This window comes from Neobacillus niacini (genome assembly GCF_046591715.1).
GTDB lineage: Bacteria > Bacillota > Bacilli > Bacillales > Cytobacillaceae > Neobacillus > Neobacillus niacini_L.
The window spans coordinates 288,357-346,027 of record NZ_JAWVNQ010000004.1; the positions used below are offsets into that span (position 1 = coordinate 288,357).

A 57,671-nucleotide genomic window follows, 5' to 3' on the forward strand; every position below is an offset into this window, starting at 1 on the left:
ACTCCCAGCCCCGTACCTAAAAGAAACGCGGAAATCGCCAAAGTATATGGACTGCTAAAAAATGGGATTAAGGCGAAGGCAATAGCCCCCATGCTCATGAAAATATACAATGTTTTCACTCTGCCTATTAGGATGATTAGCTTCGGCATAAAAATACGAACCAATGAATTCATTAAAGCTTGCACAGCAAGTATCATTCCTATTTGCGAAGGGCGTATCCCTTGAGATTGAGCATATAGAGGAAAATATACATAGAAGAGATCGACTGCTGATAGAATAATCATACTAACAAAAATGGAACTGCTTAAATTTCGATTTACAAAGGTTTCTTTCCAAACCTTTGAACTTTTTTCACTTTCTAACGCAGCGGAGCGGGGTACGGTCTTTAACATAACCCCGCAGCACACGGCCAATATCGGTACTAATCCAAGCATTAAATAGGAAAGCTCAAACCCAATATGCTCTGTTGCATACCCCCCTAATAGTGGACCAAGTAAAATCCCAATAGAAGTAAAAACACTAAAATTTCCAATTGCTTTATCCCGTGTTTCATTTGTCGATGATTTTGAAACTCCATTTTGAATCGATAAAATAGCTAGTAGTTGTGATCCTCCTAAAATTAATTGGGAAACATACAGGACTGGAATAACGGGAAAAATATATGGTAGTAACAAAGAGATTAAAATACCTAATGCTCCCACTATAAGAGGTATTTTTTCTCCAAAACGATCTATATACCTTCCTGCAAATATTGCCAGTATTAATGGTGCCAATGAATAGCAGGAAGAAATGATTCCTATCTCAATAATCGAAGCTTGTAAATTTTCCGCAAATAGAGAAGTCAATGGTCTTGCACCAAAGACGGGTAAAAGAATGAAAACTGCAGACATATAGAATAATAATCTTGTCTTTGCCAAACGGTTTCACCTGATTTCAAGTACTTTCATTATTAATTACAGCTTTACTTATTATAATTATAAAAGCCTTTACCCGATTTCTTACCTAATCTTCCTGCCTTTACATACTTTACTAGAATAGGTGATGGCCTAAATTTCTCGCCTAATGTACGGTGTAAATACTCCACATTGCGTAAACGTGAGTCAAGTCCTACTAGATCGGCTAACTCTAGTGGTCCCATCGGATGATTTAATCCTAATTTAATAGCTTTATCAATATCTTCTGCGGAAGCAACACCTTCCATTAACATATTCATCGCTTCATTCCCAATTAAGCAATTCATTCTGCTAGTAACGAAACCTGGAAATTCGTTTACTTCCACTGTTTCCTTCCCTAGTTTTTCTCCTACTTGTTTTGCAATTTGCATTGTCTCGTCAGATGTATCAAGTCCACGAATGATTTCAATTAATTTCATCTTATGAACTGGGTTAAAAAAATGCATAGCAATACATTTTTCAGGGCGGTTCGTGGATGCACCAATTTCTGTAGGGCTCATGGTGGATGTATTGGTTGCTAAGATCGTATGTTCAGGACAAAGCTCATCTAATTTCTTAAAGATATTAATTTTCAACTCTATATTTTCAAAAACAGCCTCGATTACAATATCTACATTGCTTACCGCTGCTTCCATATCCGTTGTATAGGCTATATTTTCTTTTATTTTGTAAAGTTTTGATGGGTCAATAAATCCTTTTTCTGCACTCTTTTCTAATGTCAATTCGATGTATTCCCTAGCATTCGTAAGTGACGCTTCACTTACATCGTTTAGGATTACTTTGAAATCATTTATGGCAGCGGTATAAGCAATTCCTCTGCCCATGGTACCCGCTCCAACAACACACATTGAGTTCATTTCCATCTATCCTTCCTTTTGTCTTACATTATTTTTAGGTTTATTGAAATAATGGCCAATACCACTCATAACAGAAGAAAACTATGACAATACTAGTTATTAATAAAACTAAACTAATAACTAAATGTTCCTTAAAGACTATATAACCCGTTTCATATGCTAATATCATGATTGGTGAATGAATAGGCAAAATGATAAAGCTGGCAACCAATATTGTAATCGTTAGGAAAGTAAATAGATTATTTAATCCAACCGTTTCAGCAAATGCAATAGCCAAAGGAAAGATAACCGTCAATGCTCCTACTGGACTGACAAACATGGCTCTTAACAAGAAAACGACTATCACTAGAATGAAAAAATTAAATCCTTCATAAGAGCTTTGACCTAGAATGGAAAAAATTGAATTCGCTATAATCGATGCTGTACCATTTTGTTGAATCGTGATGGCTAATGAAATGGCTGATCCTAAAAGTAGGAAGTTTTCCCAATCATAATTTCTCAAATCATGATTATCTAATAATTCTATCCCTGGCATTGCGAATAGGGCTAAACAAATTAAAGGTGGAATAATGCTTGGTATATTCCAAAGAGGACCGACCATCCAAAGGAATAACATTAAGAATAATCCTGCAATCACAACCATAAAAGGAAACTTAATCGCAGTATCTATACCTAAGCTACTCTCTTCTGCTGCTTTTAGCTGCTTATTCTCTATCTTGTAAGCTTTAAGATACCGCCACATAAAGAAAGCTGTAATGGTACAGATTATCCAGATAGGGGGTGCCATCATTAGAAACCACTGAATCCATGTTAGAGGATAACCTAGTTCAATCAAGAGGCCAGCTGCTAATATTCCTAAGCCCCCGCCAGTAAAAACAATAATGGTTCCAATTTGGTTTAACCCACCGATCATCCAAATCGAAAAACGTAAGAATGGACTATTCGTTCCTAGGTGAAACCGTTGATTAACTTCTTCAATTAATGGAATAAACATCCTTAATCTTACATTCCCTGATGGCATAATAATCGGAAGAGCTAAATTTGCCAGAAAGAAGCCCCAAAGCGTTTTTTGAACACTCCCTCTAGATGCCTTCATTAATACTTTTGATAGAAACTTATCCAAATGCACCTTCGTCATCGCCGAACTCACCAAGGAAGCTGCTAATAAAAAATATATTGTTGAAGATGCAAATCCTTGAACTGCATCCGAAAACTGGGGGGCTATCCCTAAGGTCATTTGTAGAGCTATAATCAAGAGCGCAGATATTCCCGTAGGAATCACGCGTGTTGTCCAAAGTATGATAGAGATTACTAACAAGATAATCGTTCGCTGCTGCAGCACCTCTAATCCTAAAACCGGAGCAGCCAATAACCCAAGTGTTGATAGAGAAAATAAGATGACAAGGACAAAGATTTTCTTGTTAATTTCGTTCTTATTCATACTCAATGCTTTATCATCGGCCATACTTTTATCACCTAGTTTGATACCCTATCATTCAATAAGGCATCTATTAATAAATTTATTTCCCTTTAAAATTTGGTTTTCTTTTTTCTAAGAATGCTGATGTCCCTTCATATTTATCATCGCTTGTCATTAGGGCTGCTTGTGAAAGCTTCTCTACTTTTAACCCATAAGATTGAGAAAGTTCATAACCTGCATTAATCGATTGTTTGGCAAATCTTAATGCCAGCGGACCTTTTTGAAGCATCCTGTCAGCCATTTCCTCAGCGGTAATGATTAAATTTTCCAGTGGAACAACTTTATTAACCAACCCTAAATCTTCTGCTTCAATTGCCGAAAGTATTTCACCTGTAAAAATGAGTTCCTTCGCTTTTCGCTTACCTACTAGTTGGGCCAGCCTTTGTGTTCCGCCAGCCCCCGGTATCACACCTAGTGTTAATTCAGGTAATCCAAACTTTGCATTTTCAGCTGCAATGCATAGGTCACAAGCTAAGGTAATTTCACAGCCGCCGCCTAATGCATAGCCATTTACTGCGGCAATAACAGGTTTATCAAAGGAATCTATATAACTGGTCAAGCCTTGCATTCCCGGTAATAATGTTTCAAGCATCGTTCTATCTCTTAAACTTCTAATATCTGCACCGGAGGCAAAGGATTTTTCCCCAGCTCCGGTAATAATGACTACACTTACTTCAGGATTTTGCCCTGCCTCTTCAAATGCCAGACGAATCTCATTGATGGTTAGAGGATCAAGTGCATTTCTTACATCTGGCCTGTTTATTGTAATCTTCATTTTCCTATCTTTGACATCAACCAATAGATTATGATACGTCACGTTGAATCCCCCTAAGAATTCCCATAGTTCATTTTCTTGAAAACTCACTCGCCAATATATTCAAAAATGGTAGTAATACCAAGTCCGCCAGCAATACAAAGAGTAACTAGTCCGTACCTGCATCCTCTTCGCTTCATTTCATTCATTAACTTAATGGTTAAAATTGTTCCTGTCGCACCGATTGGATGACCTAATGCAATAGCTCCGCCATTTACATTAACCCTATTAATATCCATTTCTAGTTCCTTGATTCCCACTAAGGTTTGACCGGCAAATGCTTCATTAATTTCAATTAAGTCAATATCGTTAATGCTTAAATTTGCCTGTTTTAATGCCTTTTTTGTCGATGTCACTGGACCATACCCCATTAAATCCGGGCGAACACCAGCTGCTGCCTGGGTAACCACTCTTAATTGAGGTTTTAGACCTAATTCAATTGCTTTATCACGCCCAACCACAAGGACAGCTGCAGCACCATCATTACGACCGCTTGTATTTCCAGCTGTTACGGAGCCTCCTTCTTTAAAAACGGGACGTAATTTTGATAAAGCTTGTAAACTTGTTTTACGCGGATGTTCATCGATTTCAAAAGAAATCGTTTCCTTTTTTTGTCTAATTTGATAAGGAACAATTTCATCTCTAAACTTTCCTTCTTCAATAGCTTGTTGTGCTAAAGTTTGTGAACGAAGGGCATATTCATCCTGTTCCTCCCTGGAAATATTATGAATTTTTACAAGTTCTTCAACCGTCCCTCCCATGGTAATATCGGTTCCATACACTTCTTCTGGCTGGGATTTTGGCTGACTTTCCGTATTTGGATCAAGCAATACTCCGTTCCCCGCAGTAAGCCCAAAACGCACATTGCGCATATAATATGGAGCAGTGCTCATGCTTTCTGCCCCGCCGGCAATAATAACATCTGCTAAGTTACTTTGAATCGCCTGTGCGGCGTTATTTATCGATTGAAGGCCAGATCCGCATTGTCGATGGACAGTATAACCAGGTACTTCAATAGGTAATCCTGCTCGGAGTGCTGCCTTTCGAGCGATGTTCGGATAATCAGTGCTTTGTTTCGCTTGACCTAAAATAACCTCATCAACTAAATTCGCATCTACCTGTAATCGATTTAACAATTCGGATATAACATGTGAACCTAGAAAATCAGGTTCCACATTTTTTAGGGTTCCTCCAATTCTCCCTATAGCAGTACGAACACCATCAACAATCACTACTTCTCTCATCATTCATTTCCCCTTGCCAACTGAATTTTTGTGTTGAAATTAAATCCCCTTAAATGAGGGTAACCTTTTTTCTTTAAAGGCCAAAACTCCTTCTTTATGATCACCTGTTTCTTTCAATACACTTTGAGCAAAGCCTTCAAGCTCAAGGACACTGTCTAAATCTGTTACACTTCTGCTATTTAAAATCCCTTTGGTAAATGTAAATGCCTTGATTGGGCCGCTTGTAAGATCTTCAGCAATTTGTTTTGCTTTGACCAGGCCATCTCCATCAGGTGTAACAACATTAACAAATCCGTATGTTTCGCCTTCTTGAGCGGATATCCGTGCACCCTTCCAGATTAGTTCCTTTAATTTCCAAGGTGATATCGTTTTACTCAAGAAATAATGTAATCCCATATCTGGTACTAAACTGACATTTTTGAAAGAGAGTGTAAATTTTGCACTTTCTTCCGCTACCACAATATCTGCCGCCAGCGCCAGACTAAACCCTGCACCTGCTGCATGCCCGTGTACGGCTGAAATGACGGGTTTTTTCAAGTTATAAATTCGTTTAACAATCGTCCCGGAATAATCTAATCTCTCCTTATTCTGAAGGGGAGCAGCCTTTTCGGCCATGCCTTTCACATCTCCTCCTGCACAAAAGGCTCTTCCTTTTCCTGTTAAAATAACAACTTTGATGCGGGGGTCTTGCTCAACCTCAGTCATTTTCTCCAATAGAGACGTCTTAACTTGCTGACTTAGTGCATTTAATGAATCCGGTGCATTTAAATAGATGGTTGCAATTCCGTTCTCAACTTGAAGAATTACATGTTCTTCCAATAATTTCACCTCATATACAAAATGTAAGTTTAAGAAAGTTTAAATGTTGCGATTCCTTTAACCACGACTTTTTCTTGTTCATTTACTATTACTGCTTCACCGATTGCTAACGACTTTCCAATATGAAGTGTACTGCCTTTACCGATTAATTTGGAACCTAGTGCAGGGCGTATATAGTTTAATTTCATCTCAATGGTTACAGCAGTTTGACCAACAGAAAGGAGGGAGCGTACAGCGGCTCCAGCAGTAGAATCTACTAAACTTGCTAGTGCTCCCCCATGTACACTCCCTTTACTTTGGGTAATTTCATATTTAATAGGGAGCTCAATGACCGACTCTCCCTCACCTTGGCTGATTAATTTCATTCCAATCAAATCCCAATATGGTCTTGGAGAGATTATTTCTTTTTCATTCATCTTGTACTCCCCCATATACTGAATGTTTTATTAGTTTTTTAATACCATTTCGTTCTCAACTTCTATCATGTTCGTCAATTCGCCGTACTGTACTAAATAATGGAGGACACGTACAAGCTTTTCAGGGGTGTCGTAAATAGGAAATTGTGATTCTTTATACATTTCCATCGCCTTTGGTGCAATGGTGCTAGACCCTAGACGGCCAACAACAATCGGTTTCTTTGAATCTTTGAAAACTTCTAATATCTCCCTGCCTAAAATGGATGCACCTGGATCGGCATTGGTGGTAAACATAATCGCTAAAGCATCCACATTTTCATCCTCTAAAGTGATCTTTAGGACTTCCTTAAACATTTCTGGTTTTGCCATAATTTCCGCAGTTACGTCAATTGGGTTTTGCGCGGAGCCAAATGGCGGAATATGTTCCTTTATTTTTTCACTGTCTTTTAGTAACGGAACATTTAGACCATATCGATTACATAAATCTGCAACAATACTGCATGCACCACCAGAAGCAGTGAGAATTCCGATATTTCTACCCTTTGGTAATGGCTGGACACTAAAAGAACTTGCTACATCGATTGTGTCTTGAATATTGTCCAGCCTTAATACTCCCAGCTTATTAAATGCAGCATCGTATGCTAAATCATTCCCTGCGATTGATCCTGTATGAGATTGGACCGCGCGTTTCCCCTCATCAGTACGCCCTGTTTTATAGACTAAAACAGGCTTTTTATTTTCTAAGGCCTTCTTAGTTGCCTTCTGGAAACTTTGGGCATCACTTAGGCTTTCCATAAAACAGGAAATTACCTTTGTATCTTCATCCGTTGCTAGATAATCAATGAAATCTGGAATACTTAAATCTACGGCATTTCCTACACTAATCCAGCGGCTAAACCCTATTCCTTTTTCCCATGCCCTGCTTAACAATGAGCTTCCTAATGCACCACTCTGAGAAACAAAGCCAATATTCCCTGAATATTTGTCTTTAGCTTCCAGCACCATACCAAATGCAGTGTAGATATTTTTCGGTGAACTAACCATTCCAATCGTATTTGGTCCAATAATTCTGATTCCATGCTCATCAGAAATTTTAGCTATTTCATCTTGTAATTTTTGACCATCCTCTCCTATTTCTGCAAAACCTGAGGAGTAAATAATCGCATTTTTGATTCCTTTTTCCGCACAATCTTTGATTATTCCAGGTACAAATTTAGCAGCAACAATCACACAAGCTAAATCCACTTCATTGGGAATTTCCTTCACACTTGGATAACATTTAAATCCTCTAATCGTTTCATTTTTAGGGTTAACAGGATAAATTTCACCGTTAAAACCATTTTCAATAATATATCGAATTAGGCGCCCGCCATTTTTCTTATCGTCATTGGTCGCACCCACGACAGCAATAGATGTAGGATTAAACATTTTATCTATATATTGAGTAGATTTACTTGTTTTCACTGAAGTTTCTAAATTGACGGTTGAAGTGGAAATGGCAATCCTTACATCGCAAATTCTAGCCTCATTATCAGTAAAAATGACAGGATTGAAATCAACCTCTTCTATTTCAGGGTGTTTCTCCACCAATTTATTTAAGGCTTGAACGATTGTGTTTAATTTTTCAAAATTAATTTTCTTTCCTCCACGATAACCGTTCAAAATAGGAAATACCTTTAATTTTTCTACCATCTCTATTAATTCTTTTTCCGTTACTGGCATTTGACCTATTTGTACATCCTTTAAAACCTCTACAAAAATTCCGCCCGCTCCTATTAATAGCTGATGTCCAAACACAGAGTCTTTTTTGATCCCAATAATCATCTCGGTTCCTTTTGAGACCATCTCCTGCAGCAAGATTCCCCTGAATTGTGCACCTTCAACTGCATTAATTTTATCTGCAATGTCTAAAAACTCATGTTCAAGTTCATTCAAACTGTTTATACCCAGCTTCACGATTCCCGCATCAGACTTATGTGTAATTTGAGGGGACATCCCTTTTAAAACCAATGGTATTTGTAACCCATTAAATGCAGCTTTTGCTTCCTCTAAACTCATAACTAATTGGCTTCTTGGAATTGGCAAATTATAGGGCTCTAGAAAAGTTATCCCCTCAGCTTCGGTTAAAAATAGTAAATCGTTTTCTTCCATTTAAGTAACACTCCTTTATCTAACGATCATTGACTTAGAATTTCACCTTTGGCCGGTGTTAAAAGACCCGATAATGTTAAAATGTTTTCTTCTTTTTCCATGTTAGTTACCATTTTAATAACCGCAGCAATATTCTCTTGTGGAATTGGATTTGCAGGTAATTTTGAGCACCTGACAAATTTTTCAATAATCTCCTCGTAACTCATACTATTATTGATACTGCCCTTAGGGTAGTCGACTCTCTTTTGATATATTTTTTGATTTTTCATCTTAATTGTGACGATTGCTGGAGATATTCCCCTATTTCCTAAGCTTTCGTCATATCTAGTTGTCACTCTATTCGAAATATTCAGAACCCGTTTTTCAGAGATAGCTTCTCCAGTAAAATCTTCGATAAAAATTTTCCCCTTTACTAAGGCAACTGCAACCGTATAAGGAATACTAAACTGGGCATCCACAATAACCTGTGGCGTTCTCCTTCTTTCAACTGGTTCACACACAATATTTGCTTGTTGGGTAACATCTACAATTATTTCTTCAATTTCTTCAACGTTAATTTGATGTTCCTCCCTTAACAGCAAAGCGGCATCAATCGCTGGATGAGTAAAGCGGCAGCAAGGGTAAGGCTTAAAGCTTAAATTTTCGTTCTCAAAAAACTCTCCATATGAATCTAAAAATACATCATAATCGAAATGCCCATTTAAATAGACTTTTGGAAAACTAAACTGTCCGTTAAAAACATTTCGTGCACCTGTGATTCCCTGTTGTGCAAGAATGGCGGCAGCAATACCTGCTTGTGCCCCGAATGCAGGCTGGATTCGCTTCGTTAAAGCAGCATCTGAAACAGCCTGAACAGTACCTGCCACCTGACTCAAAGTAATACCGATCGCATTTACCAATTCTTCATCCTTTAATTTTAGAATCAAACCAGCCGTTAAAGCAGAAGCGAAGTAGGCATACATTGGAGTAAATGCTAAGCCCAGCGAATTAGGACCGATTGTTGTTGCTTTTCCAAGTCTGCAGAGTAAATCTAACCCGAGGGTTACAGCTTTTAAAAATAGTTTTCCATCACAGCCACCGGCTCTCTCTGCTGCTGCAAGTGCAGCAGGTATGACTGAAATTCCTGCATGCAAAACAGCGGCATCATGAGTGTCATCCAGGTCTCTGGCATGTGCCAATGTTGAATTAACTAAAACAGCTAACGGAGCAGGCACCTTTATTCCATGGTATAGAATGGTACTTTCTTGTTTTCCTCCCCAATCAGAAACGACCTGAAATAGTTCATTGGTGCCCTCTGCATTTACTCCAGCGAAAATACAGCCGATTGTATCTAAAATATCTTTTTTTGTGGCATTTAATGCTTCTTCTGATATGGCATTAAAGGGTAAAGTGTTGGCTGTTTTCACTATTTTTTCAAGTTGGTCCATTTGCTTTTCCTCCTTTCTATCCGTGAAGAAGGCTGGAAAAGCGAGCAGAAATCGCTTTTCCAACTTTATTAATCATTTACTTTATTGCGCCAATTTCTTTAAAGTATTTTTCTGCTCCAGGATGCAAGTCAAGACGCATTAATTCAGGATTTAAAGTCGATTCAATGGTTACTTCTTTAGCACTTGAGTGGGATTCATAGAATGTTTCTAGGTTTTCAAATAATGATTTTGTGATGTTATATACAACTTCTTCATCAACGTCTGCTCTAACGGCAAAGACGGCAGACATTCCAACTGTAGGAATCGGTTTGTCATTTACCTGTTTATCACCATAAAGATTTGGATCACCTTCTGTTGCAAACATTCCATGTCCGATTTTAATTGCATTTTCTCTCTTTTCGCCGCCTAGTTCTAACCACAGAAGATCATGACTTAATGATAGCTCCTCAATAGCAGAAATTTTCCCTTTAGAACCAGCAGTTATCGCATCTACAGAGCCATCAGCTAATGCTGTAGCAGCAGCACTTTGGGTTAAATACTTCCAATCTGAGTTTTTCTCAGTAATTCCAAACTCAGGAAGGACAGAGGGCCATACATAAACTGCTCCGGTACTGCCCGGTGCGCCGACAGCAATACTTTTGCCTTTTAAGTCTTCGACTGTTTTAATACCAGAATCAGCTTTAACGATAAGGTTAAAGGCGGCATAATCCCATGCAAAGATCCCTTTCATTTCATTAATTTTGTCTGCTCCATTACCTTCACCAGCTTTTGCTGCATCAATATTCGGACTATATAATACCCCTAATTGAGCTTCACCAGCGGCCAATCTCGATAAATTTTCTGTTCCCCCTCCAGAAGTTTGCACGGTTAATTGAACATTAGGATGTTCCTTTTGTACAATGTTTGCAATCCCAGCTGCAAACGCATAAGACTCTGCTGTGTTGGATCCAGTTGTAACATTCCCTAGGAAAATATCATTTAGACCGCCTTTTTCTTTCCCGCTTGACGATGTACCAGCCTCTTCTTTATTTCCGCAAGCTGCCAAAAGTAGTAATGTAAGGACTGCCATAATAATGCTCAAGAATTTAAATTTTCTTTTCATGATCTTTCCCCCTTTTTTTGGTAAAACGATTGGTTTTACTATACTTCTGAACGTATGACATTTAAATACTATCAGTTGTCACCTGCGTATTTTCTGGTACCTTAGCTTTATTTTTATTGATGAAAACATACGCTAGCAGTAAGGCTAAGGCAGACATTCCAATGATATCAGTGATTGTTTCTGGGATGATACAGAGAATCCCGGCAATAAAAGCTAGAACTCTTATCCAAATTGGCAGTACTTTGAACAGATAGCCTTCAAATGCTGATGCAATTAATATGATTCCACCCATTGTAGTAAGCGTCACCTTAATGGTGTCAAAGAGTATATTATCTCCTATTAATATTAATTCTGGTGCATAAGCGAACATGAAAGGCAGGATAAACGCCAATAAACCAATTCTAACAGCATAAAATGATGTGCCCATTATACTCCCACCTGATATCCCAGCTGCTGCGTAAGATGACATCGCAACTGGAGGTGTGATAGGTGCTAAACCGGCAAAGTAGAATATGAACATATGTGCTGCAAAAAGATCTAAGCCGAGACTGCTTATAGCACTTCCAGCAATTACCCCTACTAATAAGTAACATGCCACTGGCGGCAGACCCATTCCTAGAATAACAGTTGCGATTGCAACAAATAGAAGTGCCAGGAATAAAGATTCCCCTGCTGCATTTGTTACTAAGATTGAAAACTTAACACCAATTCCAGTAATAGAAATACTGCCTATGATAATCCCTACAACAGCCAAGGCAGCAAATACACCTGCATTCTGCTTTGCACCTTCAATTAAAGAATCTACGTAATCTATGAATCTTCTTCTTGTAGTTTTTCTAACTAGACTAAACCCAACAGCAGAAACAATCGTGAAGAAGGCGGCATATCCAGGTGAAAACCCTTTCATTAATAAATACACTAATATAATGATTGGTATAAACATATGACCGCCATCTTTAAATATCTTTCTAATACTCGGAATCTCTTCTTTTGGCATAGGTTTTAGCCCATCTTTTACGGCTCTTAAATATACCGTTAAAAAGACAGAGAAATAGAAAAGCAAAGCAGGAATGATAGCAGCTACAATGATCTTTAAATAGCTGATCCCTAACAACTCAGCCATAACGAAAGCTGCAGATCCCATGACCGGAGGGAGATATTGACCTCCTGTAGATGCTACAGCTTCAATCGCTCCAGCATAGTCTTTCTTGAACCCACTTTTCTTCATCAATGGAATCGTTAAGGTACCTGTCCCTACCACATTTGCCACGGGGCTTCCTGACATAGTTCCAAACAATGAACTAGCCAAGATTGCGGTGATTCCTGGTCCACCTGTCATTCTGCCTGTTACTGCTAACGAAAGGTCAATAAAGTATTTTCCTGCACCAGTCACTTCCAATATGGTCCCGAAAATGATGAATATGGCTACTACTGTTGCCATCGTATTTAGAGCAACCCCAAATATTCCTTCATAACCTAAGAAAATATAGGCAACTGATCTCTCAAAAGAAAAGCCTGTGTGACCAAAGAATCCCGGAATATATGGTCCGGCGAAAATATAAACAAAGAATATCAGTCCTAGAATGACTAGTACATAACCGGTTGTTCTTCTACATGTCTCAAGGACCAGCAATATTCCAATCGTACTAACAATATAATCTGTTGTTGTATTGGCACTGCCTAAACGCAGCAGGATTTCATTTTCAAAAATAAGGACATAGCCAATTGTTAATATACTGGCAATTAGTAAAATACCATCTACTAATAAATGCCAGGGTTTCGTGTTTTTTTTGCTAAGGGGGAAAGTACAAAAAATGATAACACATACCAGCAATAATGGTACTCCCCGCTGAACCATAGGGGAAAACTGGCCAAATCCCATACTATATACCATGAATAGTGAGAATACTAACCCGGCAATCCAGGCAATATTCTTTCTACATTTATTTACAAATTCCATTTACTTTCCTCCCTTTCAATAGTTCTTAGCTATTATTAATTTTTACATTTTCAGTTACTTTAGGTCTTCGCTGGCTAAATTTCATTCCTAATACTTCCTCTGCAATTTTGTTTTTCATCATCTCAGGTGTACCGCCAGCAATCATCCAGCCTCTAACTCTTCTAAAAATGTACTCTAGCGGATACTCTGTTGAATAACCATAACCCCCAAAAATTTGCAGTGCCTCATGAGCTACTTCAAATGCAGCAGTGTTAACATAAGATTTTGCAATAGATGTCTCTAAAAGGCTTGGTGCGCCTAAGTCAGCATTGGTTGCTGCCCGATATAATAATAGTCTAGCTGCGTCTAATTTAATTTTCATTTCTGCTATCTTCCATTGAATACCTTGGAATTCTGCTAATGGCCGTCCGAATTGCTCACGTTCTTTGGCATGCTGTACTGCCTTATCAAATGCGGATTGAGCTAAAGCTAATGCTCTTGTAGCATTTCCTGAACGTTCTACATTGAACATTTTAAATAATTTCCTAAAACCGTCTTCAGCGACCAGAATATTATCTACCGGAACTTCGCAGTTATCAAAATATAGGGCTGAATGCTCTTCGCCAGACATATGTGTTTCCCTTTTCCCTACTGTCAAACCAGGTGAATTTCTTTCTACTAACACAGCGCCTGTGCTCTTTACTCCTTTACCAAATCTTACCCAGACAACATAGAATGAGTTACTCGGCCCATGGGTATTGAAAATTTTAGAACCATTGATAATAACCTTATCCCCTTCAATTCTTGCAATCGTTTGCAAGTCTGTCGTCGCTGACCCTGCGTTTGGTTCTGACATTCCAACTGAGATTAACTTTTCTCCTGCCAAAATAGACGGTAAAACCCTTTCTTTCAATTCTTTCGATCCATAGGTTGCTACTTGTTTAATCGCACCAAAATTCCCTACTTGAAATAAGTCTGCTGTGTGAGGACAAACCTTTGCGAGTTCCTCCATTACAATCATAGCATCGATTAAAGACCGCCCTTGGCCGCCGTCTTCTTCCGAAAGTGTCATCCCTAATAAGCCATATTTTGCGAGGGTTCTTGCATTTTCCCATGGAGTCTCTTCTTTTTTCTCCCATGTATATGCTTTCTCTGCGAAGTGATCTAACGCTAGATTTCTGGACCATTTTTGTAATTCTAACTGTTCATCTGTTAATTGGAAATTCATATTATCGGCTCCTGTTCCTTAAATTAGTAAAATTACATTTTCTATTAATATTTAATGCAATTATTGTGCCAATTCAGAAAATTTTAAAATTAAATAAAAAAATGTATTTATTTAAGGTACAAAAGCCAAATTAGTCCTATTAGAAATAGGGTTTTCTTTAGTACTGTTTATTTTTTTAATACTATGATGAACATAACGTTCAATAAATGAGCATCAAATCTCGTTAAAAAACTGAACAGTTTACCAAGACTTCCATTCATTTTTTGAACGGACCATTTAACTTCTATTATGAAGCTATCCGAATTAATCTACTTTCTCCATATTTTTGCTTATTTTCTTCCATAGAGTTGTCCTGCTTACTCCAAGTTTTTCGGCTACAAGCGTACGATTATTGTTGTACCGCTGAAGCATTTTTTCATAAATTTGTTTTTCAATTTCTTCCATAGAAGAAATTTCAATTCGGAGCGAATCTTCTTTATTTTTTTCTTCACTATGCCCGGTTATCTCTGTTTCATTTACTATTTCATCGATAAATTCATCTTCATTTTGGGATCCAAGAACACATAATTGAAATCGTTCTACAATGTTTTCAAGCTGTCTAATATTCCCTGGCCATCCATAATTCAAAAAAAAGTCCCTAACCTTTTGAGATAAATTCTCCCATTGTAAACTAGAGGTTCCTTTTTTAAAGAAATGATCCACTAATTCAGGGATATCCTCTTTTCTAGCTTTCAGTGGAGGCACTTCAAGTCTTAATACATTGATTCTGAAAAATAAATCGGCGCGAAATTTCCCTTCTGTTACAAGTTTCCATAAATTTTGATTGGTAGCAGTCACAATACGTATATCTACAGGTATAACCCGATCTCCTCCAACTCTCATAACCTCTCTTTCTTGTAAAACCCTGAGCAAACGTGCTTGGATGGGAGCAGAAATTTCTCCAATCTCATCGAGAAAAATTGTACCTCCATGAGAAAGTTCAAATACGCCTGCTCGGCCGCCTTTTTTTGCACCGGTAAAAGCACCATCGGAATATCCAAATAATTCACTCTCAAGCAAAGACTCTGGCAATGCGGCGCAATTGACAGCTACAAATGGACCTTTAGCCCTTACGCTAGCATTGTGAATTCCTTGTGCAATTAACTCCTTCCCTGTCCCGCTTTCTCCGGTTATTAATATTGTAGATTCTGTTTCTGCATACACTTTTGCTCTTTTAAGTATTGCTTCCATTTTTATGCTGGAGTATTTAATATCAGAAAAACTCGACCTTGCAATCAGTCCTTTTGCATGTGATTCTCGACGTATTCTGTTTTCTAATTGTTGAATCTCACTGATGGCTCTACAAGTAAACAATCTGCCTTCTTCTTCACTTTCAATTTTAACTTGCTGAAAAGTGATGACCATATCACTTGTTGTAATTGATCCCTTCTCATTCGAATCATAATCATTCGATAGAAGTTTTCGTAATTTTGTATTCGTAATTTCTTCGTAAGATCTTCCTATTACGTCCTTCTCTGCTATATCAAACATTTCCTCAGCTGCGGGATTAATCATTTCAATTATTCCTTGACGATTTACAAACAATATCCCTTCTCCAGTCGTGGATATTAATGCATTTAATCTTGTTGCTCTCTCTCGCGCAATAATACGGTATTTTGCGATTTCCTGAGCACGTAATATCGTACGTTTAATAATTCTTTCACTCGTTAAAATTGGTACTACTTTCATCCCAAAATTTTCAATTACCTTATGAGCACGTCTTCCTCCACCAACAATTACATCTATTCCTATTTCTTTTGCCTTCTTGATCTGTTCCTTTATATCATCCATATTCTTATATGGAAGCTGGGTAACTTGAAAACCTATTACATGGGAGACTGTTTCCATTTTGTATGGAAATGCTTCCTCGGGGTAGGTAAGGAATCCTACATGGTTTCCTAGTTTTCTAGCATTTAGAAAAGCTTGCATTAAGTCAAAATCACTATTATCACAATGAATGATTGGCATATCTACCACTTTAGCAATTTGCTCAGCAGTACCCGCACGACTAATAATTACTTCATAACCACTTTTCCTTACGAGTTCAGATATCTTTTCTGCTGCTCCAGACATTGTTTCCTCAATTATGGTTAGCTCACATCCAAGTTCTTCTGATACTTTTTTGATAATATCTGTCATCTGCTTATACGGAGAAGTCATAATTAGTCTTGCATTCATTTCATTCCCTCCTATGTAATTCTGAGTGATAATTATGAAAATTCAATTTTTACTATATTTTAACATAATCCGACCAGCGGAATTGTCCGTTAAATTAAAAATCGAGGAAATTTGGGAAAAAAATAGCAAAGCACTCTTCTCTTTACTGTACTTTTTAAGAGAGAATGCTTTGCTAATTAATAGAATTTATTATTCATAGATAAATAAATTTGACCAATCTTAGGTTTCAATTGGCACTGTCACTGTTCTGCTTGCTTGACCAAAGGATGGAATAAATGTCGAATGTGGACCATGGCTTCCTGCTACTATTACCTTTATGTCCTCTGGAGAATCAACAATCGGGGCCATATAATAATCTGGAACATTTAGGAACCATTTTGGTCTTCGCTTATATAATAGTTGTTTTTTGGTCTCTTCAGGGAGTGCACTTAAAGGAACCCTTGCATAATCATACAGAAATTTCTGTACATCCTTTTTAGAGAAACCGTCATCTTTTATCAATTGGGCATGCTCGGGACTTAACACAATTAAGACTTCTCCGCCAACACTTAGATTATTCGTTCCTAATCCTGTCATGGTCCCTGCAATCATAATTAATAAGCTTTGTGCACTTGTACTAGATTCGTCAAGAATATTTTGCGTGCCAGCTGCGCCGAAAACACTAACCGTACTTTCCTGCAGCTCAAATTTATTTTCAACGTGATATGGTTCCCAAGGGTTTTCTTCTTCATTTTCAGCAATACAAAAACTAATTTTCCCAGGCTGCCCTTGTGTTGCTCGGTCAAGTTCACCCGGTAGTGCATTACCAATATTGATCATACATAAGCGAATTGCTCGGCCAATGGTTAGATTTACTTTATTCCCATTCCCAAAGACATTGGCTTTACTATTCATTCCTAGTTGTTTCGCAATTGGACCATTAATTACAAGCAAAGGCGTTACAGGATTTGTAGTGGCCTGCAGCGCATACAAATTAAATTTTGGGTGGAGCAATGCCCGAATTGCAGCCAAAACAACTGGAAAATATTTTGGCTCACACCCTGCCATTACCGCGTTAACAGCGACCTTCTCGATAGTAGTTTCTGACCATTGAGGCGGAAATTCACCTAAGGTTTTGTTTGCTGGGTCATTCGAAAATCGAAGCATAGTATCTACTAGTTCTTTAGTTGGAGGGATAATTGGTAATCCATCTGTCCAATGTTGTTGATAGAAATAATCATTCACTTCTTTAAAAAACGAAAGCTCTATGTCTTTTGAATAATCTATCTTGACATATTCATCTTCGACTTTTGCTTCAACCGCGATGGAATCTTGTTCTCGGCATAATAATTCCAAAACTTCGTCCGTAATATTTCTTCCATATTGTTCAGCAATATCATGTTTAACACTGCCAAGCGGGTGAGGAACTTTTACTATTGCAAGCTCTGGCATTCCCTTGGCTTCAGCTTCCGCCTTTGCAAGTGGATAAAAGGCTTCAGAACAAATCGTAACGGTTGGGATGCCTAGATTTTCTATATACATCGAATCACGGATACTCCATGATGTGCAGGAACCTCAATCACCGACTCCAGTTATCATACCGTGAAAGTTTTCTTTAATTTCTCCAATTACATCATCTGGCAATAGTGTAGGAGTATCGATTTTTTTAAACATTTTAATAGAGGCAGCATGTCCTTGTGCTAATTCACTTATACCATTTAACACATGGTCAGACTGTGGCTTTAGATTATCTAAAAATGCAATATTTGCATTGTTTAAATCTGATAGCTTAGGTGCTAGCGTGCTTTTAACTTTTTTATCAATTGGTTTTGGTACATGAACAAGAATACTTTCCAAAACGATCACTCCCATAATTTTTAATAAACTTATAAACTTACGATAGACTGTTTCTCAAAATCTTCCTTGAGTTGTTTACGGAAATTAGGATGCGCTATATTAATTAATTCCTCAGCCCTTTCACTTAATGTCTTACCAAATAATGAAGCAATCCCATACTCAGTAACTACATAATCAATTTCAGATTTGATAGACGTTACATTTGAAACACTAATCTTAATACGAGATTGAGTTCCCTTTTTGGCAGTAGATGGAAGGGCAATGATTGCTTTTCCGCCTTTTGATAATCTTGCTCCCTTAATAAAATCCATCTGACCTCCTACACCTCCCATAGGATAGTCACCCACTTGTTCGGCATTGATTTGCCCAAAAATATCAACTTCTAACGCAGAATTGATAGCATGGAAATTACTAATCTGCGAGATCATAGCGGGATTATGGGTGTATTCTGCCGGATATAATTCAATCTCCGGATTCCTATGGGCATATCGGTATAAATTATCTGTTCCTGTTAAAGTAGTACAAACTGTTTTAAACCGGTTAATTTCTTTATGTTCATTCGTAATAACCTTTAGCTCCATTAACTCGATAACTGGATCAATAATGGACCCGGAATGTATTCCCAATTCTTTCTTATTCTTTAGAGCGAGTATGATACTATTTGCTAATTTTCCTACACCCACTTGAATCGTTGCTTTATCCGGCACGAGCTCCGCTACATTTTCAGCTATGGCCAGCTCCACTTTATCCGGCACTCCATTAGAAATAGTCAGCAGAGGGCGATCCGATTGGACAAAATGATCAATCTGCGAGACATGTACGAATGTTACCCCGTTTGTATTTGGAAGCTGCTGATTCACCTGAGCAATAATTCTTTTAGCTTTCTTCAGCAATGTTGGTATTATATCTACCGAAATCCCTAAGCTGCAATATCCTTCTTCGTTTGGAGGAGAAACCTGAATCAGTGCAGCATCAATTGGATTTTCTGTAATAAAACGGGAAATTTCTGAAAGATTTACAGGTATGTAGTCACATACCTGATTGTTAAAAGCACTTTTAAAACTCGGAGTGCTTAAAAATGTTCTAATTTTAAAGTGGGAGTGACACGCTGGGTCAGCATACTTACAACGACTTCCAATAATGGCTGTATATAGATAAACATCCTGTAAACGATCCTTTTGCCGAACCAGTTCTTCCACTAGTGTTTGTGGTTCATTACAGAATGGAGCCAAAAATACCTTTTGTTGGGATTGAATTGAATGTATTGCTTGCTCTAGAGAGGTTATTCGATTTTCATATATCGTTTCCCATTCTTTTTTTGTCACAATATTTCCTCCGAAAAATAATTAGACTTTCGTTGAAAGACTCTTCGCAAACGGAGCTATTTTGAGAAGTTTCTCATAGTTAATTCCCGTTTCGCAATCCATTTGTGAAAGCATGTTTACAAGTCTTTCTGTTGCAACATTTCCAGTAGCTCCTGGAGAGTATGGGCAGCCTCCTAAGCCGCCGATCGAGCTGTCAAATTTTGTTACACCTGCTTGAAGTGCAGCAACCACATTAGCTAAAGCCAAGTGATTACTATCATGAAAATGACCGACAAATGGAATATCTGGATACAAATCTTTTAATCTAGAAAAGCGTTCATATACTAATTTTGGATTTGCTCCGCCATTTGTATCGCCAATATCTATTTCATCCGCTCCAAGCTGTACAAATCTATCACATACAAATTTCACTTCATCAAAAGAAACGGCCCCTTCATATGGGCACGTGAAAGCCATTGAAACATAGGCTCGAATAAACATCCCATTTTCTTTTGCCAGCTTAAACATTGGTTCGCACTCTATTAACGACTCTGATGTTTCTTTATTTATGTTTTTTTTATTAAAAGCTGAGCTTGCACCAATAAAAACAGCAATTTGCGGAACCTTCGATAGTATTGCTCTCTCCAATGCCCTAAGATTTGGGGTTAACGCTATATATTCCAGCCCTAACTCATTACAAAATTGAGCAATTTCTTCTGAATCAGCCATTTGAGGTACCCATTTCGGATGGACAAATGCTGCGGTTTCAATCCGTTTTATACCTGAATTAACAAGTGATGTGATTAACTCTTTTTTATTTTCAGTAGAAATCGTGCCAGGCTCGTTTTGAAGGCCGTCACGGGGACCTACTTCGATAATTTCAACTTCCTTAGGAAAAATCAATATGCTCTCCCCTTAAGATTAATAGGATCTTGGTAATCCTAGAACATGTTCTGAAATATAAGATAGGATTAAATTTGTAGAGATAGGTGCAACTTGATACAATCTTGTTTCTCTAAATTTCCGTTCAACATCATATTCTTCAGCAAAACCAAATCCGCCATGAGTTTGTAAGGCTACATTGGCTGCTTCCCAAGAAGAATCAGCAGCAAGGAGCTTTGCCATATTTGCTTCAGCAGCACACTTTTCTCCTGAATCAAATAATTTTGCAGCCTTAAATCTCATTAAATCCGCAGCTTCAATATTTACATGTGCTCGTGCGATTGGAAATTGAATTCCTTGGTTTTTTCCAATTGGCCGTTCAAAAACAACTCTATCATTTGCATATTCTGCTGCCCTATTAATAAACCAGCGGCCATCTCCAATACACTCAGCGGCAATTAGTATCCTCTCTGCATTCATGCCATCTAAGATATATTTGAATCCTTTTCCTTCTTCTCCGATTAAGTTTTCTACTGGCACCTCTAGGTCTTCAATAAATAATTCTGTTGTAGCATGATTCATCATCGTACGAAGCGGACGAATAGTAAGGCCATTACCAATTGCTTCATTTAAATCTACCAAGAGGACTGAAAGCCCTTCTGTTTTCTTTGTAACTTGTTCAATAGGGGTAGTGCGAACCAATAAAATCATTAAATCGGAATACTCGGCTCTTGAAATAAAGACCTTTTGACCATTTACCACGTATTTGTCACCAACACGTTTAGCAAAGGTTTTAAGTTTAGTAGTATCTGTACCAGTATTTGGCTCTGTTACACCAAATGCTTGTAATCTAAGTGTCCCATCCGCTATTTTTGGCAGATATTTTTCTTTTTGTTCTTTACTCCCATGACGAAGGAGTGTTCCCATCGTATACATTTGGGCATGACAAGCACCAGCATTACCGCCGGAACGGTTGATTTCCTCGAGTATAATGGATGCCTCCGTCAATCCTAAGCCTGATCCGCCGTACTCTTCAGGTATTAGAGCAGCTAAAAATCCGTTTTTTGTAATCTCATTTACAAATTCTTCAGGATAAGCTTCCATTGCGTCTAACTCTCTCCAGTAAGAATCCGGATACTTACTGCAAACCGCTCGAACACTTTGTCTTAGCTCTTCATGAAATTCAAGTTCTTCAGCATTTAATGTCATATTCATCATAAATCCTCCTCATTTATCTTCCTAAAAATTGCGGCTGACGTTTTTCTACAAATGCGCGGACGCCTTCTAAACGATCTTCTGTATTAATACAATGACCATAAAACTCAATTTCTTTCGCTCTGGCAGGTTCATTTGGCATTCCAAACAATTCATCAATGGATGCTTTACAATTTTGAACTGCCAAAGGTGCGTTATTACTAATTTTTTCAGCAAGTTCAATTGCTTTTTCACGAAGTTCATTTGAATCAGCTAGTATGTTTAATAATCCGGCTTTATCGGCTTCTTCACCTGAGATCAATCTTCCTGTACATATCCATTCCTTGGCTCGGTGTACACCGATTCGCTTTGGAAGTAAACGAGTTCCACCTCCGCCAGGCATAATTCCTCTTGTAACTTCAGGCAGTCCAAATATCGCGGTCTTCGCAGCAACAATCATGTCACAATTTAATACAATCTCAAAACCGCCTCCTAATGCATAGCCATCAACTACTGCTATTACAGGCTGTTTCAAATCTTGTATATGATTAAACATTCTTTGGAAGAGTAAATGTTGTTCCTTCCATTGAGATTCTGTCATTTTATTTCGTTCTTTTAAATCAGCTCCTGCACAAAATGCTTTGCTTGTAGAAGAACGAATTAATACTACTCTTGTATCTCTGTTTTTAATAGTTTGACAGATTTCAATTATTTGCTGAGCCATTTCTGTTGTAAATGCATTTCGGGCTTCTGGACGGTTTAAGACGATTTCGTCAATCCTGCCATCTTTTCCAAGCCGATTTAATTCAACAAATGTCATTCATCTCTACTCCCATACAAGAAATTTTTAGCTTATGCTTGTTCTAATTGTTTTTCACCAATAACCCCGTTTTCTCTAAGCTGTTCAATTTGCTTGTTAGAATAATTTAATCTTGATAATATTTCGTCTGTATGCTCACCTAACAGCGGAGCATGTGATTGTATAACACCAGGTGTCTTTGAAAATTTTATTGGAAACCCTATTTGGTTAATCTCACCAGCAATAGGGTGTTTCATTTTTGTAAACATGTCACGAGCTATAATTTGAGGGTCATCGAATACTTCATCAATATCATAAACAGGCCCTACACATGTATCTTCATATTTTAATAAATCCAGCCATTCTTTTTGCGTTCTTGTTTTGCAAAGGGCAGCTAAATCCTTCTTAAGCTGCACCTGAACATCATCAGGCGCTTCATGTAGTTCAATCCATTCTGGCTTTCCTATTAATTCACAAATTTTCTTCCAAAATTTCAATTCATTTGCACCAACTGAAATAAACTTATTGTCTTTTGTTTCGTATACCTCATAGCAGGCATATTTCCCATCCAACCGATTCTTTCCTCTTTCTGGAACCTCATTTGATGCAAAGAAATCAGAAACTGCTGCATATAACCATGTAACAGCGCCATCTAACATCGAAACGTCAATATATTGTCCTTTTCCTGTTCTCTCGCGATGGAATAATGCCATACATATAGCAGAAAGAGAGAGAAGGGCTCCCCCGCCAATATCAGCAATTTGTACTCCTGGGACAATCGGCTTGCCGTTTCTTTCTCCAATTAATCCTAAAATGCCGCTATAGCCAATATAATTGACATCATGACCTGGTAAATTGCGATAAGGACCTGTCTGCCCATATCCTGTTAATGAACAATATATAATTCCCTCATTTTTCTTTGAAATTTCTTCATAACCTAAACCCAACCGTTCCATGACTCCAGGGCGAAAGCTTTCAATAATGACATCAGCCTCTGCTGCTAATTTATTAAAGATTACTTTACCCTCTTCTGTTTTCAAGTTAAGTTCTATGCTTTTTTTGTTCCTATTAATGGTTAAATGACGGGCACCAATTCCATTGATACCTGGTTTTCGCCATCTTATATAATCACCTTCGCCCGGCTGTTCGACTTTTATTACTTCGGCCCCATAGTCAGCCATCATTAACGTACAATATGGTCCCGGCAGTAATCTTGTTAAGTCTAATACTTTAACACCTGAAAGTGCCCCCATAGTGATACCTCCTTTTTTAGAGATTAGTAGAATGACCTGCTATTTTGTCTGCAGTGAGGAATTTATATAAAATACATCTAGATTCTCCAGGTTTTCGAAAGTCCAAATTGCATTCAACACTTGGTCAACTTCGTCCTTTGTCAAAATTCCAAGGCAGTTATTAACAAATTTTGCTTCTAATTCTTTATCCGTAAGAGGATAGTTTGATTCTCCCTTTGGATCTTCTACGTATTGTCTATACTCTGTACCATCCTTCATGGTTATAGTAATAATTGCTGGTCTATGCTTTGGATAGCTTTCCTCGCATCTTTCATCCGCCGTTACATCTACTTTATTTATTAAATTTTGTACTTGTTCAGACTGCACTTTAGAGTCTTCAAAAGTGTTAATAGAAACCTCTCCATAGACTAGCGCTAAAGCAACAGCACATGGAATGCTCATTTGTGCATCTAATAAATGATTAACTTCTTTGTGCTTATGATTTGCTCCAACTTTATATGTGCCAACTTCAATTCTGTCAATATTATTCACATCAATTTGATTAAGGGTTAATAATTCTAATGTCCCATCAATTGGACCATGTAAGTGCCTGCAGCAAGGATAAGGCTTGAAGTAAATTTTTGAGATTTCATATTCAGTATGCAAACCCAAATATAATCGTTCTAGATTGATATTGTTGTCAGCAAAAGCACGGACAAATCCATTTTTCCCTTCAAATACCTTCTTAGGACCTGTTATTCCTTTCAGAGCCAATTCTGCTGATAAAATTGCATCTCTTGCTGCTTTCCCTGGATGTATTCTCTTAATATCTGCCCCTTCGCCTAAAAATTCAAATAGTCCTCCTGAAAAACTGCCCGCATGACCGAGTGCATCTAAGATTTGTTCTTTATTAGCCTTTAAGAGCACACAAACAGCTGCTGTTGCTCCAAAAATCCCAATTACCGGCGTGTTATGGTAACCCCTCTTCCATACATTCGGGTGCAGTGCAGCCGATAAACGTCCTGCAATTTCATATCCAATAATTGCTGCCTTTATAAATTCCTCCTGACTTGAACTATATTGTTCAGCAACTGCAAAGATTGCTGGAAAAACAACTGTACCTATATGAATGGATCCATGTGTATGGCCATCATCAAAATCTAAACTGTGCGCGCTTGTTCCATTTACTAAAGCCGCATTTAGTGGTGATAATTTCATAGATTTACCTGTGACCGATGAAATTTCACTGCTATCAATTTGCTTTAAATACTCTAGTAAGCTATTAGGGACAGGCATATTAGAACCTGTAATGGCAGCACACACGTAATCCATTAATGCCCTTTTAAATTTGTGTACTACCTCAGAATCGAATTCCTTTTGTTGGCTATCAATAATATAGGCTGCGAGTGCATCCGTAATATTTTTATCAAGAGTCATTTCATGCATCCTCCAAATGTCTATTATTTTTTTAGAATATCTGCAAATGTATTAAGAGATTCCATGCTTTCTAGTGAAAAAACAGCTGATATTATTTCATCCTGTTGTGTTTGCTTTAGAATATTTTTTGTCAAATTTATGAATTTCCCCTTTACTTCTTCATCTGTTAGAGGATATTCAGGGTCTCCCTTGGAATTCATTATTACTTTTTCATAAGTGTTACTCGCTGTAATAATGATGAGTTTACAAGCATTTTGCTTAGGAAAAAGGTTTGTATAAGCTTCATCTTCGTAACCGCTTACTTTACTTGCTATATTCAAAACTTCTTGATCACCAATGGCGGTCTCTTCAAACATCTCTGGTGTGACCTTTTTATATTTTGCAATTAATCCTAAGCAATAAGGTATACTAAATTGAGCATCAACGGTGGTTGATGGATTATATTTTCTTTCGGCTGGTTTCATCGTTGCTTCAATAGCAGTTTTATGTGTAAATACCTTTATTTCCTCTATCTCGTCAAGTTCAAAATGGTGTTCATTGAGAATTTCTAAGAATGCATCTATAGGCGAATGGGTAAATCGACAGGAAGAATAAGGCTTGAAACTGATTCCTTCAATAGAAAATGGTTTGTTTTCAATACTCTTCAAGAAATCATTTGTAAACTCCTCACAAAAGGCTTGAGAAAAACCGTATCGACCTTCAAAGATATCATCAGGACCGATGAAACCAGCCTTGGCCAATTTCGCAGCTATGATACCCGTTTTTGCTGCCCATCCTGCATTCAGACGCTTTGTCCAAGCACCATTCGATTTATATGCCATTAATCCAAATGAGTTATTCCCAGCAATACCAAATGCCATTTGTATTTGCTTTTCTGATAACCCTAATAAATAGGAAGATGCTGCTGCAGCACCATATACTCCGCAAATAGATGTAGGATGGAAGCCGCGATTATATAGTGTTCCTTTTGCAGACATACCGACTATCGTCATAACCTCATAACCAATAAGGATACTTTTTAAAACTTCAATACCCGAAGCATTTATTTCCTGCCCAATTGCCAATGCTACAGGGATTACAACCACACCTGGATGTACGGACCCTTCTCGATAAAAATCATCCAGTTCAACAGAATGGGCAGCAGTTCCATTCCATAAAGCAGCATCCGAAGCTTCAAGATTCCCTAAACCAAAAGCATAACTATTTCCGTTACTATTGAGAATTTCCTTTAATGGCGGCATATTTGAATAGGTTGAACCTTTGCAAATAACCCCTAAAGTATCTAAAAGACACCTCTTTATAGCGTGGATTACAGATTGATTAAGTTCCTCGTGTTCGTTTTTTCTCCATTCAGAAACCCAATGTTGCATTATTATCACCCCATTCAAAAGTCAATCATTTTATACTTAGATGTTATGCAATTTTCATGCCACATTTAAACATTAGAAAAATAAGCGCTCAGCCATAGGTAGATTAGGATAATGTCCACTGAAGAATCATTAGGGTTACTTCTTGTGTTAATAATTTTAACACTTTTCTGAACATTATTAACAATCAGCATTTTAAAGTCAAAAACTAAAAAGAGAGTCTCCAAGACTCTCCTTTTTAACAACTATCGACTACCATAAAAAATCTAAGACATTGGATAAGATAAGGTTGGTATCAATGTTACAGGTTTCTCCATCAATTCCATATTGCCAAATCGAAACGGGTACATTTTCAGGTGCACCTGGCTGGTATTCCGGGGCATCGGCCTGTGGAGTTACTCCAGGGTCCGGGTTACTGCTCCAGATAATCGTTTGGGATGGAACATTCTGATTGGATGTAATAGCTGCTTGGTATGCGGCCGTAAGTGCACTATCATTGGTGAATACCCCGTAAATACCTGGCTTATATGGCGAGCCAACAAAGGTATCAACCCAGCCGCGGATAAACGCATCATCAACCGGGTAAGTCGGTTCGATATCTGCAAAGATCGCTTTTCCTTCTGGGATTCCTATCTGTTGTGCATATGCAATAGCCGCTTGTGCCTCTTCGGCTCCAGTTTCATAGGTTGTTGCGTTTGTAAAGTGGTTGTAAATGGGGATGATTTTAATTCCTTGTTGATGAAGAAGCTCTACTTCTTCAGGTGTCAATCCTGTGGACACTCCTTCTTTTGTTTCTAGATACCTTCCAAAGACAGCCGGCTTCCCGTAGTTATCCACAACACATTGTAAAAATGCTTGGTCCAGCGGACTAGCGGTATCAACTCCCCATAAAATTTGGGGCTGCTCCTGTTGTGGCTGCGATTCTGGTTCTGGTTTAGGCTCTGGCTCAGGTTGTTTTTCTGGCTCATCGCCTTCTATATTAGTCTCTGTTACAGTTTGTGGTTCTTTCACAGGTTCTGTTGTGGCTGGCTTGCTGTTATGGTGAAAAAATAAAATGAGTATTGAGAGAACGAGAAAAGCACTTAGCACTATTACCCAAAATATTTTACCTGTTTTCATTTTCTCCTCCATACTTCTGACTTCATAATCAATTTATTCTGGCAGTCGTATAGAGGCGTGAGGATTTGTACCCCCTCCTTTTGAATGAAAAAAACCTAATTTTGTTATTCCAACTCAATGGGAATAACAAATAAGCCAAAATAACAGCAAAAATGCCAGAACTAATGATTTCTGGCATTGAAAGAAGTTTACTAAGTTAACATAATATAATTATGATATAAACAAGACCTTATTTGTGTATTTAGTTATATAAGTGACAAGCCGTAAAATGTCCATTCTTAACTTCTTTCCAATTTGGAACCTGTTTCGTGCAGATATCCATCGCATGAATGCATCGTGTTCGAAATACACAGCCGCTTGGCGGATTTAGCGGACTTGGGACTTCTCCCTCTAATACAATTCGTTCCCTTTTTACCTCAGGGTCTGGTATTGGAACAGCTGACATTAGTGCTTGAGTATACGGATGTAATGGCTCTCTTGATAGGGTCTCACTGTCAGCGAGTTCCATCATGTTCCCTAAATACATAACAAGAATTCGGTCCGATATATATTTAACCATTGATAGATCATGGGCAATGAATAAATATGTAAGGCCTAGTTCCTGTTGCAGCTGCTTCAGTAAGTTGACAACTTGCGCTTGAATTGAGACATCTAAGGCAGAAATTGGTTCATCACATACGATGAATTTAGGATTTAGCGCTAAAGACCGGGCAATTCCAATCCGCTGGCGCTGGCCCCCGCTGAATTCATGCGGATATCGCTGTAAATGCTCCGGCTTCAGTCCGACTTGAAGAATCAATTCTTTAATTCGATCCTTTTTCGCCTTTCCGGTTACAATCTTATGAATAGAAAGCGGTTCACCAATTAGTTCTTCAACAGTCATTCTAGGGTTTAAAGATGCATAGGGGTCCTGAAAAATAATCTGCATCTCTTTCCGAAACTTCTTCATTGGTTTTTCTGGAAGACTTAGGATATTTTCCCCTTCAAATAAAACTTCGCCTGAGGTAGCACGATGCAGTCTTATGACTGTTTTTCCTAATGTAGATTTACCGCAGCCGCTTTCCCCAACCAAGCCCACCGTTTCCCCAGGTTGAATGGATAGACTGATATTATTAACAGCCTTCAGCTCCTGTCCACCTATTGTAAAGGACTTGCTTAGATTTTTTATTTCAATGAGAGGTGTTTTCGTTTTGACTTCTTTTTCTACTACGCTCATCAAAAACCCTCCTATGATGTCTTAACAGCTGATTTGGCTAATGGGTGGTAAAGCCAACAGGCTGCTTCTTGAGATTGTTCTAAATTTTCCGTTTCCGGTGAAAAGTCTTTACATATTTTCATTGCGTACTTACATCTTGGATAGAAGGCACACCCTTTTGGCGGATCTAATAGATCCGGAGGTGTCCCAACAATTGAATACAAATTTTCATCCCGATGCATATCTATTCTAGGAATTGATCTCATTAGGCCCATTGTATAAGGGTGCCGGGGATTTCGAAAAATTTCTGCTACAGTACCTGTTTCAACTACCTTCCCTGCATACATGACAATGACTTTATCACACAGCTCCGCTACCACTCCCAAATCATGAGTAATTAATACAATGGCTGTATTCAGTTCGTCTTTAAGTTGATTCAATAACTTAAGAATTTGTGCTTGGATGGTGACATCTAACGCAGTAGTTGGTTCATCGGCTATTAATAATTCAGGTTCGCAGGCAATGGCGATGGCGATCATCACTCTCTGCCTCATACCACCCGAAAATTCATGTGGATAATGATGAATACGCTCACCAGCATGTGGGATTCCAACCATCTCTAACAGTTTGATTCCGTAATTTACTGCCTCTTTTCTTGACATGTTTCGATGTTTCCTTAGGCCCTCTGCAATTTGGTCTGATATTTTACTAGTAGGATTAAGGGATGTCATCGGATCTTGAAAGATCATTCCAATTTCATTTCCTCTAATCCTCTTCATTTCTCGCTCATTGTTTTGAATAATATCTTGGCCCTTAAATAGTATGGAGCCTTTTTTATAGCTCGAATTTGAAGAAGGCAGCAGTTTCATAATGCTCTTTGCCGTTACACTTTTTCCACAGCCGGATTCCCCTACAATCGCCACAACTTCTCCTTGCTTAATCGTGAAATTCACTCCTCTAACGGCCTGAACCTCACCTGCGTGGGTGTAAAAGGAGACCTCTAAATTTTTTACTTCTAGCAAATTGTCCAAGTAATCACCTAATTTCCTTTATTTTCTTAATTTTGGATCTAGTGCATCCCTTAACCCATCTCCAAATACATTAAAGGCAAACATAGTGATAGAGATTAATAGGGCTGGAATAGCAAGCTGATAAAAGTTCCCTATTAAAATACTTCCAAGGGAATCACTGGCCATCGTTCCCCAGCTTGCTTCAGGAGCAGGAATTCCTAACCCAAGAAAACTTAAAGTTGCTTCAGCAAAAATTGCGGTTGGAACCGTGAGGGTTATATTGACTAAGATGGGACCCATCATGTTTGGAACCATATGTTTTGCCAATGTCCAAAAGATTCCCGCACCCATTGCATTTGCTGCCTGCACATACTCTAATTCCTTTAATTGAAGCACCTGTCCCCTGACCAATCTCGCCATTGGAATCCATCCAGTGATTGTCATCGCAACAATAATGGGCCAAATTCCCCTTTCCAAAATAATCATCATGAGGATCACCATCAAAAGATAAGGAATTGAAAATAGCACTTCTGCAATCCGCATCATGATATTATCTGTTCTTCCCCCTTTTATGGCAGAAATCCCTCCATAGATGATCCCAACCACAAAGTCAATAATCGCTGCCATCAACCCAATAAAGAGAGAGATTCTTGCTCCATACCACGCTCTAGTAAAGAGGTCACGCCCTGCAGTGTCTGTTCCAAACCAATGTTCAGAGTTGGGGAGTTGATTTTTTTTGCTAAAGTCTTGCTCAAAATAGGAGTATCCGTTGATATAAGGTCCGACAATTGCCATAAGAACCAATAAAAAAATGAGGAACAGTCCGAAGAGAGCTAATTTGTTTTCTTTTAGCCTTCTCCACGTTTCTCGCCAATACGATACACTCGGTGCACTAATCGTTTCGGCTTCTTTGAAATTATCTTCCGCAGGGACAAACATTTCCTTCGTAAAAACAATATTTCCTTTGGCCATTACTGTTCCTCCCCTGCCACTTTGATTCTTGGATCAATCCAGAAATATGCAATATCCACGATGAAAATTAGAAAAATAAGCACCATACTATAAAAGATAGTAGAGCCTAATATAACTGGATAATCACGGTTAAAAATTCCATCTACAAACAACTCACCCACTCCTGGGATACCAAAAATGCTCTCGACAACAAAACTTCCCGTGACCAGATTAGCAGCTAGTATCCCAAGTACCGAAACTACTGGCAGAATCGCATTTCTAACAGCATATTTTAAAATGATAAATCCCTTATTTAATCCCTTCGATTTAGCCGTCAGCATGAAATCCTGATTCAGTACCTCCAACATACTTGACCGCATCAGTCTAGCAATGTATGCCATAGGCAGCATCGCGAGTGAGATAGTCGGCAAAATCGTATGCGCCCACGAACTCCATGTTGCCGCTGGCAGGAGACCCCACTCTACAGCAAAGTAGTTAATTAAAAATGTCGCTAGGATAAAACTCGGTACCGAAATTCCAACAATCGCAAGGACCATTGACAGATAGTCAGGCCACTTATTTCGGTTGAGGGCCGCTATAATACCAAAAATAAGCCCGAGAACAACTGCAAGCAGTAATGCCTGAACCCCTAAGTGGAGCGAAACGGGAAAGCCTTTTTCAATATAGTCATTGACTGTAAGAGTAGAAGACTTTAATGAAGGTCCAAAGTCAAAAACGAGTAAGGATTTCATATACAGAAAATATTGGACATATAATGGTTCATCTAAATGATAGTGCTTCGTTAGATTTTCATAGACTGCAGGCGGCATTTTTCCTTCCCTGGCAAATGGATCACCTGGGATGGAATGCATAATGATAAAGGTGATGGTGATAATCGCCCATAATGTCACTAACGCCCAAAGTAATCGTTTTCCGGCAAATCTGAGCATCTTACTCCCCCTTATAGAAAACGGGGTATGCCTCACAGTGTTTAGCATACTCCGTTTTTTTACTATTCTCTTACTCGATATCTGCTAGTTCCATTTGAGGGTATCGATTAATTGGAGCATAGACACCAGTTACCGTTTCCCTTACCACATATGGTTTCGTATAGAAGTAAATAGGAATCACTGGGAATTCTTCAATGGCAATTTTTTCAGCTTCATGCATGGCTTTCATACGTGTTGCTGTATCCATTGTGGATTTTGCTTCTGTTATTAAACGGTCATATTCCTTATTACTCCACTGTGAATTATTTTCAGGACCATCTGTTATCCAAAGATCTAAGAATGTCATTGGATCTACATAATCACCTATCCATCCACCCCTTGAGACGGTAAAATCACCTGCTTTTTCACGGTCCAATTTCACTTGGAACTCAACATTTTCCAAGGTGATTTCAATGCCAAGATTTTTACGCCACATTTCTTGAACAGCTTCTGCGATCTTTTTATGAGCTTCCAAGGTATTATAGGTGTAAATAAAAGGAGGAAGTTTATCCAATCCTTCTTCTGCCAACCCTTCAGCCAGCAACTTTTTGGCATCTTCTACATCTTCTTTAAATAAATCCCCTGAGTTTTCCTGGAAATCACCGTTAGCATCTAGTATGCCAGGAGGGACAATTCCATAGGCAGGTTTCTGGCCGCCTTGTGCAACGTGTTCTACAATTGTTTGGCGATCAATCGCTAAGCTTAAGGCTTTACGGATTTTCACATTATTAAACGGTTTTTCTTTTGTATTGATATTTAGATAATAGAGTGAGAGATCTGGACCGTTATGGAAGATAGGGTCCTTATCAGCCATCAATTTACCTGTTACATCCTGCGGTAATGGATAGACAAGATCTAGTTCACCAGACTGATACATTTGCCATGCAGTATTCTCATCTTCTATAAGAGTGAAGAAGAGACCATCCAATTTAATTTCATCTTTAGCGAAGTAATTTTCATTTTTTGTTAGTTTAATATTTTCCTTATGGTTCCACTCTGTTAATTTAAACGGACCATTGGATACAAAGGTGGCAGCTTCTTTATACCAATCAGGATTTTCTCCCTGAACCTTTTGACTAATTGGATAATAAGTAAAGTGTGAGGTAACCTCTAAGAAATAAGGCGTTGGCTGCGCTAATTTTACTTCTAATGTCGTATCATTAATGGCTTTAACCCCTACCTTATCTTCAAGAGCTTTTAGATCTGCACCTTCTTTAGCAGAGTTATACTCCTGTCCGCCTTCTAGATAGTAGAGCTGATAAGCATAAACAGATGCCGTTTCTGGTTTTAAAACATGTTTCCAGGCATATTCAAAATCAGCAGCCGTTAATGGATCCCCATTCGACCATTTTAGGCCTTCTTTTAAATGGAAAGTCCACGTCAGTTCGTCATCACTTTGTTCCCATGTGTCAGCCATCCCCGGGACAATCTTTCCTTCTGCTGTTTTCTTTATTAAGCCTACAAAAGTATGGTCAAGTATCCATGAGTCATGTGAACCTTCTGCTTTTCCTGGATGCAGAGATCCAGGTTCAGAGCCACTGTTTGTTCTGATAATTTTCTCTGCTGCCTCGTTTTTTCCGCCAGGCTTATCCTTCGTCCCTGTGGGTTCACTGGTGCCAGAATTATTAAAACATCCTGATAATAATAACGAGACAACTACTAAAAACATGGCCATTAATTTGAACTTCCTCACAAAATTTCCCCCTTCATTCATAGAAAATCATAAAAAACTTTGTATTACCGTTTTCCCTCCTTTAAATGGTGAAAATTATATAAATACTTCAGTTGTGCAGAAGTATTTGTATATGTAGTTGAATGACCGGTTAGTTAGTAGAATATTTCAACTGTACGAGGAAACGTTTTCATTTAACTAGTTTATAATCTCTTCGTTTGATGGAGATTTAGACGGAATCATTTTTAAAAGGTTTCAGTGTTTCTAGAATTTTTTTGAAAGAATTTTTCACCAACTATAAAGCCCATAAAAAAATCCTCTCAGAAATTACTCCTGAGAGGATTCTTATTATATGGCACCGCTTTTTACAAAGAAGGAGAAATATATATGTATTATACAGAGGAGGAACTTTCGATTTTCTTTCCTTTTTGCAGCCTTAAATGCTCAGCAATTAAAGCAATGAATTCACCGTTAGTTGGCCTCCCTTTTAATGGGCTTACTGTGTTTCCAAACACAAAATCTAACTGCTCAATACTTCCTCGATTCCAGCCAACCTCAATTGCATGTCTTATGGCTCTTTCTACACGGCTTGGAGTGGTATGGTGTTTGGATGCGATAGTGGGATATATTACTTTTGAAAGACTACTTTCGTATCCCTTATTTATCATTTGAATAGCTTCTCTTAAAAAGAAATATCCTTTTAGATTAGCTGGAATACCTATAGAGCGTAAAATATCAGTTACTATTATTTCTAATTTCCCATCATCATTTGTGTTAGGTATTACCTTTTCAATCGTTTTTTTCATTGAAACACCTACTGAACAAATAGACATGATCTTTTTTTGTAAATGACTTAGTTCAATAGGTTTCATCAAAAAATAGGATGCTCCTAACTCCTTTGCCCGTGTTATGGTATCCTCTGTTCCTAAAGAGGTAAGTACGATCACCTTTGTGGTTATGTTTTCTTCATATATATTTTTCAACAAGGAGAGACCATCAGAAAATGGCATAATCACATCTAATAGAATTAAGTCTGGTTTCTGATTCTTTATTAACTCCAACCCCTTCATTCCATCATGGGCTACTCCAATCACCTCCAAGTCATTGAAACTTGAGAGAAAATCTATAAGTATTTCTGTGAATTCTACATTATCATCAATGATACCGATTTTTATCATATTCCTCATCCCCTTTTTTGTTATTTTGAATTGATACTGTTGTAATGATGGATTGCTTGTATTATGTATCCTTGAAGCTATTTTTTTCCGCAGCCCATTTCCCAGCTCCACATTCGGAAATAAAAAAAGCCAAAATAGAATACCCCTAAGCAGGGTATATCTATTTTGGCTTATGTTTGAGCTCAATAAAAAATATTGTCTTTATCATCTTCCAAATGGGAATATTTAATTATTATGTTTACTTTTACCAAGTTAAATATTACCTTAACGCTTCATAAAAATCAAGAGAAAGAGATATTTGCTGTTCAATCAAGAAAAAACTCACACTCACTGTAAGTGAACTACAAACAATCCTAACATCTTACATATTTACGCTTGAATCCAAGCTTCCCTCTATCTAATTCCTTTTGAATATTTTCGGAAGCTCGCAGGATGCTGGGTTTTTTCTTACCCCGGTTCATCTCAACTGGTCCTATCGCTTTTGCCGTTTCAATTGCCTTTTCATGGAGCGGCAGGTATGAAATAGCGACAGTATAAACAAAATTATTCATAGCAGATTTCGTTCGATCAGGAGAATTGTGTATCGTTTTTTCCACCTGGTCCAGCATACTGGCAAGCTTGCTTTCGCTAAATTCACGATCTGGTTGATTCCCCAATAGCCAGCAATAACAGCTCCATCCTGCTGACATTCTCAGTTCTTCACCGCTAGCGATCCATTTATCGGCAACAGCTTGTGCAATGTCAGCTTCAGCCAAAGTGACTGCTACTACATAATCTGACAGCATATAAAAATAAGCACCATCGATCCAACGATCATAATCAGCCTCCGTCATTGCTATTGGGTCCGCAATAACGCCGGCAAAATACATCGCATCGTAGTTCCCAGTGGCGTAAAGCTGTTCAGCTAATGGCTGATTTATTTTAATCTTTTTTGCAATCGGCTTCATTTTGCCTGTAGCAACACCAAAAAGCGGTTCCTTTGCACCATTGCCTATGTACATTTTTTTCAATCTTTCATTGCTCAGAGCTTCCAGTTCCTGCATTACCGTTTCAAAATCCATCGTGTTTGAGTCCCTCCTTTCATCTTTTTGATGATAATATTAAAAACATTAAGTTAACATAATATTATTATATACAGCAGATTTTCAAAAACAGCTTTTACGCTATAATTTTGCCTGAACAGATTGTAATTTCCGTTCCATTGTATTTTCTTTGTCGCGTCGATCATCAATCCGAACATTTGTACATACTCTTTGCAAGCCTTTTTGAAACGGTACTTCATGTAGTTCTTGAACAATCTCAAGCAATAGTTTTAAGTCACCTTCAATAAGCGTACTCATTGGTGTTAACTGATACTTCACCCGTCCTTCATATTGTCCAAGTACTTTTTGTATTTCAGCAACATACTCACTAACACTAGGTGTTCCGGTTCCAACCGGAATTACGGTAATATCCACAATCGCCATGCTTCTACCTCCAGCTTTATTTCTTTCTATATAGAATATCATGAAAAAAATGATTACAAAAACAAAAAAGAACTATCTCTGCCTCTTTGGGTGTAAGCTACAGGGATAGTTCTTTTTTTACAAATGATTCCTGGTATTTATTAAATACCTCACACCATAGAAACTCTACTTTTTAGGAATTTCACAGCCATCCTCATCACAATTAAGACCGTCTTGGCTGTTTAAAATAGTTATTTCATCCTCTGCAATCACTTTTTTCAGAGCCTGCACAAATGTTGCAGCAGGCTGGGCACCTGTTAGGGCATATTTTTTATTAATTAGGAAGAATGGGACCCCTGATACCCCGTATTGTTTAGCGGTTTGCTCGTCGGCACGAACAACATCCGCCATTTCATCACCCGCAAGCATTTTTGCCACATCTTCCCGGTTCAGCCCTACTTCAACTGCCAGCTCCGTTAAGGTTACATGGTCTCCAATATGTTTCGATTCGGTAAAATATGCACGTAGTATTCGCTCAGTCATCTCTTTCATGAATCCCTGTGTTTTCGCAAACATGGTTAATCGATGCGCATCAAAGGTATTCGTAAGGATTAAGGTGTCCATTTGATAATCCAATCCCACTTCCTTGGCCATTTGAACCATGCGTTGCGTATTTGCCTTTGCTTGAGCGATACTCATTCCATATTTCTTGGCTAATCTTTCATAAATGTTTTCTTTAATATCGCGTCCCATTGTCGGATCCAATTCAAAACATCGATATGTCACCTCAACAGGATGGTCAATCTGTTTAAGGGCGTCTTCCAGACGCCTTTTGCCAATATAGCAAAATGGTCATGCAAAGTCCGTCCACATTTCTATATGCATACTTGTCCCTCCAATACGTTATTCTTGTATAGTATAAGAAAGAAGATTGTATTTTACACGCAAATTGCTTCGGGGTGGCTATTCCTACAAATATCTCTAGGAATAGAAAAGGCTGCCCAAATGGCAGCTTTTTCTAAAAATTCCCTGCATTATTAATAACTTGCTTTTCGCTCATGTTCCTTATTTTCCTAATATCAAGACGAATAAGGAGTGAAACCGTTAAAGCAACAATAAAGATTCCCGAAAAAATAACCAATGTCCCCTGATAGCTTCCCGTTGTTTCCCTGACCCAGGATACAAAGATCGGTCCCGCTAGACCAGCCGCTGCCCACGCAGTTAAAATATATCCATGAATCGCCCCGAGCTGTTTGGTTCCAAATAAATCGCCGATATAGGCAGGTATTGAGGAAAAACCTCCTCCGTAACAGGTCATGATGATATAAACCAAAATTGAAAATAGAATTCCGACTGTTATATTTGGAAGCATAAAGAAGGCAACAATTTGGAAAGCAAAGAATAGTGTGTAGACATTGGGTCTTCCAATGTAATCAGAGATGGCCGCCCATACAATTCTGCCCCCTCCGTTAAATAAGCCCATGATTCCAACCATTGCTGCAGCCCCAGTTGCAGTCATTCCTACTAGCTCTTGAGCCATTGGCGATGCAACAGATAGAATTGCAATTCCGCAGGTAACATTAATAAATAACATTAACCACAAAGCCCAAAATTGTCTTGTTCTGACTGCCTCATTGGCGGTCAGCTGACGCAGGTCCTCTTTTATTTTCATAGAATCAGATTTTTGTCCGGCTGCTTGAATCCCCTTTGGCACCCAGCCCTCTTTCGGAGGAGCTAGGTATTGAGCAGAACAAAAGATGACAATAAAGTAGGCTGCGCCTAGTAAATAGAAGGTATTAGATATTCCATATTGCAGTATTAAGTGATTCATAATCGGACTGCTGATTAAAGCAGCAAAACCAAATCCCATAATGGCTAGGCCAGTTGCAAGACCTCTTCTATCAGGGAACCACTTGACAAGCGTCGAAACCGGTGTGATATACCCGACACCCAATCCAATTCCAGCGATCATTCCATAAAACAAATAGAGTAATAGCAATGATTCTACTTGAATGGCAAAACCTGCCCCAGCAACTCCAGTTCCAAAAAACACAGCACTTAGTGTTCCTGCCGCTCTCGGGCCAAACCTTTCTACAAAATGACCTAAAAAGGCAGCAGATAATCCTAAAAAAAGGATGGCTAAGCTAAATGTAAAAGATATTTGCTTTAATCCCCAGCCCAGTTCTTGCTGAAGTGGTTTTGTGAAAACACTCCAAGCATAAACAGAACCAATCGAAATATGTATTCCTACCGCCGATAGTGCGATTAACCAACGATTTTTTGTTTGCATTCTCCCATCCCTCTTTCCATATTGTATGGTCTTGTTGATTCCAAGAAGTTAATTTTTATAGGTTATCATTAATTTAGAAGCAGCTAACTGTGCACGTTCTCTAGCTTCATTTACAGATTCCCCATTGCTTAACACTACTGCCATGCGTCGTCCTAGTTTTGTTTCTGGCTTCCCAAATACTCTAACCTGTGTAAGTGGGACTGAAAAGCTTTCAGCAATCCCGGATAGTTGGTATGACTTACTTTCTTTTGTGGCCTTAATCGTATGACTTGCACCTGGTTTTAATAGCTGTACGGTGGGAATTGGATATCCTAAAATGGCCCTTACATGTAAGGCAAATTCAGACAAATCTTGGGTAACCATGGTAACCATCCCCGTATCATGCGGCCGTGGTGACACCTCACTAAAATAAACTCCATTTGAAGTAAGGAATAATTCCACCCCATAAACTCCGTAACCGCCGAGTGCGTCAGTAATTTTTTTTGCAATTTCCTGCGCCTCAAAAATTTGTTCCTCCGGCATTTCATGCGGCTGCCAAGATTCAATGTAGTCACCATCTTTTTGTACATGCCCAATAGGAGCACAAAAAGTTGTTCCGGAGGCAGAGCGGACGGTTAACAGCGTGATTTCAGAATCAAATTGAATAAATTCCTCCACGATCATTCGAGATTTTTTTCCTCTGCCACCTGCCATCGCCTCATTCCATGAACTTTCTATATCCTCAATCGAGCGGCAAACCGTCTGTCCTTTTCCAGAAGAACTCATGATGGGCTTTATCACACAGGGAGTTCCAATTTTCATAACAGCATTCCTGAGTTCATAAAGTGTGTCCGCAAACTCGTACTTCGCTGTTGGCAGTCCTAGTTCTTCGCTTGCCAATCGACGGATTCCTTCCCTATCCATGGTCAGGTTCACAGCCTTAGCCGTAGGTACGATTTGGAAACCTTCATTTTCCAGTTCCACTAGAGTTTCTGTCGCAATTGCCTCAATTTCCGGAACCACCAAATCTGGTTTCTCTTTTTCTATTACTTTACGAAGTGCTTCTCCATCAAGCATGTCCACAACATAAGAACGATGAGCAACCTGCATAGCAGGCGCGTGTTCATAACGGTCAACCGCAACGGTCTCAAGCCCAAGCCGCTGAGCCTCTATAATCGTCTCTTTTCCAAGTTCACCTGATCCAAGTAACATTACCTTTTTTGTCTGGGCACCAAACACCTAATACAACTCCTATCGTTTGTCTTTTGATTATAATATCTCATATTTTTAACGATTACAAGCAAATATTTCTATTAAAAAACGAACATTTAAAATATATTTTAATATATTGTTCGTATTTAGAATGTAAGCGATATCGTGATCATATTTATTGATCGATTCGTAGTTAGTAAAATTCCCTCCAATAAGCATAAAAGGTGACAGGCACCATGCATTGTTATGGATGGTGCCTGTCACCTTAATTTAAGATTCATTTATTCGTATTATAATAACTTTTTTTAAAACTGTATTCAATAAGGAGCTGCATTCTTTCGCAGCTCCTGCAGTCAATTACAGAATTGTATCTTTCATTCTGGCGTACATCGACTTTACTGACTCATCAATTTCATCTCGTGACATCCTCATTGCTTTTTCAGCTCGGGCGTAACCAATTTCGGTTTCTCCTGCTTCAAGGCCTTTAAAGATCGCATCAGCAAACTCATCTACAGGGGTGCCAAAAGTATGCAGGCCAGCTCCCCCTAAATCAGTATTAACCGCCGGCGGTGCAACTTCAATCACCTCAATGGCAGTATCTTCAAGCTGATGGCGTAAGCTCATTGTAAAAGAATGGACCGCCGCTTTCGCAGCTGAATAAATCGGTGCAACCGCCATGGGAGTATAAGCTAATCCTGATGATATATTAATGATCGCACCATAGTCTTTCTTGGAAAAGTACGGCGCAAATAGCATGGCAAAATGAAAGGGCGCCTCAATGTTAGAGGCTATTTCTTGATTGTAATAGCTCCAATTTTCCTTCGCGTTCGTTTTTAGAACATGGTAGCGCTGTTGAATGCCTGCGTTGTTTACAAGCACATTCACTTCGGGGTGCTCGCTCGTTATCCAGTCAAACAAAGCAATCCGGTCAGATTCTTTGGTAACATCACACATGTGTGTAATCAGTTCAGGATATTTCCTTTTTGCTTCCTGGAGCTTTGCTTCCCGTCTGCCACACACAATGACTTTATTACCTGCTTCCATAAATCTCTCGGCAAACGCAAACCCAATACCTGCTGCTCCGCCTGTAATCAGTATAGTATTCCCAGAAAGTTTCATTAAATCCCTCTTTCTCCTAAACATTATGTAAGCCTCAAAATTATTCTAACCACTTTAATCATATTCACTACTATTAACCAACCTTCTTCTTCCCAAATTTTACAATTGAATAATATGTATAATAGTATATAATGTACTGTAATTGTATATAAAATGTTTTCTAGGGTTCCGCAACTATCTGTTGGACTGGACCGAGAGAAGACTCACAGCATTGCTGTGTCACGGAGGGATAAAAGCCTGGGAGATACTGTTTAAACAGTGATCTCTCAGGCTTTTTTGTTTTAAGAAAATGATAAATGGAGGGAATAGGAATGAATGCGAATTGGATTAAGGTGTTTACCGGAGCATTTTTTGAAGTATTTTGGGTGATAGGCCTTAAACATGCGAATGGCTTTTGGACTTGGACAGGAACAGTAATCTCCATCATGGTTAGTTTCTATTTAATCATAATAGCTGGCCGAAACCTTCCAGTTGGTACGGTATATGCCGTTTTTGTCGGCTTAGGAACAGCCGGAACCGTAGTTTCTGAAATCATATTTTTCGGAGAACCGTTCCAGATAAAGAAAATGATGTTGATTTTACTTTTACTAGTTGGTGTTCTTGGATTGAAGTTATTAACAAAAGATGATTCTGAAGAAGGAGTGGGGTCCTGATGGCATGGGTATCATTAATTTTAGCCGGTTTTTGTGAAGCATTTGGTGTTGTTACGATAAATAAATTGAATAACAATCCCAATTGGCAATCCTTATTACTATTAATTTTTGGATTTGGCGCTAGTTTTCTATTTCTTGCATACGCCATGGAAACTCTTCCTATGGGGACTGCTTATGCCATTTGGACCGGAATTGGCACAGCTGGTGGAGCACTATTAGGAATCATCATTTACGGAGAATCCAAAGATTGGAAAAGAATCGCTTGTATTGCATTAATTTTAAGTGCCGCCATCGGACTTAAACTTATTGGGTAAATGTTGGGTCGAGATAATTATCGCCACACAGCTTACAATAGCTGTGTGGCTTGTTAGCTCAACATCTACCAAAACTAGTTCAATCCAGTTCTTTAGTTCCCAGCCTGCCATTGCCCTCAATTAAATACTCCAGTACTTCTTCTATCGCTAAGCGTTGAACTTGCTTAACACTAATTTGTTCTTTTTCCAATATTTGTTCGACTTTTCCCAGATTATCCGTCACAATTTGTAACGGAATGGTATCGTAAATAATCACGTTTGGATGCTGTTTGATTGGATTGGTGATGGAGGAGACCCAAACTCTAGCCCATTGATCATAAATCTCATCTTTATTGTACCTATGGATGACACGTCCGTCATCTAACACGATAATCTCATCGCAAAGCTGATTGATTTCATCGACCGTATGAGTCGCAATCACAATGCTTTTTTCACCGTCCTCCATGAATCGAATCATATCCTCTTTCATTTTCCGCTGCGAAACAAGATCCACTCCGCCTGTCGGTTCGTCTAAAAGAAGCAGCTTAGGGTGATGGCAAAGCGCAAAAATAAACTCGACTTTTTTCTTCGTACCTTTTGAGCATTTACTGTATTTCTGAGTTATATCTATCTTATAGCGTTTAACCAGATTTAGAAACAATTCCTCATCCCAAGCCTGATACCAACGAGAAATCAGCTTTTTCATTTTGATAATATTTAAAAAATCATAGGCATCTAACATTTCCCCAGCATAACCAATTTTTTGCTTCCAGTCGTTTTCAGTACTATTCTGTCCAAACATCAAAATGCGACCGTCATCAACTTTCAATAAATTCATTATCAGCCGAAACAGCGTACTTTTTCCCGACCCGTTAGCACCCACCAATCCGATAACGATGCCTTTTTCTACATTGAAATGGAGCGGACCCAGGGTAAATTTTTTATATTTTTTCGTTAAACCTTCTGCCTCAATAAACAAGGATTGCATCTTCATCCCCCGTTCTTTAAATGTTTCTTCATTGTTTTCTGAAAAATTTCTCCTAGCTCCTCTTCGGTACAACCAAGCCGAATTCCTTGCTCTACTGCCTTTTCAAAAGCCTCTTGGACTACCTTTTGTCTCGTTTCTTCTCTTCGCGTACTTTCAATTTCACGAACAAACGTCCCTTTTCCCTGTACAGTTTTAATAAATCCTGTATTTTCTAAATTTTGGTATACTCTTCTCGTTGTTATAACACTGCAGCCAACATCACCAGCCAAAGCTCGTATGGATGGGAGCGGTGTACCAGGCGGAAGCTGCCCGCTGGCAATTAATGTTTTGATCTGTGTTTCAACCTGGTGATAAATGGGTTCTCTGCTTTCCTCAGATACATGGATTGGAAATTTCATGCGAAATCCCGCTCCCTTCTATAGATAATCTCGATTTTCTAGACGATTTTTAAGCAGCTGATTCCAGCCATAGCAGCCAATCACTCCAACTGCAAGAGAAATCAAGGCAGAGGTCCAGCCAATTGATTTTACAATATCCAAACTCGTTTCTACGATTCCGACTCCGTTTACCATTAAAATGACTTCAACCACCACAAAAACTCCCATATAGAGATAAGGTAAAATATGCAGCATCGTCCCTTTCATTCCGTACTCGATATACGGACTAATACCGCCTGCAATCATCGCAAATCCAAACCAAAAGAATCCAAAGATTAAAAATTCACTAACAGTCAGGAAGTCAAAAGAACTTCTCATGATTCCAAACAAAACCATCCCCATCATTCCGTAAAAAGCAAGCGACATAATTACCAAAGTGCTAAGCATGAGGATGATTCGGCTTAAGGATAATACCGATACTGGAACCGGCAAAGAACGGAGAACTGCCATTCGCTTCCCATATGGATTTTGTTTGGCATTTTGGAAGCTTAAATAAGGCTTTGCCATAAAAAAGGTCGCAAAAGACGGTGCCACTCCTACAAAAAACAAATCTACTATATAACGGTGAATGAAGACGGAAAATTCCTGAATTCCACTCCCATCAGATCCTAACAGTAGAAAACCTGTAGAGGTCCCAATAAAAAGACAGGCTATAAAAGTGGCAATGAACGCTCGCCATTGGTATTGGTATTCCTTTTTAGCAAGCCAAACAGCATCTTTCAACATAGAATCATACCTCCCTAATTATTACTTTGGAAAAAGTTAAGTATCCCGCGGTTTTCCAAACCTAAAAAATCGATTCCAAAATAGAGCAAAACTGTAAAGACGATACTCCAAATGATAATACTCACCGAAATCCATAGGAACGTACTCTTTTTCGCTCCACCAAATGACATGCTTGCTAATGCTGTTAAATGACTGCCAACCAGTAATGGTCCAAACATCGCCAACCCTGGCAAACCATACTTTTTCCATAAATGAAAAGCTCTCTTTGTCCGTTTTGTTTCTTTATGTTCGTCCGTGTTTTTACGTTTTCTTCGCCAATTTTGAAACTGTTCGACAAACTTTATTAATAGAAATACCGTTAAAATGTTACCGCCTATTCCAATCAGGAAAACAGGCACAACCTGCAAACCTGCAATCGTGGCAAGCGGAATCACTGCATACCCTTCAAAAAATGGCAATGCCGCCAAAACAAATACTAAAACATATCCCCCTATAACCTTCAAGCCATATCTCCCCTTTTACACGTGTGTTATGTGTGTATGTGTGTATGTGTGTATATCTATATACACAGTATAACACTAAAAATAAAACACACAACCTTTTTGTTTTTTGGTGAAAGTTTTATTTCAGTCGAATAAAAAAAGCCCCTTACAAATGTAAGGAACTCTCAATTCTCGCTAAGGCAAACAAGTACAATTTCTCCCTTTCTTTACTTGGACATCAAAGGACCTTTCTTATATGTTTCGTGTAGAAAAAGCGAACAATATAAAAGTAACAAATTTGAATTATCAAAAATACACCTAGTACAGCTAGTGATACCTTTGTTAGGTCATAAAAGAAAAGATGGGATAAAGCAGTAAGAGCTACTGCCCCATGAATCAGTGCCACCAGAATCGGTGTGAAGAACAGAATGGCAGTTTGTCTCGTCAGAACCTTTTTCAATTCTTTTTCAGTTAGGCCCATTTTTGCAATCGAATGAAATTTTTGTTTATCTTCATCTAAATCCGCGTAAAGTCGGAAATAAAGAAAACTTCCTGCAGAAACAAAAAAGACAATCCCGATAAATAAACCTACAAACAATACAAGACCATATTCCTTATTTAACTGATATATACTATAATCCCGAGCATGAAATTCAACAGGAGGAAGTACTTCTACTATCTTTTTGGAAGCTGCCATAATGTTTTCTTTCCCATCTGTTACCTGCCAGACATGATAGCTTTCTTCCCTTGATGGAGCCGGCAGTTCCTCGAAATCTTGATCAGATACTACATAATATGAATCAGTTGCTGGCAGAGCTCTAGAATAAATTACTTCCTTTGGATTTAAGGTAGCACCTGAATTTAATTCAATCGTTTGCTTTCGTAATTCTTCAGTTTGTCCAAATTGATTTCCGGTAAATTCAACTACTTTAAGCTGACCCTCCCGGACATCAATCGGATTTTCACCCAGCAAAATTGCAAATGAATTAAAATCCGATTCCCTAGCTATGAGGAAGCTATCCTGTCCAATTTCAAAATAGTGAAGCCACGCTAGCTCGTGATGGGCTTCTATATTCTCTTCTCTAAAACTTTCATTAATAATGTCCACGTTCTGCTCTTTTTGGTCAACAGCAGTATAGGTAAAATCATAAGGATAGTTATTTTTTAACCCTGCCGTCAGAAAGGTTTGAAAGCCAAACAACGTACCAATTGCACTGAATGCTACAGTGGAAACAATTGCTACCATAAAAAAGGTGCGAGCATTATCCTTCATTCGGAACGAAAGATCGGATAATAGGATCATGTTCGTTTTTCTCCAAAAAATGTTTTCATTTTGTTTAAATCTATTAATCAAATAAACACTTAACTGGGTGAACAAAAGATACGTACCGATGATTACGACAATAATCACTGGCAGCATCGCAGCGATTACCATGGTTCCCTTCACCATGAAAGCAGCTGCATATCCAATTCCTAACAAGAGTACTGCGAGAATTGTAAGAAAGATATTCGCCTTTGGTTCTCCTTTTGACTTCTTATTTCCTTTAATTAAATCGATCAGCTTACGACTGCGTAATACATAAGATACAAATATTGAAATGAACAAAAATAATAAAATAAAAGAAACAAAAGTTACGATAACGGCAAGAATCGGAATATAAAAGTTAAATGCAGCATCCATAACAAGCATATTTTCAGCAAGCACTAATATCGCTTTGGAAAAGATTAATCCAAACAATATCCCGCCTGCCGTTGCGAAAAAACCAATCACCATGTTTTCCATGAAAACCATTAAACGAATCTGCCTTAAGGACATACCTTGAATCATCAATAAACCAAACTCCCTCTTCCGGGTATTCAAGAATGAACTCATTGAATATAGAACGAAGAAAAAGGAAAAAACATAGATGATTCCTGCTGCTATATTCATCCCAGTTTGCACACTCGAATTCATCTCACTGCCTGCTAAAGCTGGATGGAAGGCAAAGATTGCAAATGTAAAAAATACCATTACTGTAAACATGCTGCTTAAGAAGTATGCGGCATACAACCTTTTATTTCGGACGACATTATTAAAAGCGAATCTGCGAAAGGTCATCGCCATCCCCTCCTAATAAAGAAAGTGTTTCGATGATTCTTTGAAAAAAAGCTTGGCGATTATCTCCACGATGAATTTCTGAATAGAACTCCCCGTCTCGAATAAATATCACCCGATTACAATAACTAGCCGCTTGGGGATCATGGGTCACCAATAACATCGTTGTTCGCTCATTCTTATTAATTGACTCCAACATTTCCATGACATCCTTTGACGACTGGGAATCCAGATTCCCAGTCGGTTCATCTGCGAGCAGCATCTTGGGCAGATGAATCATTGCCCTCGCCACCGCTGCCCTTTGTGCCTGACCGCCGGAGATTTCATAGGTACGCTTATTCATAATCGAGGTAATCCCTAATTTTTCCGCAATTTCCTGTGCCTTCTCTTTCATTTCTTTGACCTTTTTTCCATCGAGAGTCAACGGAAGAACAATATTTTCCTCCACGGTTAAGGTATGAAGCAGGTTAAAATCCTGGAACACAAACCCAAGTTCACGTCTTCGGAATTTTGCCAAGTCTTCCTTCTTTAGAGTATGCGGATTCTTTCCATTGATCAATATTTCACCAGTTGTTGGTTCATCTATGGTAGCAATCATATTCAATAGAGTCGTTTTCCCACTCCCAGAAGGCCCCATGATCCCTACAAATTCTCCATTTTCAATGAATAAATTAATATGGGTCAATGCCTTATAGTTAATTTTACCTTCATAAATTTTACTAACCTGTTTTACTTCTAACATCACAAGATCCCCTTCCTGCTACTGATCTGTGATAAGTATAACTTGCTTATCGATGTCTTAACGATTGATTCTTCTTACACTATTCTTACAATCTTGTAAGGTTTTGAGTTATACATAGGTTCCATTAAGCCACCGTTCTAAAACAAAACAAACTCAATATGTATCATACTAAACTATGCCATCTTCCATCATTTACCGAAGCTGCTATGAAAATCTTTCATAGATTTGTATATAATAAATTTCTTCCCTGGTCTGAATTTATCTTTACTTAGAATAAGAACTTGTTGTTGTTTTTCTTTTTCTTTATCTTTTTCTTTATCTTTATCTTTTTCTTTTTCTTTTTCTTTTTCTTGTCCACGTATCGTGAACGTATCGTATAACCTTTCATGAACGTACCATCGAAGTGCCCATCTTTGTCGTTTTTGTACAACACTAAAAAGCACACCCCTATCAGGTTGTGCCTAGTCCGCTTTGTGAAAAGCTTTTATGTAGACCATGTAATTAATAAATAGGGAGCTGACTTTACTACCTGCCCAATTTTGCCGCTGGAAACCGAATGGTAACATTTGTTCCTCTCCCTTTTTCACTATCAAAGTGAATGGTTCCTTTATACTTGGCGGCAATATTAAAGCAAATCATCATCCCGAGTCCAGTTCCTTTACTCTTTAAAGAGTAAAAGGGTGTACCCAGAGAATCCATTTCTTCCTTTGACATACCTTGACCACAATCACTTACTTTAATTTCAACCAAGTGCATTTTACGTTCAGCAGTAACAACAACAGAATCTCCCACATTTGAGGCTTCAATGGCATTTTTAATAATGTTAATTAATAACTGTTTAAATTCGATTGTATTCGCAGCGATAAAACAATCCTCATCAACTTTTAGTACAATCTCATTATGATGCAGGAGCCCGTATGTGTTGAGCAGGTCCGTTACGCTCTGAAGAACATTCTTTACATTTACTAGTTCCATTTCAGTATCTTTGTCAGGCTTGGCAATGGATAAAAATTGAGATATTACCTGTTCCGCTGTGTCTAATTCATTAATCATTAACGAGAAATGCCGTTTATTTGTTTCATTATATGAATTATCTTTCTCATACACTTGTAAGAAGCCTTTTACAACAGTTAATGGATTTCTAATTTCATGTGCCACAGCAGCAGCCAGCTGTCCAGTTGTTTTGAGCCGTTCTGAATGTTTAATTTGCTCATAGTATAGCTTCTGTTTCTCCAACCGTGAAGAAGATAAGTAAAAAATAAAATAAATAATGGCTTGGCTTCCTAAAAAATTAATACTATTACCGATTAGGTCTTCACTGATATAAGAATAATGATTTCCTCTATCAACGATGGCAATATAGCTAAAGAGACTGATAATAGACAAAGTATTGAGCAATAAGGAAAGATGAAAAAGTTTTGTGTCAAAATACAAAATCGAAATTGCAGGAATAAAACATAAAAATATAAAGTTTGACCAGGTATCCGGATATAAAAAGAAAATCGTATAAAAGTAACACGAGGCTGTAACGATTATAATAATTCTTAGAGTATGTGACTTATATAAAGGGTAAATTAATAAACTACTAGAAAAAAGGAAAACTAAAACACCATGCGTAATATAGCCTAGCCCCGGATGATGAAGTAATGGATTACCGGCAAGGAGCCCAAGTAGCATCAGCGCAATCACCACTGACACTGTGCCATAGTATAACTTTAGATTAATTTGAGTATTTTCGTCCTTCATACATACCCCTTCTGCTAAAAGCCCACGCCAAAATTGTTTCAAACATTCTATATTCTATCATAAATATTAAATGGAAAATACAGGTTAAATTTTATCAAATAGCTGCAGATATACTGAAGCTTAAACAAAATTCTTTATCTAACAAATGCAGGACCGTCAACCATCATCGGGATAAAGTAAAGAATAGTTAATACAACACCCATTCCAAGAGAAAATAATAAAACTTTCCAAGCTTTTTTTGTGAGTACTGAAATGTTTACAATTAAGTTTCCTAGATGCAAAAGACCTAATAGGGTAAAGCTAAAAATAATTGTTTGATTTAACATACTGTTTGTATAAACTTCCGTTCCTTTGCCCAGCTGTTTAATATGTACTATAGCTAAAAGGATATTAACGATAGACAATGTTAATAGACTTGAATTCCAAATAATAATTTTTTTCCATAAAGACATGATTATGACCTTCCTTTCAAAGCATCAAAAAAGTTTTCCTCTAATTTTTCTTATGTGATGTGTAATTCAAGACAGTCTTATAAACATTATTAAACCACATTCCTTCTCTGCTGTTTAGAGTCAGCGTAGCTATATGATTTAGCCGGCACCATAAGATAAAGAATTAACAAAAAAACCAGCTGTATTTCATAAATGTGTATATGAAATACAGCTGGTTTTCTATTTGTAGAAAATAATTGGTAAAAAAATAATTCCTAAAAAAGTCGATTTAGAAAATGGTTTAAAAATCTGTCTGCCTCTACTCTAGTACAGACTTGTATTTTCGGCTCACCTTCAGCCTGTGCTACGGTTCTCCCCATTTCTTCCCCTTCTAAAAAAACCTTAACATTCCAGGTTTCCTTCTTAATGAAACTTGGATCGACCACCACGCCTACCGCCAGAGGGTCATGCAAGGCACAGCCGCCAATACCCGGGTGGAATGTTTCATAAGCATGCATATAAAAGCTGGTCATATCAGCAAAAAAATCAGATACTTCTCTGCCTGTGGCACGCCAATCAGCTAAAATTGTATTTGGTAATAATGTCTTCATCGTAACATCAAGGCCAACAAGCGTTACAGGCAGGCCTGAAGAAAACACACACTCAGCTGCATGAGGGTCTGTGAATATATTTGCTTCGCTATAAGGAGTGACATTACCTTTGATGAAAACAGCGCCACCCATAATGACTACCTCTTTTACCAGCGAAACTATTTCAGGGTCTTTTTTAACAGCATGCGCTAAATTTGTTAGCGGCCCTACTGCAATAATTGTAATCTCGTTTGGACGCTGTTTCACTTGGTTTATGATATAATCTACTGCAGACTCAGACTCTGCCTCCATGACAGGGGATTTAGCTACTCTGTTACCTAATCCATCTTCTCCATGGATATGTGTCGGGAATTTTTTAGGCGGCCGGCTCAGTGGTTTATCTGCGCCTGGATATACAGGGACACTTTTTCCCAGCTGTTCTAAGACCACTAATGTATTGCGGGTGGTTTTTTCAACAGGACCATTTCCAAAGCATGTTGTAAGACCGAGGATCTCTAGCTCAGGAGAATTTAAAGCATATGCAATCGCTAACGCATCATCTATACCCGTATCCACATCCAAAATAACTGGCTTCATTATCACTCACTCCATATTGTCTGTTTGTCCCCCACTAACTCATTATTCTGATAATGATAGTAATTTAATCATGATATAGTCTATTTGTTCTTCGTCCCCCATATAGAAGGAGTGTGTACCAGCTTGAACAAACCCAAGATTCTTGTAAAAAGCAATACCATTCTCGTTTTTTTCCCAAACACCCAGCCAGATTTTATTCTTTTTCTGTTCTACTGCGATTTCTATCGCCTTATTGATGAGAAATTTACCTAGTCCTAGTTTTTGAAAAGTAGCCCTTATATAAATCCTTTCAATTTCTATTGCATCCTCACCCATATTCTCCAATTGAGCATCCTGGGTATTCACCTTTAAATATCCAGCCACTTCATTATTGAAATAGACAAACAAGAATTGCGAATAAATAGTTGATAATTCATTTTCTAATTTTTTTAAGTTAAAAGCTTTCTCCAAATATGCAATCATATTTTCAGGTGAGTTCTGATCCTTAAATGTTTCATTAAATGTTTCAATACTAATTTCTTGAAGTAAGGATAAATCTTCAATGGTACAATGTTTTATTTTTATACTCATTATAGTTTGCCTCTCCTTTTTCTACTCAATAATTTCTCTTGTCTCCCTTTTTCACATGTTCCCAGTCTTTTTCTATATTTTTTCTTACTCTTTGAAGCATGTTGAAAATGGTTTCTATTTCTCCTTCAGTAAATCCCTCTAATGCAACGTTATTGGAATAATCATTTTCTCTTTTTATTAACGGATATACAGATTCACCTTTCTTTGTTGGAAAGAGCTTTTTAATTTTCTTGTTATGTTGATCTTCTTTCTTCTCTATAAATCCATTAATTTCAAGTTTTTTTATTGCTCGAGCCGCTGTAGTTCGGTCTACTTTAATCATTTCAGCTGCCTTTTCTTGAATGATTCCAGGATTTTCACATATTCGTACAAGATACAAATACTGCCCCTTGGTTAGCTCATATTCCTTAAATTCAATGTTACTTATCGAATCTAATGCTCTAGCGATCATCCCAATTTCTCGCAAAATTTCCTTCATAATTTGCTCCTTATCGAAATTTTAGTTGCAAATACAACATACTTACTATAAATTAAATCTAGCGTAATTTTATGGTAAATACAACAAAATAATGAGATGGTAAAGGATTGAAAAAAATGACTGTAAAAAGAATAACTATGGAAGAAGATTTAAGAAAGGCATTTCACATTCGTAAAGAAGTATTTGTTAAGGAGCAGGGTGTCCCCTTAGAAGATGAATTTGACGAATTTGATAATCTAAATGGTCAATGTGAACATATCCTAGTCTATTTCGAAGAACAACCTGTCGGAACGGGGCGGATTAGATGGGTTGATGAGTTTGGCAAATTGGAGAGAATTTGTATTTTAGAACCATACCGTAAATACGGCCTGGGTAAAATTATTATTTCCGCATTAGAGAAAATTGCACAGGAAAGAGGAGCAGTAAAGGTAAAATTACACGGCCAAACACAAGCACAAGGCTTTTATAAAAAACTCGGGTTTCAGACTTCATCTAACGTATTCATTGAGGATGGAATTCCGCATTTATTGATGACCAAAGAATTATTGAATCGAGAAAAAACTATTTGGTTGTATTAATAATCCAGATATCCATGGGAATACATAAGCTCAGAAAGGCAGGAAGCTCTTTTGTTACTTCAATATACCAATGCACCTTACTTGCATGAATAACCTCCTCACGTTATCATTTAAGTTTGGTAAAACCATTTTCGTTAACAGGTTTTTCTTTTTATATCCTAGGAGGAAACGAAATGAATGTCATTGAAGTTCAAAATTTACGGAAAGAATTTAATTCCTATACAAGCCGTCCCGGTCTGGCGGGAGCTTTTCGTGATTTATTTACGAGAAACTATAAAGTTCATGCCGCTGTTGATAATATTTCTTTAACTGTTAAACAAGGAGAAATGGTTGGCTATATCGGGGAGAACGGTGCAGGTAAATCAACCACCATTAAGATGTTAACGGGCATTTTGACGCCTACTTCCGGCTCCATTATCGTAAATGGAATGAACCCACATAAAGAGCGGGAAGAATTCGTGCGCACCATTGGAGTAGTATTCGGTCAGCGCTCACAGCTTTGGTGGGATATCGCTGTTCAAGAATCCTTCCGGTTATTAAAAAAGGTATACCGTGTTTCGGATGAAGACTATAACCGTCATATGGGACATGTAATTGAAACGTTAGAAATCGGCCCCTTACTTGATAAACCGGTACGAAAGCTGTCGCTTGGACAAAGAATGCGCTGTGAATTAGCCGCGGCACTCGTACACAATCCTCCTCTCCTCTTTTTAGATGAGCCGACAATTGGGCTGGATGTATTGGTGAAATTAAAAATTCGAAAATTTTTACAAGAAATTAACGAGCAATATAAAACAACTATTCTCTTAACAACACATGACTTAACCGATATTGAAGCCCTTTGTGAACGAGTCGTGTTATTAGATGAAGGAAAAATTATTTATGACGGCAAGCTGAATCAGCTGCAAGAACATGCTGTGGAAGGAAAGCAAATTGAATTTGAATTTTTGTCAGAGGTCGCTCGCAGCTCTCTGCCTCGTGTCGAAAATATTCAATGGGAACAAAAGGATGCGACAACCTGGCTCGGCTACATTAATGGGGATGAACAAATGATCTCCCGATTGATCAGTGATGTCGTCCAAAAGAACCCGATTAAAAATGTTCGAATCAATGAAGTTTCGACAGAAGAAATTGTCCGGAAGATATATGAAGAAGGTATGGCCCTCACATGAGTATGTATTTGGAAATGATTCGGGTTCGCTTTTTAATGATGCTCGCTTACCGGACAAACTATTATAGCGGGATATTAATCTATAGCATTAATATTGGAGCGTATTATTTCTTATGGTCGGCAATTTATGGAGGAAAAGAGGAGATCCAAGGCTTGTCCGTCGCTCAAATGACTACCTATGTGGCAGTTGCCTGGATGGCAAGAGCGTTTTATTATAACAATATTGACCGTGAAATTGCTGCTGAAATCAAAGACGGCAAGGTTGCGATTGAAATGATCCGTCCCTACAATTATTTAGGGATGAAGACTATGCAGGCACTTGGTGAAGGCGTCTTTCGCTTATTGTTTTTCTCCGTCCCAGGTATGATTATTGTTGCTTTGATTTTCCCAGTCTCTTTCGATGCTAGTTTATCCACATGGACATACTTCTTTGTTTCACTTGTTTTTAGTTTTATTGTTAATACGTATATCAACTTACTAACCGGTATGATGACTTTCTTTTTGTTTAATAACACAGGGTTAATTCGTGCAAAACGTGTTGTGATTGATTTGTTTTCAGGATTACTCCTTCCTATTTCTTTTTATCCTGATTGGGCTCAAGATTTAATGTCCTATTTACCTTTTCAAGCAATCAGCTATGTACCAAGTATGATCTTTACAGGAGGCTTTGTTGGTCAAGATATCTTTAACGCTTTGCTTTCACAAGTTTTCTGGGTTGTGATTCTACTTATTCCAATTCGCCTTCTATGGTCACAGGCAAAAAAACACTTAATTGTACAAGGAGGCTGACCAATGTTTTATCTATCATTGTTCTTTCAATACGCCTCTCAATATTTAAAAACTAGGCTTACTTATCGTGTTGATAGTGTTATTGAAATTCTATCTGACCTTTTATCTCAGGCAGTCAATTTAATTTTCATCTTAATCGTATTTCGCCACACAGCCTTTTTAGGCGGCTGGAACCGAGATGAAATTATTTTTATTTATGGATTTTTCCTTGTTCCGTATGCAATATTTTCGTCCTTTTTTAATATATGGGACTTTAACGAACGCTATATTGTCAAAGGAGAAATGGACCGTATCCTGACACGCCCGGTACACAGTCTTTTCCAAATTATATTAGAACGAATCGAACTGGAGTCGTTATTCGGTGCGGTTACTGGCATAGTAGTTATGGGTTATGCGATGGCAAACCTAGACTTAACGTTTGCATGGTACGATGTTTTGCTCTTTTTTGTCATGGTAATTGGCGGAGCATTAATTTACGCCGGGATCTTTATTTCGATTGCAACGATTGGATTCTGGTCAGACAGCCGCACCGATATTATGCCCATGATGTATAACATCAGTAATTACGGCCGTTACCCTATTAACATTTACAACAAGGTGATTCAATTTGTGTTAACTTGGATTTTACCTTTCGCATTTGTTGGTGTTTATCCGGCTTCCTATTTTTTAAATCGTGAAGAATGGTATGGCTACGCCTTTTTCACACCCGTTATGGGCATCCTTTTCCTAGGAATTGCCATTCTTTTATGGAATGCGGGAGTAAAGAGATATCGTGGAGCGGGGAATTAATATATTTAAATTATAATAAGAAATCAGCCCTTAGAGGTCCTCGCAGGATTACTAAGGGCTGATTTTTGGGACTTGCGGCTTGAGGCGAGACGAATTCAATCAAGCACTACATAGTCCCCTTCGGTGATTTGATTCTTTTTAAACCATCCAAGATTCACTTCAATTGCATATTGATAAAAAACTTCTGGGTCGTAGGCAGGACAAAACTCCTTCATACAAGGCTCCATATCTAGAATTTTTAGAATCTCCCCATCTGAATCAAGAAAAGCAATCGATAATGGAATGAATGTGTTTTTCATCCAAAAGCCACCATAAACTTTTTCGGAAAACACAAATAACATCCCCTCGTTTTCAGGTAACAATCTAACAAACATTAAGCCCATTTCTCTCTTTCTTGGAGTATCTGCAACTTGAACGAGTAATCTATTTACTCTGTTACCACTAAGTATTTTTATCATTTTTGTTTTGATAGTATTTTTCATTTCACTCACCCGAGTTTTAGGATTCCCTATAATAATCTTAGGATAATAGTTTAATTGATTTATTATATGTTACACTATTGAAAAAGGATTAAAATGGAAAAAATTACAGAAGTGAGGATAAAGCGATGGAAGAAGTGATCCTAACCATTAAGGATTTAAAAAAAAATTATGGTTCTAAGGCCGTCTTAAATGGTGTGTCTCTTCAAGTGAAACGAGGAGAAATCATTGGTTATATTGGACCGAACGGAGCAGGAAAAAGCACTACCGTTAAAATCATGCTTGGCATTGAAGACGACTATTCAGGTGAGATAAAAATCTTCGGGCACGATATTTCAGACGGAAATATTGAGTATAAACGAAAAATTGGTTATGTACCGGAGATTGCTGAAGTATACGACAATTTAACCGGTCATGAATATCTAACTTTCATTGGCGAGTTATATGGTCTTGAATTTAATCTGGCAGACTATAAGGCGAAAAACTTGATGGAACTATTTGGAATCGGAGAGGTCTATCATTCTCGTATTGCCTCCTATTCAAAAGGAATGCGTCAAAAGCTGTTGATTATCTCGAGTTTATTACATAATCCAGAACTTTTGTTTTTCGATGAGCCTATCAATGGTTTGGATGCAAATAGTGTGATGATTTTTAAAGAAATTATGACTCAACTTGCTGCACAAGGAAAAACCATTTTCTACTCCTCACACATCATGGATGTGGTCGAGAAAATCAGCAGCCGTATTATTCTCTTGTATGATGGAAAAATTGCGGCCGATGGTACCTTTGAAGATTTAAAACAGGAAAATATGGAAGGCACACTTGAACAGATTTTCAACCAACTGACAGGATTTAGTGAACACAAAACACTTGGTGCAAGATTTGTATCGATCGTAGAGGAAATGTAGATATGCAGGACTATCGCACTCTGAAACTATTGGATGTGTTCGAGAAGGTTTTCCGCAGGTTTGGAATAGATTACAAAATGATGAGAACCATCTTACAAGTAAAGTTAACGATGGATGGCCGTCGGGTACCAACCATTTTCTCACAAAATGCAAAAAAGAAAGAAAAGGACAGTAATAATCAGTATATTAAATCATTATGGATCTATGTGTTATTCGGTCTGTTTATGATTCCATTTATCCTGATGGGTGACAATTACTTGTTTCAAATGAGTCTCTTTTATGGGATCTTTACCTTTTTTATCATGACATCTATGATTTCTGACTTTTCATCCGTTCTACTTGACATCCGAGACCGTAACATACTTTTTCCAAAACCGGTTGATAAAAGAACCATTAGTACGGCAAAAATGATACACGTCCTCATTTATTTGTCGTTCCTTACAATTGCACTGGCCGGGGTCCCATTGATTGTTGGACTCGTCACACACGGTATTTTGTTTTTTCTTACTGCTGTACTTTCTATTATTCTTATTGACCTGTTTATTGTAGTGTTAACCGCGCTTATCTATTTGTTCATTTTACGCTTCTTTGATGGGGAAAAATTAAAAGATATTATTAACTATGTGCAAATTGCTTTGTCACTTGGAATCATGGTGGGGTATCAGCTGCTGGTCCGCTCCTTTGAGTTCATTGATTTGACCATTCATTTTGAAATGCAATGGTGGCAAATATTCATCTTTCCGATGTGGTTTGGCGCCATGATGGAAGTAATCATGAATGGTAATGCTCAGTTGTTTCACCTCTTATTTACAGGGCTGGGGATTGTGATGCCAATGATTTCTATATGGATATATATAAAGCTTAATCCCGTTTTTGAACAAAACCTTCAAAAACTTTCCTATCATGGAAAGGCAGAAAAGAAGCGGCATGGTAAGTTGGGACGATTACTTCTGCGGGTTATTTGCAGCTCAAATGAGGAAAGAGCGTTCTTCCGTTTTGCAGGTTCGATGATGAAAAACGAACGTGATTTTAAATTAAAAGTCTATCCATCACTGGGATTTTCCGCAGTGATTCCGTTAATTTTTATCATGAATGGCTTTAATACTAATTTTGACCAGCTATCCACCAGCAAGTCGTTTTTAACGATATACTTTAGTTTAATCATCATTCCGACAATTTTGGTGCTATTGAGATTCTCGGGAAAGTATAAAGGTGCATGGATCTACATGGCGGCTCCTATCATAAACTTAAAACCCATGTTTAGCGGTACAA

The 57,671-nt window shown here is 38.1% G+C and carries 55 protein-coding genes and 1 riboswitch (2 of these 56 cut by a window edge); of the genes, 8 read left to right on the forward strand and 47 right to left on the reverse strand.

Annotation, left to right across the window (positions count from 1 at the left end; all coding sequences use genetic code 11):
* The 34 genes from SFC47_RS13645 to SFC47_RS13815 all read right to left on the reverse strand — a co-directional run.
* Positions 1-917, reverse strand: partial view of an MFS transporter gene (locus SFC47_RS13645; protein WP_411254837.1) — the 5' portion only. It extends 256 nt beyond the left edge of the window; the window shows 917 of its 1,173 coding nt (coding positions 1-917); the start codon lies at positions 915-917; its stop codon lies beyond the left edge, outside the window.
* 44 nt (positions 918-961) lie between these two features.
* The gene (locus SFC47_RS13650; protein ID WP_411254985.1) at positions 962-1,810 is read right to left on the reverse strand and encodes a 3-hydroxyacyl-CoA dehydrogenase family protein; all 849 of its coding nucleotides are present in this window, start codon (positions 1,808-1,810) and stop codon (positions 962-964) included.
* Between the two features lie 40 nt (positions 1,811-1,850).
* On the reverse strand, positions 1,851-3,275 hold the full coding sequence (locus SFC47_RS13655) for an SLC13 family permease (RefSeq protein ID WP_411254838.1): 1,425 nt from the start codon (positions 3,273-3,275) through the stop codon (positions 1,851-1,853).
* Positions 3,276-3,330: 55 nt separating this feature from the next.
* Entirely contained in the window at positions 3,331-4,107 is a 777-nt protein-coding gene (locus SFC47_RS13660; protein WP_411254839.1) for an enoyl-CoA hydratase/isomerase family protein, read from the reverse strand.
* Between the two features lie 44 nt (positions 4,108-4,151).
* The gene (locus SFC47_RS13665; RefSeq protein WP_411254986.1) at positions 4,152-5,348 is read right to left on the reverse strand and encodes a thiolase family protein; all 1,197 of its coding nucleotides are present in this window, start codon (positions 5,346-5,348) and stop codon (positions 4,152-4,154) included.
* A gap of 39 nt (positions 5,349-5,387) precedes the next feature.
* Positions 5,388-6,167, reverse strand: a complete 780-nt coding sequence (locus SFC47_RS13670; RefSeq protein WP_411254840.1) for an enoyl-CoA hydratase/isomerase family protein — start codon at positions 6,165-6,167, stop codon at positions 5,388-5,390.
* A 29-nt stretch (positions 6,168-6,196) separates the two neighbouring features.
* Positions 6,197-6,583, reverse strand: coding sequence for a PaaI family thioesterase (locus SFC47_RS13675; protein ID WP_411254841.1), 387 nt, complete (start codon positions 6,581-6,583; stop codon positions 6,197-6,199).
* A gap of 30 nt (positions 6,584-6,613) precedes the next feature.
* A complete protein-coding gene (locus SFC47_RS13680) occupies positions 6,614-8,734 on the reverse strand; it encodes an acetate--CoA ligase family protein (protein WP_411254842.1) in 2,121 nt (706 codons plus the stop codon).
* 26 nt (positions 8,735-8,760) lie between these two features.
* A complete protein-coding gene (locus SFC47_RS13685; RefSeq protein WP_411254843.1) occupies positions 8,761-10,161 on the reverse strand; it encodes an MmgE/PrpD family protein in 1,401 nt (466 codons plus the stop codon).
* 76 nt (positions 10,162-10,237) lie between these two features.
* Complete coding sequence (locus tag SFC47_RS13690) at positions 10,238-11,263, reverse strand: TAXI family TRAP transporter solute-binding subunit (protein ID WP_411254844.1); 1,026 nt, start codon at positions 11,261-11,263, stop codon at positions 10,238-10,240.
* 61 nt (positions 11,264-11,324) lie between these two features.
* Positions 11,325-13,223 (reverse strand): TRAP transporter permease, encoded by a 1,899-nt coding sequence (locus SFC47_RS13695; protein WP_411254845.1) that lies wholly within the window; start codon positions 13,221-13,223, stop codon positions 11,325-11,327.
* A gap of 25 nt (positions 13,224-13,248) precedes the next feature.
* Positions 13,249-14,430: an acyl-CoA dehydrogenase family protein gene (locus tag SFC47_RS13700; protein WP_411254846.1), complete on the reverse strand. Its 1,182-nt coding sequence runs from the start codon at positions 14,428-14,430 to the stop codon at positions 13,249-13,251.
* 303 nt (positions 14,431-14,733) lie between these two features.
* On the reverse strand, positions 14,734-16,647 hold the full coding sequence (locus SFC47_RS13705; protein ID WP_411254847.1) for a sigma 54-interacting transcriptional regulator: 1,914 nt from the start codon (positions 16,645-16,647) through the stop codon (positions 14,734-14,736).
* A 219-nt stretch (positions 16,648-16,866) separates the two neighbouring features.
* Positions 16,867-18,498 (reverse strand): UGSC family (seleno)protein, encoded by a 1,632-nt coding sequence (locus tag SFC47_RS13710; protein WP_486348378.1) that lies wholly within the window; start codon positions 18,496-18,498, stop codon positions 16,867-16,869.
* Between the two features lie 14 nt (positions 18,499-18,512).
* Positions 18,513-19,808, reverse strand: a complete 1,296-nt coding sequence (locus tag SFC47_RS13720; RefSeq protein ID WP_411254850.1) for an acetyl-CoA hydrolase/transferase family protein — start codon at positions 19,806-19,808, stop codon at positions 18,513-18,515.
* A gap of 21 nt (positions 19,809-19,829) precedes the next feature.
* Entirely contained in the window at positions 19,830-20,690 is an 861-nt protein-coding gene (locus SFC47_RS13725) for a hydroxymethylglutaryl-CoA lyase (protein ID WP_411254851.1), read from the reverse strand.
* Positions 20,691-20,708: 18 nt separating this feature from the next.
* Positions 20,709-21,887, reverse strand: a complete 1,179-nt coding sequence (locus SFC47_RS13730; protein WP_411254852.1) for an acyl-CoA dehydrogenase family protein — start codon at positions 21,885-21,887, stop codon at positions 20,709-20,711.
* A gap of 13 nt (positions 21,888-21,900) precedes the next feature.
* On the reverse strand, positions 21,901-22,683 hold the full coding sequence (locus tag SFC47_RS13735) for an enoyl-CoA hydratase/isomerase family protein (RefSeq protein WP_411254853.1): 783 nt from the start codon (positions 22,681-22,683) through the stop codon (positions 21,901-21,903).
* Between the two features lie 32 nt (positions 22,684-22,715).
* On the reverse strand, positions 22,716-23,915 hold the full coding sequence (locus SFC47_RS13740; protein WP_411254854.1) for a CaiB/BaiF CoA transferase family protein: 1,200 nt from the start codon (positions 23,913-23,915) through the stop codon (positions 22,716-22,718).
* Between the two features lie 39 nt (positions 23,916-23,954).
* Positions 23,955-25,331, reverse strand: coding sequence for an MmgE/PrpD family protein (locus SFC47_RS13745; protein WP_411254855.1), 1,377 nt, complete (start codon positions 25,329-25,331; stop codon positions 23,955-23,957).
* Positions 25,332-25,354: 23 nt separating this feature from the next.
* Complete coding sequence (locus SFC47_RS13750) at positions 25,355-26,701, reverse strand: MmgE/PrpD family protein (RefSeq protein ID WP_411254856.1); 1,347 nt, start codon at positions 26,699-26,701, stop codon at positions 25,355-25,357.
* Positions 26,702-26,950: 249 nt separating this feature from the next.
* Positions 26,951-27,817 (reverse strand): glycoside hydrolase domain-containing protein, encoded by an 867-nt coding sequence (locus SFC47_RS13755; protein WP_411254857.1) that lies wholly within the window; start codon positions 27,815-27,817, stop codon positions 26,951-26,953.
* Positions 27,818-28,058: 241 nt separating this feature from the next.
* On the reverse strand, positions 28,059-29,033 hold the full coding sequence (locus tag SFC47_RS13760; protein ID WP_411254858.1) for an ABC transporter ATP-binding protein: 975 nt from the start codon (positions 29,031-29,033) through the stop codon (positions 28,059-28,061).
* A gap of 11 nt (positions 29,034-29,044) precedes the next feature.
* On the reverse strand, positions 29,045-30,043 hold the full coding sequence (locus SFC47_RS13765) for an ABC transporter ATP-binding protein (protein WP_411254859.1): 999 nt from the start codon (positions 30,041-30,043) through the stop codon (positions 29,045-29,047).
* An 18-nt stretch (positions 30,044-30,061) separates the two neighbouring features.
* Positions 30,062-30,994, reverse strand: a complete 933-nt coding sequence (locus tag SFC47_RS13770) for an ABC transporter permease (protein ID WP_411254860.1) — start codon at positions 30,992-30,994, stop codon at positions 30,062-30,064.
* A complete protein-coding gene (locus tag SFC47_RS13775; protein WP_411254861.1) occupies positions 30,994-31,923 on the reverse strand; it encodes an ABC transporter permease in 930 nt (309 codons plus the stop codon). Before SFC47_RS13775 ends, SFC47_RS13770 begins: the two co-directional genes overlap by 1 nt.
* A gap of 70 nt (positions 31,924-31,993) precedes the next feature.
* Positions 31,994-33,655, reverse strand: a complete 1,662-nt coding sequence (locus SFC47_RS13780) for a peptide ABC transporter substrate-binding protein (protein WP_411254862.1) — start codon at positions 33,653-33,655, stop codon at positions 31,994-31,996.
* Between the two features lie 371 nt (positions 33,656-34,026).
* Positions 34,027-34,812: a sporulation transcription factor Spo0A gene (gene spo0A, locus SFC47_RS13785; protein ID WP_411254863.1), complete on the reverse strand. Its 786-nt coding sequence runs from the start codon at positions 34,810-34,812 to the stop codon at positions 34,027-34,029.
* A gap of 353 nt (positions 34,813-35,165) precedes the next feature.
* Positions 35,166-35,873, reverse strand: coding sequence for a DNA alkylation repair protein (locus SFC47_RS13790; RefSeq protein WP_411254864.1), 708 nt, complete (start codon positions 35,871-35,873; stop codon positions 35,166-35,168).
* 102 nt (positions 35,874-35,975) lie between these two features.
* Positions 35,976-36,278, reverse strand: coding sequence for an MTH1187 family thiamine-binding protein (locus SFC47_RS13795; RefSeq protein ID WP_411254865.1), 303 nt, complete (start codon positions 36,276-36,278; stop codon positions 35,976-35,978).
* A gap of 165 nt (positions 36,279-36,443) precedes the next feature.
* On the reverse strand, positions 36,444-37,097 hold the full coding sequence (locus tag SFC47_RS13800; protein WP_411254987.1) for a DsbA family oxidoreductase: 654 nt from the start codon (positions 37,095-37,097) through the stop codon (positions 36,444-36,446).
* 178 nt (positions 37,098-37,275) lie between these two features.
* A complete protein-coding gene (locus SFC47_RS13805) occupies positions 37,276-38,547 on the reverse strand; it encodes an L-lactate MFS transporter (protein ID WP_411254866.1) in 1,272 nt (423 codons plus the stop codon).
* 48 nt (positions 38,548-38,595) lie between these two features.
* Positions 38,596-39,765: a formate-dependent phosphoribosylglycinamide formyltransferase gene (gene purT, locus SFC47_RS13810; protein ID WP_411254867.1), complete on the reverse strand. Its 1,170-nt coding sequence runs from the start codon at positions 39,763-39,765 to the stop codon at positions 38,596-38,598.
* A gap of 330 nt (positions 39,766-40,095) precedes the next feature.
* A complete protein-coding gene (locus SFC47_RS13815; RefSeq protein ID WP_411254868.1) occupies positions 40,096-40,857 on the reverse strand; it encodes an SDR family oxidoreductase in 762 nt (253 codons plus the stop codon).
* A gap of 149 nt (positions 40,858-41,006) precedes the next feature.
* A riboswitch (guanidine-I (ykkC/yxkD leader) is annotated at positions 41,007-41,103 on the forward strand.
* 65 nt (positions 41,104-41,168) lie between these two features.
* Here SFC47_RS13815 and SFC47_RS13820 point away from each other — a divergent pair.
* Positions 41,169-41,510 (forward strand): DMT family transporter, encoded by a 342-nt coding sequence (locus SFC47_RS13820; RefSeq protein WP_411254869.1) that lies wholly within the window; start codon positions 41,169-41,171, stop codon positions 41,508-41,510.
* Positions 41,510-41,824, forward strand: a complete 315-nt coding sequence (locus SFC47_RS13825; protein WP_411254870.1) for a DMT family transporter — start codon at positions 41,510-41,512, stop codon at positions 41,822-41,824. Before SFC47_RS13820 ends, SFC47_RS13825 begins: the two co-directional genes overlap by 1 nt.
* A gap of 79 nt (positions 41,825-41,903) precedes the next feature.
* On the opposite strand, the gene SFC47_RS13830 is transcribed toward SFC47_RS13825, so the two are convergent.
* From SFC47_RS13830 to SFC47_RS13885, 12 genes are all read right to left on the reverse strand, one after another.
* The gene (locus SFC47_RS13830) at positions 41,904-42,791 is read right to left on the reverse strand and encodes an ABC transporter ATP-binding protein (RefSeq protein WP_411254871.1); all 888 of its coding nucleotides are present in this window, start codon (positions 42,789-42,791) and stop codon (positions 41,904-41,906) included.
* A gap of 2 nt (positions 42,792-42,793) precedes the next feature.
* On the reverse strand, positions 42,794-43,189 hold the full coding sequence (locus SFC47_RS13835; RefSeq protein ID WP_411254872.1) for a GntR family transcriptional regulator: 396 nt from the start codon (positions 43,187-43,189) through the stop codon (positions 42,794-42,796).
* Between the two features lie 18 nt (positions 43,190-43,207).
* Positions 43,208-43,954, reverse strand: coding sequence for a hypothetical protein (locus tag SFC47_RS13840; RefSeq protein WP_411254873.1), 747 nt, complete (start codon positions 43,952-43,954; stop codon positions 43,208-43,210).
* A gap of 14 nt (positions 43,955-43,968) precedes the next feature.
* A complete protein-coding gene (locus SFC47_RS13845) occupies positions 43,969-44,457 on the reverse strand; it encodes a small multi-drug export protein (RefSeq protein ID WP_411254874.1) in 489 nt (162 codons plus the stop codon).
* 217 nt (positions 44,458-44,674) lie between these two features.
* The gene (locus SFC47_RS13850; RefSeq protein WP_411254875.1) at positions 44,675-46,534 is read right to left on the reverse strand and encodes an ABC transporter permease; all 1,860 of its coding nucleotides are present in this window, start codon (positions 46,532-46,534) and stop codon (positions 44,675-44,677) included.
* The gene (locus SFC47_RS13855; RefSeq protein ID WP_411254876.1) at positions 46,509-47,273 is read right to left on the reverse strand and encodes an ABC transporter ATP-binding protein; all 765 of its coding nucleotides are present in this window, start codon (positions 47,271-47,273) and stop codon (positions 46,509-46,511) included. The genes SFC47_RS13850 and SFC47_RS13855 overlap by 26 nt, the downstream gene beginning before the upstream one ends.
* Positions 47,274-47,461: 188 nt before the next feature.
* A complete protein-coding gene (locus SFC47_RS13860) occupies positions 47,462-47,716 on the reverse strand; it encodes a hypothetical protein (RefSeq protein WP_411254877.1) in 255 nt (84 codons plus the stop codon).
* 82 nt (positions 47,717-47,798) lie between these two features.
* Entirely contained in the window at positions 47,799-49,019 is a 1,221-nt protein-coding gene (locus SFC47_RS13865; RefSeq protein ID WP_411254878.1) for an ATP-binding protein, read from the reverse strand.
* Between the two features lie 134 nt (positions 49,020-49,153).
* Positions 49,154-49,471 carry a hypothetical protein gene (locus SFC47_RS13870; protein ID WP_411254879.1) on the reverse strand — a complete coding sequence of 106 codons (318 nt, stop codon included), beginning with the start codon at positions 49,469-49,471 and terminating at the stop codon, positions 49,154-49,156.
* A 254-nt stretch (positions 49,472-49,725) separates the two neighbouring features.
* On the reverse strand, positions 49,726-50,637 hold the full coding sequence (locus tag SFC47_RS13875; RefSeq protein ID WP_411254880.1) for a nucleoside hydrolase: 912 nt from the start codon (positions 50,635-50,637) through the stop codon (positions 49,726-49,728).
* Between the two features lie 42 nt (positions 50,638-50,679).
* Complete coding sequence (gene paiA / locus SFC47_RS13880) at positions 50,680-51,207, reverse strand: spermidine/spermine N(1)-acetyltransferase (RefSeq protein WP_411254881.1); 528 nt, start codon at positions 51,205-51,207, stop codon at positions 50,680-50,682.
* A gap of 25 nt (positions 51,208-51,232) precedes the next feature.
* Entirely contained in the window at positions 51,233-51,685 is a 453-nt protein-coding gene (locus tag SFC47_RS13885; protein WP_411254882.1) for a MarR family winged helix-turn-helix transcriptional regulator, read from the reverse strand.
* 116 nt (positions 51,686-51,801) lie between these two features.
* Between SFC47_RS13885 and SFC47_RS13890 the strand changes: the two genes are divergently transcribed.
* The 4 genes from SFC47_RS13890 (at position 51,802) to SFC47_RS13905 (ending at position 55,012) form a co-directional block, all read left to right on the forward strand.
* Complete coding sequence (locus SFC47_RS13890; protein WP_411254883.1) at positions 51,802-52,263, forward strand: GNAT family N-acetyltransferase; 462 nt, start codon at positions 51,802-51,804, stop codon at positions 52,261-52,263.
* Positions 52,264-52,436: 173 nt separating this feature from the next.
* Entirely contained in the window at positions 52,437-53,435 is a 999-nt protein-coding gene (locus SFC47_RS13895) for an ABC transporter ATP-binding protein (RefSeq protein WP_411254884.1), read from the forward strand.
* Positions 53,432-54,223, forward strand: a complete 792-nt coding sequence (locus SFC47_RS13900) for an ABC transporter permease (protein WP_411254885.1) — start codon at positions 53,432-53,434, stop codon at positions 54,221-54,223. Before SFC47_RS13895 ends, SFC47_RS13900 begins: the two co-directional genes overlap by 4 nt.
* A 3-nt stretch (positions 54,224-54,226) precedes the next feature.
* Positions 54,227-55,012, forward strand: coding sequence for an ABC transporter permease (locus SFC47_RS13905; RefSeq protein WP_411254886.1), 786 nt, complete (start codon positions 54,227-54,229; stop codon positions 55,010-55,012).
* Positions 55,013-55,107: 95 nt separating this feature from the next.
* Here the strand turns inward: SFC47_RS13905 and SFC47_RS13910 are convergent, their stop codons facing one another.
* Positions 55,108-55,494, reverse strand: coding sequence for a DUF192 domain-containing protein (locus SFC47_RS13910; protein ID WP_411254887.1), 387 nt, complete (start codon positions 55,492-55,494; stop codon positions 55,108-55,110).
* 125 nt (positions 55,495-55,619) lie between these two features.
* Between SFC47_RS13910 and SFC47_RS13915 the strand changes: the two genes are divergently transcribed.
* Positions 55,620-56,399, forward strand: a complete 780-nt coding sequence (locus tag SFC47_RS13915) for an ABC transporter ATP-binding protein (protein WP_411254888.1) — start codon at positions 55,620-55,622, stop codon at positions 56,397-56,399.
* A gap of 2 nt (positions 56,400-56,401) precedes the next feature.
* Positions 56,402-57,671, forward strand: the 5' portion of a protein-coding gene (locus SFC47_RS13920; protein ID WP_411254889.1) for a hypothetical protein. The gene runs 374 nt beyond the window's last position; 1,270 of the gene's 1,644 nt are visible here — the first part of the coding sequence; its start codon is at positions 56,402-56,404; the stop codon falls past the right edge of the window.

What these genes read in the sequence shown, in the direction of transcription:
- SFC47_RS13820 (WP_411254869.1), top strand. Translation starts at nt 41,169, where the DNA reads ATGAATGCGAATTGGATTAAGGTGTTTACCGGAGCATTTTTTGAAGTA.
- SFC47_RS13790 (WP_411254864.1), bottom strand. Translation starts at nt 35,873, where the DNA reads ATGGATTTTGAAACGGTAATGCAGGAACTGGAAGCTCTGAGCAATGAA.
- SFC47_RS13890 (WP_411254883.1), top strand. Translation starts at nt 51,802, where the DNA reads ATGACTGTAAAAAGAATAACTATGGAAGAAGATTTAAGAAAGGCATTT.
- SFC47_RS13840 (WP_411254873.1), bottom strand. Translation starts at nt 43,954, where the DNA reads ATGTTGAAAGATGCTGTTTGGCTTGCTAAAAAGGAATACCAATACCAA.
- SFC47_RS13910 (WP_411254887.1), bottom strand. Translation starts at nt 55,494, where the DNA reads ATGAAAAATACTATCAAAACAAAAATGATAAAAATACTTAGTGGTAAC.
- SFC47_RS13770 (WP_411254860.1), bottom strand. Translation starts at nt 30,994, where the DNA reads ATGGCCAAAGGAAATATTGTTTTTACGAAGGAAATGTTTGTCCCTGCG.
- SFC47_RS13835 (WP_411254872.1), bottom strand. Translation starts at nt 43,189, where the DNA reads ATGAAATTTCCAATCCATGTATCTGAGGAAAGCAGAGAACCCATTTAT.
- SFC47_RS13905 (WP_411254886.1), top strand. Translation starts at nt 54,227, where the DNA reads ATGTTTTATCTATCATTGTTCTTTCAATACGCCTCTCAATATTTAAAA.
- SFC47_RS13650 (WP_411254985.1), bottom strand. Translation starts at nt 1,810, where the DNA reads ATGAACTCAATGTGTGTTGTTGGAGCGGGTACCATGGGCAGAGGAATT.
- SFC47_RS13755 (WP_411254857.1), bottom strand. Translation starts at nt 27,817, where the DNA reads ATGAAAACAGGTAAAATATTTTGGGTAATAGTGCTAAGTGCTTTTCTC.
- SFC47_RS13825 (WP_411254870.1), top strand. Translation starts at nt 41,510, where the DNA reads ATGGCATGGGTATCATTAATTTTAGCCGGTTTTTGTGAAGCATTTGGT.
- SFC47_RS13740 (WP_411254854.1), bottom strand. Translation starts at nt 23,915, where the DNA reads ATGGGGGCACTTTCAGGTGTTAAAGTATTAGACTTAACAAGATTACTG.
- SFC47_RS13655 (WP_411254838.1), bottom strand. Translation starts at nt 3,275, where the DNA reads ATGGCCGATGATAAAGCATTGAGTATGAATAAGAACGAAATTAACAAG.
- SFC47_RS13775 (WP_411254861.1), bottom strand. Translation starts at nt 31,923, where the DNA reads ATGCTCAGATTTGCCGGAAAACGATTACTTTGGGCGTTAGTGACATTA.
- SFC47_RS13680 (WP_411254842.1), bottom strand. Translation starts at nt 8,734, where the DNA reads ATGGAAGAAAACGATTTACTATTTTTAACCGAAGCTGAGGGGATAACT.
- SFC47_RS13685 (WP_411254843.1), bottom strand. Translation starts at nt 10,161, where the DNA reads ATGGACCAACTTGAAAAAATAGTGAAAACAGCCAACACTTTACCCTTT.
- SFC47_RS13815 (WP_411254868.1), bottom strand. Translation starts at nt 40,857, where the DNA reads ATGAAACTTTCTGGGAATACTATACTGATTACAGGCGGAGCAGCAGGT.
- SFC47_RS13895 (WP_411254884.1), top strand. Translation starts at nt 52,437, where the DNA reads ATGAATGTCATTGAAGTTCAAAATTTACGGAAAGAATTTAATTCCTAT.
- paiA (WP_411254881.1), bottom strand. Translation starts at nt 51,207, where the DNA reads ATGAGTATAAAAATAAAACATTGTACCATTGAAGATTTATCCTTACTT.
- SFC47_RS13665 (WP_411254986.1), bottom strand. Translation starts at nt 5,348, where the DNA reads ATGAGAGAAGTAGTGATTGTTGATGGTGTTCGTACTGCTATAGGGAGA.
- SFC47_RS13745 (WP_411254855.1), bottom strand. Translation starts at nt 25,331, where the DNA reads ATGACTCTTGATAAAAATATTACGGATGCACTCGCAGCCTATATTATT.
- SFC47_RS13795 (WP_411254865.1), bottom strand. Translation starts at nt 36,278, where the DNA reads ATGGCGATTGTGGATATTACCGTAATTCCGGTTGGAACCGGAACACCT.
- SFC47_RS13760 (WP_411254858.1), bottom strand. Translation starts at nt 29,033, where the DNA reads ATGAGCGTAGTAGAAAAAGAAGTCAAAACGAAAACACCTCTCATTGAA.
- SFC47_RS13805 (WP_411254866.1), bottom strand. Translation starts at nt 38,547, where the DNA reads ATGCAAACAAAAAATCGTTGGTTAATCGCACTATCGGCGGTAGGAATA.
- SFC47_RS13675 (WP_411254841.1), bottom strand. Translation starts at nt 6,583, where the DNA reads ATGAATGAAAAAGAAATAATCTCTCCAAGACCATATTGGGATTTGATT.
- SFC47_RS13705 (WP_411254847.1), bottom strand. Translation starts at nt 16,647, where the DNA reads ATGAATGCAAGACTAATTATGACTTCTCCGTATAAGCAGATGACAGAT.
- SFC47_RS13750 (WP_411254856.1), bottom strand. Translation starts at nt 26,701, where the DNA reads ATGCAACATTGGGTTTCTGAATGGAGAAAAAACGAACACGAGGAACTT.
- SFC47_RS13865 (WP_411254878.1), bottom strand. Translation starts at nt 49,019, where the DNA reads ATGAAGGACGAAAATACTCAAATTAATCTAAAGTTATACTATGGCACA.
- SFC47_RS13855 (WP_411254876.1), bottom strand. Translation starts at nt 47,273, where the DNA reads ATGTTAGAAGTAAAACAGGTTAGTAAAATTTATGAAGGTAAAATTAAC.
- SFC47_RS13915 (WP_411254888.1), top strand. Translation starts at nt 55,620, where the DNA reads ATGGAAGAAGTGATCCTAACCATTAAGGATTTAAAAAAAAATTATGGT.
- SFC47_RS13885 (WP_411254882.1), bottom strand. Translation starts at nt 51,685, where the DNA reads ATGAAGGAAATTTTGCGAGAAATTGGGATGATCGCTAGAGCATTAGAT.
- SFC47_RS13875 (WP_411254880.1), bottom strand. Translation starts at nt 50,637, where the DNA reads ATGAAGCCAGTTATTTTGGATGTGGATACGGGTATAGATGATGCGTTA.
- SFC47_RS13870 (WP_411254879.1), bottom strand. Translation starts at nt 49,471, where the DNA reads ATGTCTTTATGGAAAAAAATTATTATTTGGAATTCAAGTCTATTAACA.
- SFC47_RS13735 (WP_411254853.1), bottom strand. Translation starts at nt 22,683, where the DNA reads ATGACATTTGTTGAATTAAATCGGCTTGGAAAAGATGGCAGGATTGAC.
- SFC47_RS13730 (WP_411254852.1), bottom strand. Translation starts at nt 21,887, where the DNA reads ATGATGAATATGACATTAAATGCTGAAGAACTTGAATTTCATGAAGAG.
- SFC47_RS13900 (WP_411254885.1), top strand. Translation starts at nt 53,432, where the DNA reads ATGAGTATGTATTTGGAAATGATTCGGGTTCGCTTTTTAATGATGCTC.
- SFC47_RS13700 (WP_411254846.1), bottom strand. Translation starts at nt 14,430, where the DNA reads ATGAATTTCCAATTAACAGATGAACAGTTAGAATTACAAAAATGGTCC.
- SFC47_RS13850 (WP_411254875.1), bottom strand. Translation starts at nt 46,534, where the DNA reads ATGACCTTTCGCAGATTCGCTTTTAATAATGTCGTCCGAAATAAAAGG.
- spo0A (WP_411254863.1), bottom strand. Translation starts at nt 34,812, where the DNA reads ATGATAAAAATCGGTATCATTGATGATAATGTAGAATTCACAGAAATA.
- SFC47_RS13830 (WP_411254871.1), bottom strand. Translation starts at nt 42,791, where the DNA reads ATGCAATCCTTGTTTATTGAGGCAGAAGGTTTAACGAAAAAATATAAA.
- SFC47_RS13690 (WP_411254844.1), bottom strand. Translation starts at nt 11,263, where the DNA reads ATGAAAAGAAAATTTAAATTCTTGAGCATTATTATGGCAGTCCTTACA.
- SFC47_RS13695 (WP_411254845.1), bottom strand. Translation starts at nt 13,223, where the DNA reads ATGGAATTTGTAAATAAATGTAGAAAGAATATTGCCTGGATTGCCGGG.